The sequence below is a fragment of the Candidatus Saccharibacteria bacterium oral taxon 488 genome, from assembly GCA_013099195.1.
In the GTDB taxonomy this organism is placed as follows: Bacteria; Patescibacteriota; Saccharimonadia; order Saccharimonadales; family Saccharimonadaceae; genus Nanosynbacter.
Genome location: CP039999.1, coordinates 689,450 through 745,786, shown reverse-complemented (window position 1 = coordinate 745,786; position 56,337 = coordinate 689,450). Strand labels below are relative to the sequence as shown.

Annotated in this window: 59 protein-coding genes, 4 tRNA genes and 3 pseudogenes (2 of these 66 only partly in view); 49 read left to right on the top strand and 17 right to left on the bottom strand. The window is 52.2% G+C overall.

Translation table 11 applies throughout. From position 1 onward, the window contains the following. The 3 genes in view from recA to FBF28_04005 are tightly spaced (at most 47 nt apart) and all read left to right on the top strand, a layout consistent with a single transcriptional unit that may run on beyond the window. On the top strand, positions 1–254 hold the end of the coding sequence (recA, locus tag FBF28_04015; GenBank protein ID QJU08693.1) for a recombinase RecA. Its footprint begins 817 nt before the window's first position; the window shows 254 of its 1,071 coding nt (coding positions 818–1,071); its start codon lies off the left edge, out of view; it ends in the stop codon at positions 252–254. After that, entirely contained in the window at positions 254–778 is a 525-nt protein-coding gene (locus FBF28_04010; protein ID QJU08692.1) for a 2'-5' RNA ligase family protein, read from the top strand. Before recA ends, FBF28_04010 begins: the two co-directional genes overlap by 1 nt. Positions 779–825: 47 nt before the next feature. Beyond that, positions 826–1,485 carry a hypothetical protein gene (locus FBF28_04005; GenBank protein QJU08691.1) on the top strand — a complete coding sequence of 220 codons (660 nt, stop codon included), beginning with the start codon at positions 826–828 and terminating at the stop codon, positions 1,483–1,485. Between the two features lie 11 nt (positions 1,486–1,496). On the opposite strand, the gene FBF28_04000 is transcribed toward FBF28_04005, so the two are convergent. Next, positions 1,497–2,762 carry a hypothetical protein gene (locus FBF28_04000; GenBank protein QJU08690.1) on the bottom strand — a complete coding sequence of 422 codons (1,266 nt, stop codon included), beginning with the start codon at positions 2,760–2,762 and terminating at the stop codon, positions 1,497–1,499. 80 nt (positions 2,763–2,842) lie between these two features. On the opposite strand from FBF28_04000, the gene FBF28_03995 reads away from it, so the two are divergent. The 4 genes from FBF28_03995 (at position 2,843) to FBF28_03980 (ending at position 4,425) form a co-directional block, all read left to right on the top strand. Continuing rightward, a complete protein-coding gene (locus FBF28_03995; protein ID QJU08689.1) occupies positions 2,843–3,505 on the top strand; it encodes a hypothetical protein in 663 nt (220 codons plus the stop codon). A gap of 63 nt (positions 3,506–3,568) precedes the next feature. Beyond that, entirely contained in the window at positions 3,569–3,775 is a 207-nt protein-coding gene (locus tag FBF28_03990; GenBank protein QJU08688.1) for a hypothetical protein, read from the top strand. Between the two features lie 153 nt (positions 3,776–3,928). Next, a complete protein-coding gene (locus FBF28_03985) occupies positions 3,929–4,282 on the top strand; it encodes a hypothetical protein (GenBank protein QJU08687.1) in 354 nt (117 codons plus the stop codon). 67 nt (positions 4,283–4,349) lie between these two features. After that, positions 4,350–4,425, top strand: a tRNA-Met gene (locus tag FBF28_03980). Here FBF28_03980 and FBF28_03975 read toward each other — a convergent pair. The 6 genes and pseudogenes from FBF28_03975 to FBF28_03950 all read right to left on the bottom strand — a co-directional run bounded on the left by FBF28_03975 (position 4,382) and on the right by FBF28_03950 (position 9,378). Beyond that, positions 4,382–5,386 (bottom strand): hypothetical protein, encoded by a 1,005-nt coding sequence (locus FBF28_03975; protein QJU08817.1) that lies wholly within the window; start codon positions 5,384–5,386, stop codon positions 4,382–4,384. The genes FBF28_03980 and FBF28_03975 overlap by 44 nt on opposite strands. A 243-nt stretch (positions 5,387–5,629) precedes the next feature. Continuing rightward, positions 5,630–6,319 (bottom strand): annotated as a pseudogene (locus FBF28_03970) (recombinase family protein). Beyond that, positions 6,112–6,810, bottom strand: coding sequence for an ImmA/IrrE family metallo-endopeptidase (locus FBF28_03965; GenBank protein QJU08686.1), 699 nt, complete (start codon positions 6,808–6,810; stop codon positions 6,112–6,114). The pseudogene FBF28_03970 and the gene FBF28_03965 overlap by 208 nt, the downstream one beginning before the upstream one ends. A gap of 30 nt (positions 6,811–6,840) precedes the next feature. After that, a complete protein-coding gene (locus tag FBF28_03960; protein ID QJU08685.1) occupies positions 6,841–7,332 on the bottom strand; it encodes a helix-turn-helix domain-containing protein in 492 nt (163 codons plus the stop codon). A 113-nt stretch (positions 7,333–7,445) separates the two neighbouring features. After that, complete coding sequence (locus FBF28_03955; GenBank protein QJU08684.1) at positions 7,446–8,954, bottom strand: hypothetical protein; 1,509 nt, start codon at positions 8,952–8,954, stop codon at positions 7,446–7,448. 13 nt (positions 8,955–8,967) lie between these two features. Continuing rightward, positions 8,968–9,378: a hypothetical protein gene (locus FBF28_03950; GenBank protein QJU08683.1), complete on the bottom strand. Its 411-nt coding sequence runs from the start codon at positions 9,376–9,378 to the stop codon at positions 8,968–8,970. A 196-nt stretch (positions 9,379–9,574) separates the two neighbouring features. Here FBF28_03950 and FBF28_03945 point away from each other — a divergent pair, with 196 nt between their 5' ends. The 3 genes from FBF28_03945 to FBF28_03935 all read left to right on the top strand — a co-directional run bounded on the left by FBF28_03945 (position 9,575) and on the right by FBF28_03935 (position 11,538). Beyond that, positions 9,575–10,348 carry a hypothetical protein gene (locus FBF28_03945; GenBank protein QJU08682.1) on the top strand — a complete coding sequence of 258 codons (774 nt, stop codon included), beginning with the start codon at positions 9,575–9,577 and terminating at the stop codon, positions 10,346–10,348. 644 nt (positions 10,349–10,992) lie between these two features. Further along, positions 10,993–11,433, top strand: coding sequence for a hypothetical protein (locus FBF28_03940; GenBank protein QJU08681.1), 441 nt, complete (start codon positions 10,993–10,995; stop codon positions 11,431–11,433). 28 nt (positions 11,434–11,461) lie between these two features. Further along, a tRNA-Met gene (locus FBF28_03935) sits at positions 11,462–11,538 on the top strand. Between the two features lie 62 nt (positions 11,539–11,600). Here FBF28_03935 and FBF28_03930 read toward each other — a convergent pair. Then, positions 11,601–11,918 carry a divalent-cation tolerance protein CutA gene (locus FBF28_03930; protein ID QJU08680.1) on the bottom strand — a complete coding sequence of 106 codons (318 nt, stop codon included), beginning with the start codon at positions 11,916–11,918 and terminating at the stop codon, positions 11,601–11,603. 59 nt (positions 11,919–11,977) lie between these two features. On the opposite strand from FBF28_03930, the gene FBF28_03925 reads away from it, so the two are divergent. Both FBF28_03925 and murD read left to right on the top strand, forming a co-directional pair. Next, entirely contained in the window at positions 11,978–13,339 is a 1,362-nt protein-coding gene (locus FBF28_03925) for a hypothetical protein (GenBank protein QJU08679.1), read from the top strand. Beyond that, complete coding sequence (murD, locus tag FBF28_03920; protein ID QJU08678.1) at positions 13,296–14,624, top strand: UDP-N-acetylmuramoyl-L-alanine--D-glutamate ligase; 1,329 nt, start codon at positions 13,296–13,298, stop codon at positions 14,622–14,624. The genes FBF28_03925 and murD overlap by 44 nt, the downstream gene beginning before the upstream one ends. Positions 14,625–14,636: 12 nt before the next feature. On the opposite strand, the gene FBF28_03915 is transcribed toward murD, so the two are convergent. The 3 genes from FBF28_03915 to FBF28_03905 are packed head-to-tail and all read right to left on the bottom strand — an operon-like array spanning position 14,637 to position 17,051. Next, positions 14,637–16,013: an FAD-binding protein gene (locus FBF28_03915; GenBank protein ID QJU08677.1), complete on the bottom strand. Its 1,377-nt coding sequence runs from the start codon at positions 16,011–16,013 to the stop codon at positions 14,637–14,639. Positions 16,014–16,020: 7 nt separating this feature from the next. After that, positions 16,021–16,320, bottom strand: a complete 300-nt coding sequence (locus FBF28_03910) for a hypothetical protein (GenBank protein ID QJU08676.1) — start codon at positions 16,318–16,320, stop codon at positions 16,021–16,023. Beyond that, positions 16,320–17,051, bottom strand: coding sequence for a hypothetical protein (locus FBF28_03905; protein ID QJU08675.1), 732 nt, complete (start codon positions 17,049–17,051; stop codon positions 16,320–16,322). Before FBF28_03905 ends, FBF28_03910 begins: the two co-directional genes overlap by 1 nt. A 437-nt stretch (positions 17,052–17,488) precedes the next feature. On the opposite strand from FBF28_03905, the gene FBF28_03900 reads away from it, so the two are divergent. Continuing rightward, positions 17,489–17,565 (top strand) — tRNA-Met (locus FBF28_03900). 125 nt (positions 17,566–17,690) lie between these two features. On the opposite strand, the gene FBF28_03895 is transcribed toward FBF28_03900, so the two are convergent. Then, the gene (locus FBF28_03895) at positions 17,691–18,488 is read right to left on the bottom strand and encodes a hypothetical protein (protein QJU08674.1); all 798 of its coding nucleotides are present in this window, start codon (positions 18,486–18,488) and stop codon (positions 17,691–17,693) included. Here FBF28_03895 and tilS point away from each other — a divergent pair. The 14 genes and pseudogenes from tilS to dnaK all read left to right on the top strand — a co-directional run bounded on the left by tilS (position 18,366) and on the right by dnaK (position 33,341). Beyond that, positions 18,366–19,229, top strand: a complete 864-nt coding sequence (gene tilS / locus FBF28_03890; protein QJU08673.1) for a tRNA lysidine(34) synthetase TilS — start codon at positions 18,366–18,368, stop codon at positions 19,227–19,229. The genes FBF28_03895 and tilS overlap by 123 nt on opposite strands. A 27-nt stretch (positions 19,230–19,256) precedes the next feature. After that, positions 19,257–21,125 (top strand): ATP-dependent zinc metalloprotease FtsH, encoded by a 1,869-nt coding sequence (gene hflB, locus FBF28_03885; GenBank protein ID QJU08672.1) that lies wholly within the window; start codon positions 19,257–19,259, stop codon positions 21,123–21,125. Between the two features lie 36 nt (positions 21,126–21,161). After that, the gene (locus tag FBF28_03880; GenBank protein QJU08816.1) at positions 21,162–22,793 is read left to right on the top strand and encodes a virulence factor MviN; all 1,632 of its coding nucleotides are present in this window, start codon (positions 21,162–21,164) and stop codon (positions 22,791–22,793) included. Further along, positions 22,793–22,993, top strand: a pseudogene (locus FBF28_03875) (GTP-binding protein LepA). The gene FBF28_03880 and the pseudogene FBF28_03875 overlap by 1 nt, the downstream one beginning before the upstream one ends. Positions 22,994–23,233: 240 nt before the next feature. After that, positions 23,234–23,863, top strand: a pseudogene (locus FBF28_03870) (GTP-binding protein). A gap of 130 nt (positions 23,864–23,993) precedes the next feature. Then, positions 23,994–24,401, top strand: coding sequence for a hypothetical protein (locus tag FBF28_03865; protein QJU08671.1), 408 nt, complete (start codon positions 23,994–23,996; stop codon positions 24,399–24,401). 795 nt (positions 24,402–25,196) lie between these two features. Beyond that, positions 25,197–26,156 carry a GTP-binding protein LepA gene (locus FBF28_03860; protein QJU08670.1) on the top strand — a complete coding sequence of 320 codons (960 nt, stop codon included), beginning with the start codon at positions 25,197–25,199 and terminating at the stop codon, positions 26,154–26,156. A gap of 2 nt (positions 26,157–26,158) precedes the next feature. Further along, entirely contained in the window at positions 26,159–26,617 is a 459-nt protein-coding gene (locus FBF28_03855; GenBank protein QJU08669.1) for a hypothetical protein, read from the top strand. Positions 26,618–27,120: 503 nt separating this feature from the next. Next, positions 27,121–27,711 carry a hypothetical protein gene (locus tag FBF28_03850; protein ID QJU08668.1) on the top strand — a complete coding sequence of 197 codons (591 nt, stop codon included), beginning with the start codon at positions 27,121–27,123 and terminating at the stop codon, positions 27,709–27,711. Positions 27,712–27,761: 50 nt separating this feature from the next. Then, positions 27,762–28,481 carry a hypothetical protein gene (locus FBF28_03845; protein QJU08667.1) on the top strand — a complete coding sequence of 240 codons (720 nt, stop codon included), beginning with the start codon at positions 27,762–27,764 and terminating at the stop codon, positions 28,479–28,481. Further along, entirely contained in the window at positions 28,482–29,882 is a 1,401-nt protein-coding gene (locus FBF28_03840; GenBank protein ID QJU08666.1) for a hypothetical protein, read from the top strand. 43 nt (positions 29,883–29,925) lie between these two features. After that, positions 29,926–30,636, top strand: coding sequence for a transcriptional regulator (locus tag FBF28_03835; protein ID QJU08665.1), 711 nt, complete (start codon positions 29,926–29,928; stop codon positions 30,634–30,636). 7 nt (positions 30,637–30,643) lie between these two features. After that, complete coding sequence (locus FBF28_03830; protein QJU08664.1) at positions 30,644–31,306, top strand: nucleotide exchange factor GrpE; 663 nt, start codon at positions 30,644–30,646, stop codon at positions 31,304–31,306. A gap of 142 nt (positions 31,307–31,448) precedes the next feature. Next, positions 31,449–33,341, top strand: coding sequence for a molecular chaperone DnaK (gene dnaK / locus FBF28_03825; GenBank protein QJU08663.1), 1,893 nt, complete (start codon positions 31,449–31,451; stop codon positions 33,339–33,341). 434 nt (positions 33,342–33,775) lie between these two features. On the opposite strand, the gene FBF28_03820 is transcribed toward dnaK, so the two are convergent. Both FBF28_03820 and FBF28_03815 read right to left on the bottom strand, forming a co-directional pair. Then, positions 33,776–34,111 carry a hypothetical protein gene (locus FBF28_03820; protein QJU08662.1) on the bottom strand — a complete coding sequence of 112 codons (336 nt, stop codon included), beginning with the start codon at positions 34,109–34,111 and terminating at the stop codon, positions 33,776–33,778. A gap of 92 nt (positions 34,112–34,203) precedes the next feature. Next, entirely contained in the window at positions 34,204–34,746 is a 543-nt protein-coding gene (locus tag FBF28_03815) for a CYTH domain-containing protein (protein ID QJU08661.1), read from the bottom strand. A gap of 82 nt (positions 34,747–34,828) precedes the next feature. On the opposite strand from FBF28_03815, the gene dnaJ reads away from it, so the two are divergent. From dnaJ to ruvA, 17 genes are all read left to right on the top strand, one after another. After that, positions 34,829–35,938, top strand: a complete 1,110-nt coding sequence (gene dnaJ, locus FBF28_03810; GenBank protein QJU08660.1) for a molecular chaperone DnaJ — start codon at positions 34,829–34,831, stop codon at positions 35,936–35,938. A gap of 41 nt (positions 35,939–35,979) precedes the next feature. After that, positions 35,980–37,482, top strand: coding sequence for a DUF1704 domain-containing protein (locus FBF28_03805; GenBank protein QJU08659.1), 1,503 nt, complete (start codon positions 35,980–35,982; stop codon positions 37,480–37,482). A gap of 171 nt (positions 37,483–37,653) precedes the next feature. Beyond that, on the top strand, positions 37,654–37,845 hold the full coding sequence (locus FBF28_03800; GenBank protein ID QJU08658.1) for a hypothetical protein: 192 nt from the start codon (positions 37,654–37,656) through the stop codon (positions 37,843–37,845). A gap of 151 nt (positions 37,846–37,996) precedes the next feature. Further along, positions 37,997–38,176: a hypothetical protein gene (locus tag FBF28_03795; GenBank protein ID QJU08657.1), complete on the top strand. Its 180-nt coding sequence runs from the start codon at positions 37,997–37,999 to the stop codon at positions 38,174–38,176. Continuing rightward, entirely contained in the window at positions 38,173–38,511 is a 339-nt protein-coding gene (locus tag FBF28_03790) for a hypothetical protein (protein ID QJU08656.1), read from the top strand. Before FBF28_03795 ends, FBF28_03790 begins: the two co-directional genes overlap by 4 nt. A gap of 39 nt (positions 38,512–38,550) precedes the next feature. Continuing rightward, the gene (locus FBF28_03785; GenBank protein ID QJU08655.1) at positions 38,551–39,057 is read left to right on the top strand and encodes a hypothetical protein; all 507 of its coding nucleotides are present in this window, start codon (positions 38,551–38,553) and stop codon (positions 39,055–39,057) included. Between the two features lie 2 nt (positions 39,058–39,059). Beyond that, complete coding sequence (locus tag FBF28_03780; protein ID QJU08654.1) at positions 39,060–39,977, top strand: RimK family alpha-L-glutamate ligase; 918 nt, start codon at positions 39,060–39,062, stop codon at positions 39,975–39,977. Between the two features lie 24 nt (positions 39,978–40,001). Then, positions 40,002–40,490, top strand: a complete 489-nt coding sequence (locus tag FBF28_03775) for a DUF192 domain-containing protein (GenBank protein QJU08653.1) — start codon at positions 40,002–40,004, stop codon at positions 40,488–40,490. Continuing rightward, a complete protein-coding gene (locus FBF28_03770; protein QJU08652.1) occupies positions 40,487–40,975 on the top strand; it encodes a hypothetical protein in 489 nt (162 codons plus the stop codon). Before FBF28_03775 ends, FBF28_03770 begins: the two co-directional genes overlap by 4 nt. A gap of 69 nt (positions 40,976–41,044) precedes the next feature. Beyond that, a tRNA-Lys gene (locus FBF28_03765) sits at positions 41,045–41,121 on the top strand. A gap of 98 nt (positions 41,122–41,219) precedes the next feature. Then, a complete protein-coding gene (locus FBF28_03760; protein ID QJU08651.1) occupies positions 41,220–42,674 on the top strand; it encodes a ComEC family competence protein in 1,455 nt (484 codons plus the stop codon). A 173-nt stretch (positions 42,675–42,847) separates the two neighbouring features. Further along, a complete protein-coding gene (locus FBF28_03755; GenBank protein QJU08650.1) occupies positions 42,848–43,663 on the top strand; it encodes a hypothetical protein in 816 nt (271 codons plus the stop codon). A gap of 105 nt (positions 43,664–43,768) precedes the next feature. Then, the gene (locus FBF28_03750) at positions 43,769–44,485 is read left to right on the top strand and encodes a YebC/PmpR family DNA-binding transcriptional regulator (protein ID QJU08649.1); all 717 of its coding nucleotides are present in this window, start codon (positions 43,769–43,771) and stop codon (positions 44,483–44,485) included. A gap of 119 nt (positions 44,486–44,604) precedes the next feature. Further along, the gene (locus FBF28_03745) at positions 44,605–46,005 is read left to right on the top strand and encodes a hypothetical protein (GenBank protein QJU08648.1); all 1,401 of its coding nucleotides are present in this window, start codon (positions 44,605–44,607) and stop codon (positions 46,003–46,005) included. 70 nt (positions 46,006–46,075) lie between these two features. After that, positions 46,076–46,558 (top strand): crossover junction endodeoxyribonuclease RuvC, encoded by a 483-nt coding sequence (gene ruvC / locus FBF28_03740; GenBank protein QJU08647.1) that lies wholly within the window; start codon positions 46,076–46,078, stop codon positions 46,556–46,558. A gap of 7 nt (positions 46,559–46,565) precedes the next feature. Further along, positions 46,566–48,992, top strand: coding sequence for a PBP1A family penicillin-binding protein (locus FBF28_03735; GenBank protein ID QJU08646.1), 2,427 nt, complete (start codon positions 46,566–46,568; stop codon positions 48,990–48,992). Next, a complete protein-coding gene (ruvA, locus tag FBF28_03730; GenBank protein ID QJU08645.1) occupies positions 48,989–49,567 on the top strand; it encodes a Holliday junction branch migration protein RuvA in 579 nt (192 codons plus the stop codon). The genes FBF28_03735 and ruvA overlap by 4 nt, the downstream gene beginning before the upstream one ends. A gap of 21 nt (positions 49,568–49,588) precedes the next feature. On the opposite strand, the gene FBF28_03725 is transcribed toward ruvA, so the two are convergent. Further along, positions 49,589–50,917 (bottom strand): hypothetical protein, encoded by a 1,329-nt coding sequence (locus FBF28_03725; protein QJU08644.1) that lies wholly within the window; start codon positions 50,915–50,917, stop codon positions 49,589–49,591. A gap of 104 nt (positions 50,918–51,021) precedes the next feature. Here FBF28_03725 and FBF28_03720 point away from each other — a divergent pair, with 104 nt between their 5' ends. Genes FBF28_03720 through aspS form a run of 3 tightly spaced genes read left to right on the top strand, consistent with a single transcriptional unit; the run spans position 51,022 to position 54,324 of the window. Next, a complete protein-coding gene (locus tag FBF28_03720) occupies positions 51,022–51,507 on the top strand; it encodes an HIT family protein (protein ID QJU08643.1) in 486 nt (161 codons plus the stop codon). A gap of 31 nt (positions 51,508–51,538) precedes the next feature. After that, positions 51,539–52,537, top strand: coding sequence for a Holliday junction branch migration DNA helicase RuvB (gene ruvB / locus FBF28_03715; GenBank protein QJU08642.1), 999 nt, complete (start codon positions 51,539–51,541; stop codon positions 52,535–52,537). Positions 52,538–52,545: 8 nt separating this feature from the next. Continuing rightward, entirely contained in the window at positions 52,546–54,324 is a 1,779-nt protein-coding gene (gene aspS / locus FBF28_03710) for an aspartate--tRNA ligase (protein QJU08641.1), read from the top strand. 48 nt (positions 54,325–54,372) lie between these two features. Here aspS and FBF28_03705 read toward each other — a convergent pair whose 3' ends face one another. Then, positions 54,373–54,723: a MerR family transcriptional regulator gene (locus FBF28_03705; protein QJU08640.1), complete on the bottom strand. Its 351-nt coding sequence runs from the start codon at positions 54,721–54,723 to the stop codon at positions 54,373–54,375. Between the two features lie 64 nt (positions 54,724–54,787). Between FBF28_03705 and FBF28_03700 the strand changes: the two genes are divergently transcribed. After that, positions 54,788–55,627 (top strand): SDR family NAD(P)-dependent oxidoreductase, encoded by an 840-nt coding sequence (locus FBF28_03700; protein ID QJU08639.1) that lies wholly within the window; start codon positions 54,788–54,790, stop codon positions 55,625–55,627. A gap of 263 nt (positions 55,628–55,890) precedes the next feature. Continuing rightward, on the top strand, positions 55,891–56,313 hold the full coding sequence (locus tag FBF28_03695) for an NUDIX hydrolase (GenBank protein QJU08638.1): 423 nt from the start codon (positions 55,891–55,893) through the stop codon (positions 56,311–56,313). On the opposite strand, the gene FBF28_03690 is transcribed toward FBF28_03695, so the two are convergent. Beyond that, positions 56,304–56,337, bottom strand: the end of a protein-coding gene (locus tag FBF28_03690; GenBank protein ID QJU08637.1) for a hypothetical protein. 506 nt of this gene lie beyond the right edge of the window; 34 of the gene's 540 nt are visible here — the last part of the coding sequence; its start codon lies off the right edge, out of view; the stop codon is at positions 56,304–56,306. The two genes, FBF28_03695 and FBF28_03690, sit on opposite strands and share 10 nt — an antisense overlap.

Genomic DNA, 56,337 nt, shown 5'->3' with positions numbered 1-56,337 from the left:
ATAAGATTGCGCCGCCGTTCCGCATCGCTGAGTTTGACATTATGTATAACGAAGGCATCTCTAAAACTGGTGATATTCTGGATTTGGCAGCTACACATGGTATCATAGAAAAGTCAGGTGCCTTTTACAAATATAACGGCGAGACTATTGGTCAAGGCCGCGACAAGACAAAATTGTATCTGAAAGAAAATCCTGAGGTTTTGGCAGAAATTGATCAGAAGGTTCGGGAGAAGGTAAAAGAAGGAGAAAACTAATGCGCGCAGCAGAAACCGCATATCCAGTCGAAAAACATATGGCGTCAGTCAGCCTCGTCTTTGATGATGAGCAAAACGCATATCTTCGCGAGTTGTCAGAAAAAATGAACCTTGACTTTGGTGAGTTTATCCCACACGTGACACTGATTAATGTGACTGAGCAGGATATGCCACGTCTCAAAGCAGCTGCTGCGGCGCTACCCGTCCTCGATAAGTTGGTGCTTGATGGAGTTAATTTCCTGCCAGATAAAGCAGGCAACTGTGTTTGGGTGGAGCTACGCACGCAGAAAACTACCTGGATGGTTGAGGCGCGCCAGCAATTACTCGCGGCATTGGATGGTATTCACCCAGGGTTGGATGTTGATGGGTTCCGCCCGCACATCACGCTTGGTTGCGTCGAGGCCGGTACGCTGGACGACGTTAATATGAGCGCTATTCCAGGGCAACTACCGGTTATCATCGAGCCACGTGCCGCTGCTTGCTACAACGGCGTGCATGGTAAGGTTGTTGAGGTGGTTGAGTAGAGTCCCTGCTAGTAGCGAGCCCGCCGCCTTCGCGCTATAATAGCTTCATGAAAATCACTGACATCTCGCTTCAGATTCGCGACAAAAACCGCGTTAACGTGAGTGTTGATGGCGAGTATCGCTTTAGCCTCGACGTCTTTCAGGTGGGCGAGCTGGGGCTGAAGGTCGGGCGCGAATATACTGACGAAGAACTGACGGCGCTAGAGGACGAGAGCCAGTTTGGTAAGTTGTACGCCCGGGCCATGGAGTATTGCTTGACGCGGCCGCGCTCGGTTAAAGAAATGCGCGATTATTTGTGGCGTAAAACCAGGCCAACCAAAAAGCGCTCGCCAAAGACTGGCAAAATTACCGAGCGTCCAGGCGTGAAACCAGAAATTACCGAGCGGGTGCTGGCGCGGCTGATCGAGAAACAGTACCTCGATGATGAAAAGTTTGCCCGCTTTTGGCTGGAGCATCGATTTATGCAAAAAGGCACCAGTGTCAGGCGGCTAAAATTGGAACTAGCGCAAAAGGGGATTGAGCGCGAGACGATAGAGCAACTAATCAGCGAAAATATCCGCTCCGATGACGAGGAGCTGCGAAAAATTATCGCTAAAAAACGCCACAAATACGCCGGCAATCAGCAGAAATTTATGGTGTATCTAGCCCGTCAAGGATTTTCGTATGACGATATCCGGGCGGCGCTTGGTGGTGAGTCTGACGAGTAGGCGAACCGTGATCAAGCGCTGCGGCCTAACTGCTCGCGCAGCCACCCGTCGATTGTCCCGGCGCCCATACCGAGTACCAGCGCACCGCGTGCTCGTTGCTGCTCAATTACCTGCCACAACGCCTCATCCAGCTGCGCGAGATGTACCTTGTCCGTCGTCAATTGGCGCGTTAATTCCTCCGGTGTCAGCACCGGCAGGTTCGGGTCTTCGCGGGTCAAGTACGTCGGCAGCCAATATATCTCGTCAGCATGCATGAAAATCTCATCAGTGTAGCGTTCACGAACCTCGTGCTGGCGAATATTTTGATGTGGCTGATAGACGAGTACTACGTGATCATTCAATTCGTGAGCCAACTGCAGCGTGGCGGCAATCTCCGACGGATGATGACCATAATCGGTGTAGAGATTGTCAGCCAGTTTCTCAAAGCGCCGGCCGGTGCCCGGAAAGGCATTGAGTGCCGTGATAATCGCCTCAGCCTCAATCTCAGGGGCAGCCACCGCTCGCACCAGCACCGCTGCCCGTGCTGCCAGCGTGCCGTTACGCCGGTTGTGTTCGCCAGCCAGTGTTATCTGGGGATCAGTCTGCTCAAGTACTGTCACATTGGCCGGAGTAAATACATCAGCATTCTCTCGCCAAGCGATCACCCGCGTCGACTGCTCACCAAATTGCCGAAACGCCGCTCGGTAATCATCTGGCGTCGGAAAGGTATCGGGATGGTCATAATCAACTGAGGTAATGAGGCTCAGCCACGGTGAAAAGTGGAGGAAATTACGATCAAACTCGTCGCATTCATACACCAAAAACTGACTGGCCGGATCAAACCGACCGCTCGGGCCAAAACTAAGCGTCGAGCCAACCAGGTAGCTCACCGGCACGCCGAGCTGCTGCAATGTCCACACCAGCATCCCAGTCGTCGTCGTCTTGCCGTGCGTACCGGTGACGGCGATGAGCTTGAGCTGCTTGTCGGCGATAATCTGAGCGAGTAGCTCGTCACGCTTGCTGGTGCGAATCCCCAGCTGCCTCGCCAGTACCAACTCTGGATGATCCGCCGGCAGGGCCGCCGTATACACGAACCAGTCAAAGGGTGCTCGCTGATGTTCGCTACGTAAAAACTCGCCTGACTGATCAAACGACACCGTGATGCCAGCCTGCTTGAGCGCCTCTGTCATCAAGCCGGCCGCTCGGTCAGAGCCACAGACCTCGTGTCCAGCGCCGATGGTCATTTCTGCTAGTGGTCCAATCGCCACGCCACCAATTCCCGAAAAATAAATTCTCATAGCGTCATTATACCACTGACGCTAGCCCCGTGTCGCATTCACCTAGTATCTTTGGTATAATGAGGTGAGAAAGGTGGGGAATGGCAGATAAGCGAGGCACGCGTCGGGCGATCCGGCGGCTAGAAGAAATCAAGACATGGCAGCTGGTCATTTTGCTGGTGATGGCGTCGTTTGTCAGCGCGACATTCCTCAGGCTAAATAATATTGGCATGATCGAGCGCCGTGACGCCGTGATTAACGCCGACAAGGAGGGCGACGAGGGCGCGCTGGAGCGGCGGGTGTACGACTTGCAGCGCTACGTGGTTGCACATATGAACGCCGATCCGGGACGCATCGCGCTGGAGCACTCGTACAAGCGGGCCTACGAGGCGGCCTGGAAAGCGTTTGAGTCAAAGTCGGCTTCTCGTTCCAGCAACGACACGGTCGCCAAAGTCCGCCAAGTGTGTGACGCTCGAGCACAGGCTGGTGGTTGGGGGCGATTTTATGCTACGGCCGACCCGCGCTACGTCAGCTGTATCAATGATGAATGGGCGAAGTACCCGGCTGCTTCGTCGCTTGACCTCAAATTTACACCGCCATCCACCGCGCCGTATTATCAGACATTTGTGCCGCCGCTCTGGTCATCGGACTTGGCGGGCTGGTCATTGGTGGTAACAGGGGTAATTATGCTGATTATCATTGCTCGGCTGGTGGCGTTAGCGGTGTTGAAACTGCTGCTTCGGTATCGTCAAAAACCGCTTTAGGCTTGACAGGGGTCAACAGAGACGCTAATCTAGAATAGTATAGTACTAACAGGAGGTATACGAATGGCTTATAAGCACACAAACTCAAAAGGCATTACATACTACTTGCATAAAACCGAAGTCACGCTGCGCGGTGGCAAAACGCAGACGATTTATTTTTTCGCCAAGGTTGAAAAGAACGCCAAGGGCGAGCCATGCGACTTGCCAGATGATCGGATCGTTACCGAAAATCCACGCAACGGCTTTTTGACGATCAAAAAGAAGAAATAAGCACTTGCATTATACACCTGGTTACCGGTACAATGGTATCAAACAAACAGGTGCCTCAAAGACTCTCGCTCATGCGGGAGTCTTTTTGTGGTGAGGGGGTTGTGGCGCTGAGATAGCCTTGCTTTTATGAGTAAAATGTGATATTTAATAATTATGAGTGAACTATCGCAGACTGGTGAGCGGGACCGTGAATTGACCGCGGAGGAATGGAAGATGGTTGATAAGCTTGTCGATGAAATGGGCTGGCCATATTATAAAGCGCGATTGGCACTTGGGCTTGAACCGCCGGCTGATCAGATTGTTCATGCGAATAGTCAGCCATTGCCTGATCAAAATATCTCTGTTAATAAGAAAACACCCCCTTGCGAACGTAGCCGTTTTGATACACGCACGCAACAAGCCCATGAAGCATCGGGACAGGGCCCGTTAACTGAGGAACAAAAACAGACAAATAGGGATGGAATTAGGATGGTGCGCACTGCCCTCAGGAATGCACGAGCAGCTTGACGGTCGGTAGAGGAGGAAATTGACGGCACTTCTCACTCGGCTGCTTTTACGGTATAATATCGCTCATGGGGGTGTAGCTCAGCGGTTAGAGCAGCGGGCTCATAACCTGTTGGTCGCTGGTTCGATCCCAGCCACCCCCACCAAAAGCGTCATCTTAGAACCTCCGGCCACCGGCTGGAGGTTCTTCATGTTGTCCGGAGTTACGGCATCCCGCTGCTTGTCAGGGGTCACGGCGTCCTGTCGTGTCTTGGCTTCGGGTGCCACCACGCCCTGCTGCTCCTTGGCTTCGCCCTCCAGGACTGCTGGGAGGTTGCTGTCGAGGAGGTAGTGGTAGACGGCTTTGTGGTGGCTGTTGGTGACCTCGTCATCGTCCAGGTAGATCTTGTCGAAGACGGCTTGGTTGAGGTCACGGCGGGAGTTGTCGGTGGCTGCGAGGTATTGCTGTTGTCCGTTGTGGAGGACCGAGAGGCATTGGTCGAGGGCGGTGTGGAGTTTGTCTCGGGAGGTTTGTAGGTGGCGGAGTTGGCGCTCTGCGGTTGTTCTGTCGGTTCTGATGCGTTCTTGTTCTTTGCGGAGTAGTTCTGTGTCGATGGCTCCGGCGTAGTAGGCCTGCATTAGGCGTTCGCTGTGGGCGGTGGCTTCGGCGAGGGTGGTTTCTGCTTGGTGTGCTTGGTGGTTGTGTTCTTTGAGGATGGTGTCGAGGTGGGAGATGACTAGTTCGCGTACTGTGGTGAGGGTTTTGTCTGGCAGTGTGATGGTTGCCCAGTGGTCTTCGACGAGTTGTTCGGCGTGGTGGGCTTGGATTGCGACGAAGGTGCAGCCGTTTTTCCGGGCTTGGCGTCCGAGGCAGTAGAAGTATTCGTAGTAGTTGCCGAGGCGGTTGCGGGAGATTTCGTAGCTGAGGGGTGAGCCGCATTGTCCGCAGAACAGGCTGCCTTTGAGGTAGTGGGTTCGGATGGCGGGTTTCTCTTTGGCGTGGGATCTACCGCGGCGGATGGCTTCGACTTTTGACCACAGTTCGGTGGAGACCAGGGGCTGGTGTCGGCCTTGGTAGGTGGCGCCCCCGAAGACGACCAGGCCTGTGTAGTAGGGGTTGCTGAGGATGGCGTGCACCATGGATGTGGTGAGGGGTCTTGCTGGTTGTTTGGGGCGTGCGAGGGTGGTGACGCCGTGGGTTTTGAGTTCGTCGCGGAGCATCCCGATGGTCCATTCGCCGGTGGCGTAGCGTTCATACATCCATGGCACCCAGTGGGCTCGATCCGGGTCGGTGATCACGGTGCGGACTTCGCGGCCTTCGGCGGTGCGCTGTGTGGTGTTGATGTAGCCGAATGGGGCGCGTCCGGGGGTGCCGCCGGATTTGGCTTTCTGGGTCATGCCTTTCTTGGCTTCGGTGGCGAGGTTTTGGCTGTAGAACTCGGCAATGGAGCTCATGATGCCGTGTAGCAGCATGCCGCTTGGTGTTTCGTCGATGTTTTCTGAGCAGGAGACGAGTTGGGCGCCGGCTTGTTGGATCTCGAAGTTGATTTGGACGTCGTCCATGCGGTTGCGGGCGAGGCGGTCGACTTTGTGGACGATGACCAGCTGGATGGTGTTGTGTTTGACGTAGGTGAGCATTCGCTGTAGCTCGGGTCGCTGGGCGGATTTGGCGCTCTCGCCGGCGTCGATGAACTCTTCGATCACTTCCGCGCCAAGGCTCTTGGCTTTGCGGTGGCAGGCTTCTCGCTGAGCTGGGATGGAGAATCCTTCGGTTTCTCCTCCTCGTTTGGCCTGGTCGCGTGTAGATACGCGCAGGTAGATCACCGCACGCTTCGTTGTCGTTGTGGTCATGGCTATCTCCTTCCGTAGTGTGGTTGCTGGATGGTGAAGCGCTGTGGCTGCCACCGTGGGGTGCGGATGGGGCGGGCGCAGCGGGCAGGTGAGGGTTCCGGGTCGAGGGTGCGGGCGATACCGGTCTGGTCGATGCGCACGCGAATGGCGGCTTCGGAGACGGCGAAGTGGTCGGCCAATGCGGTGGGGGTTTGGAGTCCAGCGGCCCATGCCTGTTTCAAGGCGGTGCGTGGTACCAGGGCGCAGCCTGCGAAGTAGTCGGCGGCTCGCTCGGCCTGCTCGTGGACTGTCAGTTGTGGTGGGCGACCCCAGCAACGCGTGAAGGCTGTGGGTTTTTGCGTGGTGTAGAGCCAGTGGGTATGGCCGTGATCGATGATGTGCTTGAACTCGTGTAGCAGGGTGAAGCGTTGCCGCACTTCGGGATCGTCACGGTTGAGGCAGATGATCCACTCCTGCCCGTTCCAGTGGCTCATGCCAGAAACCGGCAGCTGTTCGCGGACGATACGGATGTGGGGCAGGCCGGTGATGTGGTTCTCGGTGATGCCGGTCAGTTGGAAGCTGGGATGGCTGACGGCCAGGAGCTGGTTGAGTTTGGCGGCTTGGCGTTCGGCCAGGTCGAGTGCTTCGGTAAAACAGCAGGCGCGGTGGGGTGTGAGCTGGCGGAGGCTCCTCAGAATGCTTGGTGTGCTTGATGTGTTCATAGAGCCTCCTTTCGATTGAAGCAAATATGGTTATGTAGTGCGTCCCGTCTCTACGAGGATTTCGTCCTCGCCGGCAGCGGGGCCACAGCTGTCTTCAGCGATGCCGTATTTACCAGCGATACGCTGAAACGCGGCCGCGATCTCCTCGTGGGCCTCGGGTGGCAGCTGGCCGTACTTGGAACGCAGATACGGAGTGAAAGTCGGCAATGTGGAGGTGAGGTTGTAGCCAGCTGCCTCGATGATCTCCAAGGGCTCGACACCGTACACCTCGGTCAAAGCCAGCAGACGATCAATACGCGTGCTGGGCGTCTTGCCCTGTTCAAGGAGGGAAATAGCACCCGGCGAGATACCAGACTCAGCAGCTGCTTGACGGACACTCAGACCCGCAGCCTCGCGGGCTTCCCGCAACAATCGCCCGAGCTTGGGCTGGGGTCTGGCACGAGCCGGAATCCCTCGCGTGTTCCCAGAACGTGGGAGGGTTCCCTCAGAAATGGGTGTGGAAATGCGACCTGTTTCGTTCATATTTCTATTGTACGCTCCGTGTTTAGAAATTTGAACGAGTTTGGCTGATTTTACAACGGTTTACAGGGGTGGTAGTTTCTCGGGTCCTGCGCTATTGATTATGGGAGTTCGCTTTATGATGGAAGAGGCGTCCAGTGTCCACTCTCCAGGCTCTCATTACCAACTTTATTGCTCTGCCTCCACATCTCGCTGCTGATCCTGTGCCACCATATGGAGACAGGGATGGCAAACCCTATTAGACTAGAAAATCCCAGTCCGAGAGAAATCCAAGAAGTCCACTGGGAGCAAAGGATTTCTTTCGGGGCGGCAAGGATGTATATAGCAAATAACAAAGTTGGAGCCAATGACCATGAGGCTAAATTTCTCCATTTCCTGAGAAGCTGATGCCTAGACCGCGTTTCAGTGGCAACATAGAAATATCCAACCATAACGGATGGCAGCACAACTCCTAAGGTTAGAGCAGGTTCTCCTCGTAGACGCTCGAACATGTTTGAATCACTGTGCTGACCGGTAGATCCGGAGATCAGGCAGTCGTGGAGGAGCCCAAAAACTCCTGCAGCCATCAGGATCGCAACGATGTACCAAGTTACCACAAGAGTTCCTCTTAAGCTCCCCTGTTTCTTTGGCATTAGAGCTGCAGTAAGCCTATAGTCTCTCGCGCTATCTCTTGCTGGTCTTAGTTTAGGTGATGCTTCAATGTCATCGGGAGATGCTGGCTCTTCGTGGCCGTAGATTGATGCCCTGTCGAGCGCATTTAACGTGACGTTTTGTGAACGCATGGAGGAGCCAAAAAACAGCGAAGAGAAGAAGGTTCCCTCGGGAAGCGATATTCTCACATGCTCACTGATTGCCCAGCCAAAATAAGGGAAGTCGACACTGAGTGCTTGGGAAGGGTACGGCGTGATTGTCTTTGTGGTATCGCCCTCCAGTCGAGTGGAAGTGGCCCTGTCGTTCTGTTCTTTCTTGCTGCCATCCTGCTTCTTCTGAGATTTGTTGCTGGCGTCCTGTTGAATCCTTTGAGGTAACTCTTGGGCTTCAACGCGCATCATCTTATAGACAGCTTCGCCTCCGGAAAGAGAAAGGCTTATCATGGGGCAAAAGTGATGCGCTAATAGCTTGGTGATCCTCGTAAATTCTTCGGTGGGGTTTTCTTGTAGTTTGAGAAGACTCTTGGGATCTCCAGCCATGGAGTAGGCTAGGCTCTTTGCGGTATTTTTGAATTTGTTGTCAGCCCTGTCTGCTAAAAAGCAGAGTACTGTCTGTCCGAATACTGAATCGGCCTCCCGCCCAGCCAGAGGGACCGATACCCCAGCGGCGTCCATGAGATCAAATTTAAGATAATACTCTTTCCTGTTAACGCCGATCGGTATCCATATACGACGCCCATCTAGCGGTAATTGTAGGAGCTGCGCAATGCGGTCAGTCGAGACTTGAATTGAAGTTCTTCTTTCGATCCAAGCGTCGTCTAGGACTTCGATCGATTCTATGCGCCGAGTGATCCAGCTTCCGTCTAACAATAGCTTGACAGATTTCGACAGTTCTGCTTCAGATGGAGGCGATGTTCCGGTTCTGGCTTTTGGAGTTTCTAGGAGGTCTTCAGGAGAAGCCTTTTCCTTGTTCAAGCCATATCTCGCGCTACCGTTTAGTGCGTTTTGGATAGCCGATTTTAGGCTCAAGCACCACCCTCGGATCCTCATCTTTCTCCTTTCGGACAATGACAAGTCGCTTCCCGTCCGTCCGATCGCATTCCATTAAGTGAACGGCCGTTATGCCGATGTTGGAAAAGGTCTTTTTATTCCGTTTTTCGATAGCCCTATTTGCGCGCCATACTCGAAAAACCTTAACAAGCCAAGGAATTCCAGGTTCGTGAGCCTTGCTTTTAAGAGCTTCGATGTGTGGCAAGTTATAACTTGTCCATGACTCAGCTGTTGCAGCATCACTAGTCATCGCTGCGTTCTCCTTCTTGGAGCCGTCCAGCGGATTGGGGCCAAGGGGATGTGTTTGTCCTAGGTCGAAGCGCGGCAATGGCTTGAATTCTGAGCTCATATTTACTGTAAATATAAGCTAGCTGTGCAAATAAAGCAATAGCTACTCGGATCTTTGGGTGCAAGAAATGGTGTCCTTAAGCTGGAGTTTTGTACTATCAGGATTCGTAATGTTATTCCTTCAGGCAACCATTCTCCAGAGCCTTGGTAAAAGCATCTATGTGAGTTAAAATCGTCCCAGGAGAATATACACAACGATGCACCTGAGAACAAACTTGCAATGGGCAGAACGCCCGTTTGGTGACCCAGAGCGCCCGTTTGGTCGAGAACGAAGTCTCGTTGCTGCGCTCGATGTTGAGTGGACAAAGAATTTCCGGGTTCGGGGAGCGTCAAAACCGTTTTGCTACTCGTGGGCCATCATTGACCTTGCACATGTTGATTCACTGGAGGATCAAAGTCTGCTCGAATTTGGATTTAAGTCGGTCTATCTGGAATCAGAAGACGAGGTGCCGCGGCTTCTGGAGATGATCGAGTCAGATATTGCTTCCTCGCGGACATTGTCCGGCGTGACCTTTGCAGGTCACCAACTCTGCGCCGATTTGTCAGTACTAAAACGATCGTTGCCAATTGCAACAGAACAGGTGGATTGGCTATACGACAAGTGGAGAGAGCGGCGGCAAAATCAGGCGGTAATTGACACGAGGTACGATATCGATCGTCTGACGCCGATAGCCAGCCGGCGCCTCGTCGATGTGGCTGAGGATCTTGGGCTTGATGTGACGCAGCCAGAACTCGCAAAAGGCTCGATGACCAGGCTACACAAAACCTACCTCGAAACACATCAGGCGGATATTTTTGAAAAGCTTGCTGTACTCAATCTTCGCCACAGCCTATCGACGGCGCTCATCGCAGCTATATATCTCGGTGCTGCGGTGCCACGGCCTTTGAATGTTAACAACCTCCTGAGTGACCATCTGGCACATGATTTTGAATATGTGAACTCTTCCGAGTTTATGGAACTGGTGCACTGAGCTTACTACGGGCGACCGAAATGGACTAGTAATTTTGCTAGGTTGCTACGAGCTAGTCCCTCCCCATTTTTAACCATTCATGCTACAATCAAGTATTATGACGGAGCATTTACAGCCAACTTAACTATCAAAACAAGAACAGCCGGTGGCGTCAGCGAGCGGAGAGCTGGAGATAGCAGCATGCAGGTGGTGTGGGCCATATCTGCGCGAGAGACGGCTCGGGAAGGAAGCTCTAAAAGCAGAGGAAGATACGACTGCTAATCAGACAGGGCGCTGTATAGAAAATGACTTGGAATCAGAAGAGTGTCCACACAGACGCAGACAGAATAAAGTGATTTCTATCTTACGGGAGCGGGGAGGGAGCATGCGACTCCTTGAGTTGCTCGACTATCTCACCAGTCAAGAGGTTGGTTTCTTCGAAGGTGAAGCCGTCCAAGCGTTGAACGATGATCCTCCGGAGGAGCTTGACATCAACCGCGCTACAGGTTTGGTGCAACTGCGAGAATCCGTAGCAGCCTAGAAAGAGTATCGACCCACATGAGCGAAAAAGCTCCTGAACGAATCAGATCCTCTAAGCACTCGCCCATCTTGACTAACCCCACCCGACCCCTCATAATATAGCCATACCTTCTGATAAAACCAACATGAACACGCTGAAACTCAAACGATTTTGGTACCACGTGCGTCACGATTATTTGACGCTGAATAATGTTGTGGTTGCGGCGGCGGCACTGATCGCGCTGAGTTGGGCGTGGGGGTCGATCGAGTCGATGCAGCGCAATTATGAACTGCAACAGATGGTCGATCAAAAAAAGTACCAGCTGACGGTCGAGAAGTTGCGCACTGAACTGTTGGCGTATGAATCGAAATATTATGAAAGCGACGAGTACCTCGATCTCGCGGTGCGCCAGCGCCTGGGCCGTGGCTCGCCCGGCGAAAAGCTGCTGATCGTGCCGTCAACCGACGCGGCCAAGCAGCAACCGACCGCCCACAATACGCCGCAAAAACAGCCGACCAGTAACTTCCAGCAGTGGGTCAATTTCCTCTTTGGCGCGCGGCGGACGAGTCAGAACTTGCAAAAATAATTCGTGTTTGCTAAGATGGACAATGTGCCGCGGGGTAGAGCAGCCTGGTAGCTCGTTTGGCTCATAACCAAAAGGTCGCAGGTTCAAATCCTGCCCCCGCAACCATGTTTCATTGATTCTTCGGCCTCATGAGTTGAGGTCGTTTTTAATATCCTTAGCGTATTGATCTACCGACAAGTTTCGTCGATCCAGTCAAGATACGGCTGTGATCCAGCAGTAATATCAAATGAGATTATCTCTGCTACGTCATAGCTATGGAGCGACCTGACTACTCTTTCAATTGCCACAAAGTCATCTTTGCGCGACTTGATAAGCATCAAGATCTCTGTATCGCATTCAAATTTTCCTTGCCAAATGTAGGTTGACTGAATCGGCAGCAGCTGCACACACGCGGCCAGTTTTTGCTCGACGAGGGCCTTGGCGATGTTCTTCGCTTCGCTCTCTTTTCCTACTGACACCATGGTCATGGAGTATTTACTTTTCATGGCAGTCCCTTATTGCTATTATAGCAAGACCTTCAAAGCTCTCTGGTATAATTAAGTTTATGACACACTTAGCAAGTAATGATGACTTTGTATTTTTGGGCTATGATGTTAATGAGGTAAAAAATTCCATCCATTGTCATTGGCGGATTGGGGAGTATGACTTTACGGAGGTCTTTGTTTTTCCCGGAGGCGGTGACTGGAAGCAACCTGCTGTTAAATATGCTGTAAAGTGGCTCTTCTTGCTTGCTGGCGTATCTTACTACAAAACCCTGGCGCCAGCTCGTTTAGATATGTCGGGTATGAAGTTGCGCGATGATGAGGTAAAGTTCCTTGAACAGTATTATCGCCAAGGTCTCGGTGAATTTGCCTATCGGGCAGATCTCGCGCATCCGGGTCAAGGGATTTTTCAACGGGTGAGTGGGCTTGAGATTTCCCATTATGAACTGGATAAACAAAATTTATCGCATCAGAGCGTATCGCCAATGCAGCAATGTGACCCCCTCGTTCCATTTGGCGGCGGGATTGACTCATTGGTTAGTATTGAACTCTTGAGAGCAGCCGGTATCACGCCAACGCTGTTCATCGTCAATAAAGAAGACATAGCCTTTCCAGCGGTTGATAACCCTGCGGCCGCAACAGGGCTTTCTGTTATCCGAGCCGAGCGATACCTAGATAAACAATTGGGAACGACGCCTGGATTTTTGAACGGGCATGTACCGGTTACCGGAATTATTTCGGCGATGGCTGTCGTTGCGGCAGCACTGGCTGGAAAAGATGCTGTGGTCATGTCTAATGAGTGGTCAGCATCGTCCCCGACGCTAGTAACGGCTGATGGAATACGTGTTAATCATCAATATTCAAAATCTGAGGAATTTGAATGTGGTTTTAATGGGGTGCTCGTGGCGCCGGGACTACCTAACTATTTTTCCCTACTTCGCCCGTGGTCGGAACTATGGATTGCGCAGCAGTTTACTAATAGGTGTGCTGCTTATTTTGATACATTCTGTAGCTGTAACAAGGCGTTTATTCTTGACGAAGCAAGGCGTTCTCAGGGGTGGTGTGGTGCATGCGATAAATGTGCATTTATTGACCTCATTCTCTCTCCTTTTTTGTCGAAGGCGGCGCTTGAGCGGGTGTTCTCTGGCATTGAGCCTCTTCAGAACCCAGATCTTGTGTCATCATTTCGCGGGCTTTTAGGGATGGATGAGAATATCAAGCCGTGGGAATGTGTCGGCGATGTTGGAGAGTCACGAGTGGCGATGCGGCTAATGTCGCGACGCGAGGATAGGCGCCATGGCGGTATTGACCTTGGTGTCAAAGGCTTGTTAGATAATTTACCAAAAGACCCTGAGCCAGACTTCTTGACACCAAACGGTCATCGTGTACCAGGAAGGTATCTTCGTGCCGCTTGCTTGGAATGATCTAAGGGGGCTTTCTGTGGGGGTTCTCGGTGTTGGTGCCGAAGGCTTGGAAACGGCTTATAGACTTAACAAGCTAGGCATACCGTTTCAATCTTTCACTACTGATTCCCAAGAAAATCTGGCGGAACTACTGAAATGCCAGGTAGTGATAACATCTCCCGGTATCCCGAAGAACTCGGCAGTAATCAGAAATCTTGTTAAAAACAATACCAGGGTAGTTACGGGGTTAGATCTATGGTTGCACTCTAGGGACTCATTGGAAAATGTTGTTTTAGTATCAGGAACGAAAGGTAAGTCAACGACGTCTGCTTTATTATGTGAATTGCTAAGGGCGGCTGGTAAGACTGCCTTTTTATGTGGAAATGTTGGGACGCCGCCATGGGGTAGGGAGGCAGATTCTCTTGCTCAAGAGCCGGATTTTTGGGTTGTCGAGACCTCTAGTTATCAGGCGGCCAACCTCACAACGGCGGCTCCACTTGTTATCATTACTTCCCTAAGCGCTGACCATCTGACCTGGCACGGGTCGTTGCAGAATTATTATGAGGATAAATTATCGATTTGCACGAAATACACACCATGTACAGTTATAGCTAATGGTGACTCCCAGGAGCTTAAGAAATATCAGCATCTCATGGGGTCAGATGTGCGCTGGGTAAGTCTCAACGATAAGCTAGCAAGTGAACTGAGGCCTCATCTCAATATTTTTGGGGAGCACAACGTCAGGAATGCACTTTTAGCGGTTGCAGCACTATCGCAATTGGGAGTGAAGTTAGAGCGGCAAAAACTCTATTCTGTATTACAAAATTTTAAGTCATTACGACATCGCCTTGAGGTGGTGGGTAGTGTGGGCGCAGTTGTGTTTGTCGACGATACACTGTCAACGAACTGTCTTTCAACGATTGAAGGAATCCATGCGATCAAGGGGCCGCTTGCTCTGCTATTAGGTGGGGCTGATCGAGGTATTGACTATGATAGTTTAGCTAAGGAAATTTGTGATCGTCTAGAAGCAACAATCGTTGTAACAATGCCTGAGAATGGTGCGAGGATTGCGAAAGCTATTACTGATCGTCTAGATAGTGCTAATTGTCATATTGTTGCTTTGTTCCAGGCGGTATCTTTGTCTGCTGCAGTAGCAGTTTCGTTTCAATATCTATCAGGGTCAGGTGGTACGGTACTTCTCTCTCCGGCGGCGCCCTCCTTCGGATCGTTTCGCAACTACAAAGAGAAAAGTGATTGCTTTCGCTCTTGTGTTGAGGAACTAAATACGGCTAACCTGAGAGTTTAGCGAATACCGACATCACGCTGCCAATTTCCCCGCCGCAATGCGTACCGCCTCTGACCAGGCAACGAAACAATTTGGTGTGCTCATCAATTGTTTGGCGGTTAGGCCGTGACGGATGGCGAGGCTGAGGCCGGTCATCAAGTCGCTGGCGCCCGGTGCGACGATGGTGGCGCCGAGCAGGACACCTTTTTTGTCGCTGATCAATTTGACAAACCCACTGCGCCGGTCGGTGATGTTGCTGCGAGCGGTCAAGGTCAGCGGTGCTAGGGCGATAGTTATCTTCAAGTCACGACGCAGGCAGTCGTCCTCGTCCAGTCCCGTCCGGGCGATCTGCGGGTCGGTGAAGGCGATCGTCAAACGCGGTGTATCGTCAAGCGCGATGAAATTACGGTGTAGTAAGTTGTGTGCAGCGGTGCGGCTGTGGCTGAGGATGGTGTGTGTCTGTGCCTGAAGGTCAACGACGCTGCCAGCTGCAAAGATGTGCCGTGCCGAAGTCTGCATCGCTTCGCTGACTTGAATGCCATGTTCAGTATATGCTACGCCCGCATTTTCTAGGCCAATGTCGGTCGTCGGTAAGCGATCATCGGCGATGAGAATCTCATCAACGCGCACTGAATGCTGCTGGCCGCCACGAGCGTAGGTGACGCGCTTTGCGATGCCGTCTTTTTGGACGGCGACCAGCTTTGTCTGGGTGAGGATGTTCATGCCGCGCTGTGCCTTGGCGTCAGCGGCGATCAGTTCGCCAACTTCTTGGTCAAACTCGGGCAAGATACGCCCGGCGGTCTCGGCGACATACACCTTGCTGCCAAAGGTCGAGAACAAATATGCCAGCTCCATCGCTGTCGTGCCAGAGCCGACAACGAACAGTGTTTTGGGCGGGCGTTTGAGCGAGAGGATAGTTTGTGGTGTGTGATAGGCCACTTCGTCGAGGCCTGGGATGTGATCATCGCGCCAGGTTGAGCCGCTAGCGATCAGGAATTTGCGCGCTGATAAGTGGCGGCGGCTGACGGTAATCTCGTTGGGACTGAGAAAGTGGGCGCTGCCGGTAAAGACGCTGATGCCTTGTTTCTCGTAGTAACTGCGGTTGCCGCCGGTGCCGGTGCGCTTGATGGCGGTGTCTTTCCAGGCGAGTAGCGAAGGATAATTATAGCCGACCGTGCTGGTGCGCAGGCCGAACTTGGCTGCTGTTTTGGCCTCGTAATAGACGTCAGCGGTATAGAGCAGGGCGCCAGTCGGAATGTCGCCCCAGTTTGGGGACTCGCCGCCAAAGGTACCGCGCTCGATGATGGCGACTTTCTTGCCAGCGCGCGCCAAGACGGTTGCGGCTGGTGAACCGCCAGCGCCGCTGCCGATGACAATTACATCATAATCAAAAGTTGGTTTTTGTGCCATGTGCCCCCTACATGATTGTCTTATGGTGTTGATAAACAAATGCTGCGTCGGTGTGTAATTTCTGTAGTAACTGCGTCGCGCGGTGTCGGATGTCGTTTGTGGTAATTTCTGGCCGGGTCTCGCACCAGCTCATCACGCCGAGGGTGACTGACTTGGCGATATCATCAGCTTGGCCTTCGGGTGTGCGGATACTCAGGCAGGTCGCCATGATAGAGTGGTGGAGTTTTGTCGGATCAAATTCTTCGCTCGGTCGTTTGCCACGCTTAACGACATCGATGATTGGTCGGTTTGGGTGCCCTTCTGACATCAAAAACCTCCGTAGCTGACGATGCCAAGTACTCGATCAACGAACAAAAAGCCGCCCAAGATGATCAAGCTGCCGCCAGCTGCAAATTGCAAGAAACGTTTATGCGCCATCCGCCACTGTTGTAGATGGGCGAGGGAATGGCCACTGCCGACCAGCATTAATACGACGACCAGTGATAGCAGCGATATGACGACGTAAAGGGCGATGGCGATGAGCCGCCACTCGGTTGATGGTAGTAGGACGGTTGCCAGCCCCGCCGCTGCCATTGGCCCGATGATAAACAGTAACTCGGCCACCACGCTCGCCATCCCGAGACTAAAGGCCTCGGCGCTGTGACGCGTCGCTTTTGAGCGCTTTGATAGGTAGGTCGCGAAGCTGCGCGGTAGCCACAAGGCCGTACCTTCGCCTCGTCGGTAGTACACCGCCCAAGTCGCCACACCCAGCCCGACCATCAGCCCGCAGATGATGGCCGCTACCAGCTGCTCGGCCTGAGCGGCGTGATGAATGACCAGCGACAGATAGTAGACGATCGCCGATATTAGCAGTGCGGTCAGCACCAACACTCCACACACAAATCCATTCATCAGTCGCAATACTTTTCGGCGGGCGGTTTGCTTGCCGAGGGAATGGCCGCTGAGCAAGGTCAAGACGCTGACGCTGAGCTGAAAACTAGCGTGGATCAGTGCCGAGAAGGCGACGATGGCGAGTGATGAAATGATAGCCGGGGTCATGTTTGTGTAAAATCCTCTCCCTCCAGTTTATCACAAGCGGTTTGCTGAGGGAAGCCGGTGGGAGCATTGGTCGGGTAATGATGCGAACTGTCATACTATTGCACTTATGTCAAATGTGTGCTATAGTAAAGCCACGGTTTAACAAACACAGAAAGGCAACAACATGGATATCACTGAGCACGAGCTTGGGCAATTTTTAGCTGCGGTCAATAATGACCAGCTGCGGACATGGCAGCGCCGGCGGACGTGCGAGGAGCTACGTTCATTGGTAGTGCGGCGACTGGAGCTGCTGGACGAAGAAGGCGTGGAGCTGGCAGCTTAGCTCTGTGGGCAGTACGGATCGGCCTTTGTTTGGGTAGCAGTTTGGTCTCATCTGACAGATAGGCTTTTGAGGCGGTTGAGATTTTCTGACTCGTTTGGTACAATTGGTGACGTGTGGCACCGTAGCTCAGCTGGTTAGAGCGCAGGACTCATAAGCCTGAGGTCGGTGGTTCGGGTCCACCCGGTGCTACCAGAATTGTTTTTTATCCGCGGTCTGTATGGGCCGCGGTATTTTAATATGTGGATGACACATTGCGCACGCTATTACAAGAGTTGACGATAGGATGATATTTTCGTGAAAATAATATTTGAGTTAACTCACAGTATTTCACGTATCATCTGGGCGATTGCTCGGGCAAATCGCTCGTGACCCGCTGCTGTCCAGTGCAGTCCGTCTACACCGGCCTTGGCATATGTGTTGGCGTCGAAAAACGCAACATTATATTTAGTAGCATAGGTTCGAATTTTTTCAGGCAGTGCAGTTAGTGTCGCCACGGCTGTATCATCAAAGTGCCATGCCGATCGCGGTACGATTGCCTCGTTGAACAGGCCAGCAGGGTCTGGGATGAGTGGTGCAACAAGTAGCGGTGTGACGTCTGATTCGTGACAATACGTGACGTAGTGCGCCAGTGCCGTCACGATCGCCTCAACTGGTCGCTGGTGGCAGAGCTGGGCATCATTTGTTCCCAGCATGATGATGGCGATGTCGGGCTGATGACTGGCCAGGCACGGCGGAAAATACGTCCAGCCATTTCTCGACGGCTTGGCTGGGTCAGGATGATCAAGGTCAGTCCGCCGACCGCCTAGCCCCTCCTCGATGACATAATATTGGCGTGCCTCGTCCGCTAGCAGCGCCCCCAGTCGCCGCGGCCAGCGCACTGACTCGTCATATCGCGCGTTCGTATCGGGCCGCTGCCCAAAGGTGTTGGAATCACCAAAGCAGAGGATGGTTGTCTCGTGCATAGTGAGTATTGTATCACGTAGCCCCGCAGTATGTGTCATAATATCCTCATGAAGCGACTGATTGCGGTATCGGGTGGAGTGGACAGCGTGGTGCTCCTCGACAGCGTATTGCGGCATGGGCAGGACGAGGTGGTGGTGGCTCACTTTGATCATGGAATTCGGGCAGAATCGGCGGCCGATGCGCGGTTCGTGGCGGGGCTAGCGCGCCGGTATAATGTGCCATATGTTACCAGGCGTGAGGAATTGGGGCCGGCAGCCAGCGAAGATGTGGCGCGTCAGCGGCGGTATCAATTTCTCTTTGACGCGGCGGCGCGCTGGGGTGGGCGGGTGACGACAGCTCATCACCAGGATGACGTGATCGAGACGATAGCACTCAACCTGCGGCGTGGTACGCGCTGGCGGGGCTTGGCCGCCATGGGCGATCAGCGGATTGAGCGGCCGCTATTGGAATGGACGAAGCAGGACATATATGATTATGCACTGCGCCACCGGTTGGAGTGGGTGGAGGACGTGACGAACCAATCAGATGCTTATCTGCGTAATCAGCTGCGCCGACAGTTGCAAGCGAAGCTGACTGATCAGCAGCGGGCGGTGCTTGGTCGGCTATGGCGTCAGCAATGGCAGCTACGCCAAGAGATTGACCAAGAGACATTGCGGTTATCGTCACGTCTTGGCAGTCGTTATTTTTGGGTGCATATCCCGATTGAGCCAGCGCGCGAGCTACTCCACCGAGAAGTGCAGCGACTGACTGGCGTGTCGCTGCTCTCAGCGCAGCTGGATCGACTGCTGATCGCTATCAAAACTGGTCGAGCAGGAACGGTGTGGCAGCCGGCCGCCAGTGTACGGGTGAAATTATCTACAAAAGGTGTTACAATAAAACGAGTGACTCGCTAGGACGAAAGAGAAAGGATTATGTGACGTATGGCAGGAAAGACGCCAAAGAATACTAAGAAAGGGGTCGGGCAGGTTGCTCGGCTGGGACTGTTTTGGGCAATCATTGTTTTTCTTGGGCTGGCAGTGTATGCGGCGCTGTCACCAAATAGCAACTTGAAGAATGTCGCGTTGACCGACGTAGTGCGCCGGGCAAATGCCGGGGAGATTGCCAAGATTGATATCCAGGGCAACGATCTGAAAATTACTCCCAAAGGTCAAAAACAGCCGACCGAGAAATCGGTCAAGGAATCCGGTAGTACGATTTATGAGCAAGGTTTGAACAAGGACGCCAAGGTCGAAATTAACGTTCTGCCACCATCGCAAACCGGTGAGGTGCTGTGGAATCTGACGGTGATGATCGTGCCGGTGGTGATCATCGTGATCTTCTTCATGTTCATGATGCGCCAGGCCCAAGGGCAGAATAATCAAGCGATGGGCTTTGGCAAGAGCAAGGCACGGCTATACGGCGAGGATAAAGAGAAAATTGTGTTTGAGGACATCGCCGGTAATGATAATGCTAAGCAGGACTTGCAAGAAGTCGTCGATTTCTTGAAGCATCCAAAGAAGTACAAGGAACTAGGCGCTAAGATTCCGAAAGGCGTATTGTTGGTCGGTAATCCGGGTACCGGTAAAACCATGCTGGCGCGGGCAGTGGCTGGCGAGGCGGGTGTGCCGTTCTTCTCGATTTCTGGATCAGAGTTTGTGGAGATGTTCGTCGGTGTTGGTGCTAGCCGGGTGCGCGACCTTTTCTCAAAGGCCAAGAAAAATGCGCCGTGTATCGTCTTTATCGATGAGATTGACGCGGTGGGCCGCAAGCGCGGCTCAGGTATGGGCGGCGGCCACGATGAGCGCGAGCAAACCCTGAACCAGATTTTGGTGGAGATGGACGGCTTTGATGGCGACACTAATGTGATTGTGCTGGCGGCGACTAACCGGGCGGATGTGCTCGATCCTGCCCTGCTTCGGCCGGGGCGGTTTGATCGGCGGGTGACAATTACTCTGCCGGAGCGCAAAGATCGCGAGGCGATTCTGAAAGTTCATTTCAAGAAAAAGCCGACCGACGAAACGGTTGACCTGGATAAATTGGCCGCCAAGACGGCTGGCTCATCGGGAGCGGATCTCGCTAATATCGCCAACGAAGCAGCGATCATCGCCGCGCGCCGTGACAAGAAGAAAATTACCAACGAAGAATTAACCGAGGCATTTGAGCGGGTAGCGATCGGACCGGAGCGCAAGGCTAAAGTTATGAACGACCACGAGAAGGAGCTGACAGCGTACCACGAGGCGGGCCACGCCATTGTTGGTCACGTCTTGCCAGACTCTGATCCAGTTCACAAGGTGACGATCATTCCGCGCGGCGGTACCGGCGGCGTCACCTGGTTCTTGCCGCCAGAGGATAAGAGCTACACCAATGTCTATGAGTTCAAGGATATCTTGGCGCGGGCGATGGGCGGCCGGATCGCTGAGCAGATTATTTACGGCGATGACGGCATTACTACGGGTGCTGGCTCAGATCTGCGTAAAGCCACTGAGATTGCCCGCGATATGGTGATCGAGCAGGGTATGGGTCAGAGCCTACGCGATCAAGTATTCCACGAAGACAACGGCGGGCTGATGTTTGACAAGATGACCCGCGAACGGCCGTATTCAGACGAGACTGCCAAATTGATCGACCAGGAAGTGTCGCAGCTGATCACCGAGGCCAAGCAGCGGGCGATGCTGGTGCTCAAAGCCAATCGTCCGTTCCTTGACAAATTGGCTGAGGCGCTGCTCAAAGACGAAACCTTGGAGGAAGCGGCGGTGGACGAGATTCTTTCGGGAACGAAACTGCCAAAGGAAGCAAAATTGCACGCATAAACTGCTATGGGGCGTGTTCGTAACGTTGTCAACAAGATTAATCAGCGGCTGACAGTCAAGTTGGCCGCCACGATTTTAGCAAGCTCAATGTTGCTGTCGAGCCTGCTGGGGCTGCTGCGCGATCGCTTTTTGAATGCGGCGTATTTCCCTAACGAGAAGGCTCACTTGGCTGGCTATCCAGTCGGGCTGGACGCCTATACGGCAGCGTTCATGGTGCCGGATTTTATGTTTGCGATTCTGGTGTCGGGGGCGCTGAGTGTTACTTTCATTCCGGTATTTAACGAACGGTGGATCAAGGGCAACAAGCAATCAGCCTGGCAAATTAGCTCGAGCATGATTAATTTGATGGCATTGGTGACGCTGGTAACGAGTGTTCTGATCATCGTTTTTGCTGATCCGCTGATGAAATATCTGATCGCGCCGGGGCTGAGCGAGGCTGGCCACGCATTGGCAGTCAGTATGATGCGGGTAATTGCCGTAAATCCGCTGATTTTTGCGGTGGCGGCGGTGATCGCCAGCATCCAGCAGGCGGTCGGTCGCTTCACCTTCTATGCGCTGGCGCCGATGCTGTACAATGTCGGGATTATCATCGGTACGCTATGGTTTACCAATGGTATCAATCTGTTCGGCTGGCAGATCTTTGATGGTGGCATCATGGGCGTGGCACTCGGCGTGGTGCTCGGGTCGGTGCTGCAGCTCATCGTCAGTGCGGTTGGATTGATCGGTCTCGGTTTTGATTATGATTTCAAGATTTATTGGCGTAATCGCGGCTTTCGTAAAGTCCTGTCGCTGCTGCCGGCGCGCTCGATTGATCAGGGAATGGATTATGTGGTCAGCCTAGCCGAAGTCAACTTGGCCTCGCGGATGGGCGATGGTATTATCCGTCGTTATAATCAAGCACTGACGCTACACATGATGCCAATCAACCTCATCGGCGTCGCTATTTCCAACGCTGCCTTTCCGCAGCTAACTGAACGCCTCGCCTCAGAGCGGCCGGATCTATTTCGTAGAGACCTGCGGTCATTTCTCAGGACGGTGATTTGGATGATTATCCCGATTTGTGTGGTGACGTTTTTCGCGCGTGGCTACGTGGTGCACTTCATCAATAATAATGGTGACCCTGTCATGGCGAACATTCTCGGCTGTTTGGTAATGGCGATTTTATTCAGGACGGTATACCACATGGTGGCGCGTGGATTTTATGCGCAGCAGGACACCAAGACGCCGATGTATGTGTCGATTTTTGCGATTGTGCTGAATGTGGCGCTGGCGGTGATACTTGGCTACTACGTGAAACTTGGCCCGTACGGCCTAGCCTGGGCACAGTCGATCGTGGCCTTTGTCGAGGTGGTGATTTTATGCATTATTTTAGGGCGGCGTATGCCACAGCTGTTTGATGCGACGTTTGTCAAAGCGGTCGCCAAGATGGCGCTGGCCGCAGTGCCACTAGCGGTAGCGTGCTATGTCAGCGTGTTGGTAATTCCATTTCGAGCGTCGGATGACAGCTTTTTAGGGGCGCTGCCCAAGTTTGGGGCGATTACGATTTTCAATTTTGTCGTGTACGGTGCGCTGTCCAAGTGGCTAAGGCTGCCAGAAATCGACCCAGTTTTGGCGCGAATTAAACGCCTGCTGTTTTCGCGATTTGATATGAGCAAGTTGAGGCACTGATGAAACCACTGACCAGTATCCGCAATTTTTGCATCATCGCTCATATTGATCACGGCAAATCGACGCTGGCTGACCGGATGATGGAGATGACGGGGACGGTGGAGAAGCGCGAGATGAAGTCGCAGCTGCTGGATAGTATGGATCTCGAACGTGAGAAGGGGATCACGATTAAGCTCGCGCCAGTGCGGATGAGATATGAATATCAGGAGGTGGAAGTGAGTGGCACATCACCGCTCCCATCGTCGAAGACTCTTGCAGAGTCTTCACGTCGGTCGCTAGACGCGGGTCCTGTCAGTCGATCCGCCCCTTCTTCTGAAAAATCAGAGATTTCTTCAGAAGCGGGCGCTACCCCATCGACTGCCACCCGCTTAGCGCAGTCTGATTCTCGGGTTTGTGCAGATGTTGGCGTGAATGGGCTGGCTCAGCCAACTGTCTACGACCTCAATCTCATCGACACACCTGGTCACGTCGATTTTAGTTACGAGGTGTCGCGTAGTTTGCAGGCTTGCGAAGGTGCGGTGTTGGTGGTCGACGCTAGTCAGGGCATTCAGGCGCAGACGCTGGCGAATGTGTACCTGGCGATGGAGCAAGATCTCACGATTATCCCAGTGCTCAACAAGGTTGATCTGCCGGCCGCTGATGTGCCGCGGGTGTCCAAGCAGGTGATCAATTTGCTGGGCTGTGATGAGAGCGATATTATTCATATCTCGGCCAAAACAGGACAGAATGTCGATCAAGTTTTGGGGGCGATTGTTGAGCGAATTCCAGCACCAAAAGGTCAGCCGGACGACCCGACGCGGGCGCTGATTTTTGATAGTTATTATGACGATTATCGCGGTGTGATTTTGTATGTGCGAGTAGTTGACGGTCAAATTAAAAAAGGTGAAGCGATCCACATGATGGCGACCGGCGCTAACGGGCTGGCACTAGAAGTTGGCCATCTCAGCCCTGGTATGATTCCCGACCTGTCGCTGGATACCGGTGAAATTGGCTACATCGTCACTAACCTCAAAACCACGCGTGAGGCACGGGTGGGCGATACGGTGACGTTGAAGAGGTATATGGACTGAGAAAATGGTTAATAGAATGGGCGAGCGGAAGATGTTGACTGGTAGCGGGCATTCGCGAACCACTGAGTATGAAGCAAGTAGTCTTGCGGCTGGCGAGTGTCGTCTTGAGGAGTTGAGGCTTACAATTACTGTGACAATAGCTGCAACAATGATAAGTTTGTATGCTCTTCCAGAATCAGTTAAATGGGCGTATACAATAAGGCCAGCCACAATTATCCCTGGGCTACTATCTCTTTTATACATTATTCTTTTAGCGTCTCGTCTTAAGTATAAAAATAAAAGTATGATTGGTGATCTTTACATACCTCGTTCCTTTCAGTCCGGTATATATGATTTTGCTATTAATAATTTTTGGGCCTCCTTCATTATCGGGGTTATATTCGTAAGTGCAAAAGCACTGGGCTGGGATGGCGAATTAAATAGTTTCGGAGTACTAAAGGGGGCTATCATAGCATGTCCTGCACTATTACTCTTGGCTATATGGATGTCTCATAGACGCCAAAAAGAGGAGGGGCGAGAGAAAACGGATAAGAATTGAACAGAGTGACAGTAAGGTCGCTTGGCTAGGAATAATTGATTATTTACTATTGTTAATAGAAGCGTTACAATGAGCAGAATATGTCAGATAGTATAATTGTCAAATTGCTCCCTCGCCATAAATAAATCAAGCATTCTGCTTCGTAAACTTTTTCTGGTATCAGGTATGGTTTTGATAAAGTTGTCGATACACTGGCCCCTAGGGAGTGAAATCATTGAAGATCAGGCGATATTAGTCCCAGATAGTATGAAGCATAGCATCGACCCTTGGGAGGCGATGCAATGGTATCCGCAGCGTATCACGTTGGTAACGAGTGAATTTATGCCACGCGTAATGTGCCGCGCTGGATGGCTGAGCCGATCATGTCGATGGCTATCAGTGCCAAGACTCAGAATAAGGCCGATCGTGAAAAGATAGCATCGGCTTCTCATCTGGTTCTTTTTACGACGAGAGAAAATAGTTGGCGTGAAAGGGTGTGAGTTTAGATCGGACGTTGCGGTAATTTTTGTTGACTGCTACGAAACTGAGGATTGCGTGCCTATCTGAACCAGCCGAACGAAGAAGCAGAAATTGCCTCAGAAATGGTAAGAACACTGGGTTTGGCCAGAGAATACCCAACTATTTTGCTACGCATCGGTTATGGGAAGCGCAGCAGGCTTATGCTAAGCGTCGAGCTGTTAAAGACGCTATCGAGTGCTAGACCGTCGTAAATTATAGATACTGTTGTGTTTGATTGGCGCAACAATATAAGTGGAGTACATCATTCTCCGCCAGGAGGGTGGTATAATTGACTATATGTCAAATATCACTGTCCAGCCCCTCCCCGGTTACAAAGAAGTCAAGCCCTTCGTCTACGCAGGCTTCTTTCCGGTGAGTAACGAAGACTATAATGACCTGAAAGAGGCTATTGAAAAGCTGAGCCTCAGCGATTCGGCGCTGCAGTTTGAGCCGGAAAATTCGCCGGTGTTGGGCTATGGTGTGCGGATTGGTTTCCTCGGTTTACTACACATGGATATTATTCGTGAGCGGCTGGAGCGCGAGTACAACCTCGATCTCATCGTCACCAACCCGAGCACGGATTATCAAGTCAGCCTGACTAACGGCGAGGAGCTGGACATCAAATCAGCTAGCGAACTACCTGACCCAGCGCAAATTACCGAGGTTCGCGAGCCGTGGATTGATGGCGAAATTGTGGTACCGCAGGACTATATCGGTGCGGTGATTCAGCTGATTGTTGCCAAGCGCGGCCGGCAGAAAAACCTTAGCTACATCGATGAGCGGGCGCTGATTTCTTTTACGGCGCCGCTGGCGAATCTACTGACGGATTTTTATGATCAGTTGAAGTCGGTAACCAGCGGCTACGGTTCGTTTAACTATGAGCTGGCGGGCTACCAGGCGGAAGATTTGGTGCGCGTTGATTTTTATGTGGCGGGCGAAATGGTCGATGCGCTGAGTGTGATGTGCCACCGCTCAGAGGCGTCAGGTTTGGGCCGCGAAATCGTCAAAAAATTGAAAGAAGTCGTACCGCGCCAGAGTTTTGAGGTGGCACTGCAGGCAGCGATTGGCGGCAGATTCATCGCCCGCGAAAACATCGGTGCTTACCGCAAGGATGTCACCGGCTATCTGTATGGTGGCGACGTCAGCCGCAAAAAGAAGCTCCTCGCCAAACAAGCCCGCGGCAAAAAGCGCATGAAACGCTTCGGCAAGGTTGACATTCCGAGTGAAGCGTTTATGGTGATGCTGAAGAGGGATTGATTATGAAGAAACCGATTATTTACATCGATATGGACGGCGTGCTGGTGGACTTTACATCGGCCTTGACGAAGGTTCCGCCCGAGATACTTGAGAAGTTTGCGGGTGAATATGACAATATTCCGGGTGTTTTTGCATTGATGGATCCGATGCCGGGCGCCCTCGAAGCGGTTGATAAGCTGAAGGAAAAGTATGATTTATACATTCTCTCGTCATCACCATGGGAAAATCCGACGGCGTTGGGCGACAAACTGGCGTGGGTGAAGAAGTATTTTGGCGGCGATGGCCAGGAAAATATTTTCTATCGTAAGGTTATCTTTTCGTCGGTCAAACAGCTGAGCCGCGGTGATATCTTGATCGATGATCGGACGGCCAGGGGTGCTGCTGAGTTTGTTGGCCGGCACATTCATTTTGGTACTCCGCAGTTTCTTGATTGGCAATCAGTGCTGGACGAGTTGCTCTAGCAGCTGAGCGGTTGGCTGCTTGAAATCACTGAGCATAACCGGTATAATGGTGACAGAATCAATCAGAGGAAGGAGAGTCATATCGACCAGCTGACCGTAACCATTTTCGGTATCGACATCTCCCAAGGGATGAGGTGGCGCTGATGAAGTTGACAAAGCTATTCAAGAAGGCTCGGCTCGGTAAACGCCGTAAGGGCGAGGTGTCAGATGTCGATACTGAAGCCCCAGTGCCGCGTCAGCGCCCGGTGGCTACTTCAGTGCCCGCCGCATCTCCCACATCACCCGCGCCACGTTCTCCTCACTCCGCTCCGGCTCGGCGTCATAGTGTTCAACGGCAAACTGTAGCCGCGCAGCCAGCTCGTCCTTCGGCTGCGTCTCGCGTTGTGCCGCCACAACCTTCTACTCAGTTACCTCGCTCGCGTTCTGTCGCTCCTCAAAAGACTCCCGCTCCCAACCCGCCGGCTAAACCTCACCCTAAAAAACCAGCAGTCTTTCATGACATTATGCCGCCGCGTGGCGTCCAGCGCTCGCGAAGCGCATCATTTACCAAGCCGTCCGTCAAGCCCCAGCCGCCAAAGCATGCCCTCTCACCGTCACGCGCTTCACTGATCAAGCCCACTGCTTCGGCGCCGGCCCCGGCCAAGCGCCCGCTCAACAAACTTTCTTCCGTCAAGGCTCAGCCAGTTAAACCGCTCTCATCACATCCGCCGCACCCGCCGCTGACGAAGCCACCGCTTTCATCTCAGCCTTCGAGCCCGACTCGTCCGCTCAATCCCGTAGCCGCTGCGTCATCTCGGCGTCCAAACCAACCATCAGTTACAGCGCCCCAAGCGGCGTCCAAACCAACCACTAGCCGCCCGCATACTAGTCCTCGTGCCAGTACGCCGCATGCTGATACGCAATCGACTGTCAAGCGCCCGCTATCCCAGCCGCACCAGCTGCCAACCCAGCCGAAATTACCGCCACAGCCAAAGGAGCTGACTCACCCGCAAGCCACCGCTCATTCCCGTGCTCATATCGCTGTGCCGTCTCGCCGCCCTCAGCTAACGCATCGTCCGCCGCATATTCGGGCGATGGACATGGTGCATAGATAGGAAGTCGTAACTGCCCGGAAGCTTAGTTAATAATCTGGTATAATACTCATATGTCAGATCTTGAACGTGTCATCAGGGAGTACCAGCCGACCGAAGCGGCCATAGCGCTAGTACGAGATACCAAAATTGCGCTGCTGACCGGTATTTCCGGCGCGGGCAAGGATACGATCAAAAGGCAGTTATTGCGATCGCCGTCATTTCGTGATATCGTGTCGCACACCACGCGGGAGCCACGGGCAAATAACGGTCAGCCAGAGCGTGACGGCGTCGATTATCATTTTATTGATCAAGCGACGGCACTGACCATGCTCGAACACCATCAGCTCATTGAGGCCAAGTTCGTCCACGGCAAGGTGTATGGTACCTCGACAGCCGAGCTGCAGTTAGCGCATGATCATCAGCAAACGGCGATCACTGATATTGACGTACAGGGCGTGGCTGAGTATGAGCAATTGGCACCGGGCTGTATTGCCATCTTTATCGTGCCGCCGGATTATCCGACATGGCTGGAGCGATTGAAGCAGCGGTATGCGACGGAAGCAGAGTTTCAAGCGGCCTGGCCGAAACGCCGCCAGTCGGCCATCGCCGAGCTCAGTCACGCGCTGGAAGTACCGTATTACCACGTGATTATCAATGATGATTTGACCCGAGCGGTGCGGGTTTGCGGCGAAATTATTGAGCGCGGTGACGTGTTTAATCGGCGTGATGACGAGGCACGGTTGATAGCACGGGATCTTCTTGATTATTTGATGGGTGAGGACACGGCCTAGATGGCGACGAAGAAGTCGTCATTTTCGCTCAGGCGACCGTTTTGGTCGTTGTCGGGGTTGCTTGACCAGATCTTTTTCTTATTAGCCGGTGCGGCGTCGTTCTGGCTGGCGTGGCTCGTGTGGCGCGAGGGCTGGCATTCGGGCGGCTGGTGGATGGTCGGGTTGTTTATAGTGGTGTGGCTGATTACGGCTTACCTGGCACTGCCGCGGCTGCATCGTATCCTGAGTAGTCTATACGTACCGAATTATTTCATCGGGCGAACGCGGACGGCGGACGGGCTGCTGGGTGATCCCGTCAATCTGGCTCTGCGCGGCTCGGAGGCACAGGTCCACCGGGCGATGACCGCGGCTGGCTGGACGTTAGCGGAGGAAATAACCGTGCGTTCATCGTGGCGGATGATGGTGGCAATATTGACGCGGCGTAGTTATCCGCAGGCACCGGTTTCGTCACTATTTCTATTTGGGCGGCGGCAAGATTTTGCCTACCAGCAGGAGGTTGACGGTAATCCCGGCAAGCGCCATCACGTGCGTTTCTGGCGTTGCCCACAGGGCTGGCTGCTGCCGGGCGGTCATCGGGTGGATTGGCTGGCGGCGGGAACGTACGACAAGAGTGTCGGCCTTAGCTTGTTTACCCTGCAAATTACCCATAAGATTGACGAGAACACCGATATCGAGCGGGATTATATCGTCCAGTCGGCCTTGAAAGCGCGCGCCTCGATCGAGGTGACCACCTTGAAAGACTTTTCCACCGGGTATCATTCGCGTAACGGTGGCGGCGACACCATTCAGACCGATGGCGATCTGCCAGTGCTTGAGGTCGGGCGAGTGCGCGCCAACAAGTCATTGATAGAGGAGCGCGACGAGGTGATTCTCGATGCTACTTCGCATGAGGTGATGCCAGTAGCACACGATACATTGATACAGCAATTTTGGAGTCGGCGGCCGCCACAGATTGCGTTTGGCGTGGTGGCGATGTTTGCGGCGCTGGCGGTCAGTATCATCAATACCGTTGTTGAATTACTTGCGATTGACCAATTTCATAGTCAGACGGTGGCTGAACTGATGGTGGATGGTCAGGTGAATGACGCGGCGGTGATTGCTAATTGGCTGATTGGTTCGTCAATTGTCCTCGGCGCAGTGTGGGTGATTGTCACCGTCGTACTGGTCAGTCGGACATTTAGCGGTAGCAATCGACTACGGCTGGTATTGATGATGTTATCCGGGCTGGCAGTTATCGCTAATTCATTCACTCTGACTATCGGTAAGATAACCTGGTCGACAGCCAGTACGCTGTTGTTCATCGGGCTGAATATTGTAGCGGTGCTAATGTTTTCGTCAGACGCCGCCAGGCGATTTACGCGGGCGCGTAGCCAGGCCAGGCGCGCAGTAAAGGCACGTTAGCACTCGCTTGCGATGAGTGCTAGATTCATGCTACAATGAGCCTATGACCGAACGTCAACAGGCGATTTTAGCCGCCATCATTGAGCAATATGCCGAGATTGCGGCGCCAGTTGGCAGCGTGACGCTGGCCAAGTTGTTTGGCGTGTCCAGCGCCACTATTCGCAGCGAAATGGCTAAGCTCGAGGAGATGGGGTTCATTGAGGCTCCTCATACCAGTGCTGGTCGCATTCCGACTGATAAGGGCTATCGCTTTTATGTCAATGGCATCACCAATGCGCAGATGACGGAGCTGCCGAGTAGCATCGATCGCAGTGCGAGAGCGATCGAAGCGCATGTTAATTCGCACGTTGATACGTCCGACCGGGCAATTCGCAGCGCGGTTGATAGTCTGGTTGAACTGACGGGCAATTTTGGTTTCGCCTCATTTGGCGATCATCTATACATGAATGGTATGACGCAGCTGTTTTCTCAGCCGGAATTTATTGAGGGCGATCACGTGCAAGCGATCGCCAGGCTGATTGATAACATTGAGCCGTGGCTACGTGAAGCGGCACCAAATGAGCCCTTGAATGTATTTATCGGCAGCGAAAATCCGATTGGTAAAAGCTCTGGAGCAACGTTGATTATTAGTAGGTTTTGTTCAAAGTTTAGTAATAATAGTTACATCGGTGTGATCGGCCCGACGCGGCAAAATTATCGCCGAACGATGGAGCTGGTTAGGCGAACCGGTGCGATGTTAGAGGAGGTATTGTAATGGCTGAATGGATTGGCGGACTACTGAGCGGCTTGCCAACGTGGCTAGTGGTGATTATTTTGATTATTATTTTCATAGCTATGATCGTGCTCTTCCCCTGCACATATGGCCACGAGCCGTTTTGGCCGTTCAGAAGGAGGAAAAAATGACAAAGAATAAAGCTAAGAAAACTGAAGATTTAGAGCAGCAATTGGGCGAGTTGACGCTGGATTTGCAGCGGACGCGGGCGGATTTCGAGAATTATCGCAAGCGTGTGGAAGCGGAGAAGCAGTCAGCGCACCAAATGGGCCAGGCGAAGTCGGTGATGAAACTATTGCCAGTGATCGATACGATTGAACGAGCGATCGCTAACGTACCAGAGGAATTGCAGGATAACGCGTGGGCCAAGGGTGTGGCGGGCCTGAATAAACAGCTCGACAAACAGCTGAAAGAAATCGGCCTCGAGAAAATTAACGCTAAACCTGGCACATTATTTAATCCTGAGCTGCATCAAGCCGTTCAATTTGATGAAGAAGCCGAAGGCGACAAAGAAGTGATCGCCGAGGAACTCCGTGCCGGCTACACGCTAGACGGCGTAGTGATTCGCGACGCGATGGTTAAGGTGACGCGCCAGTCATCGGAATCACCGCAGACGAATGTCAGGGTAAACACTGACACATCAGAGAAATAACTGGTTGTCACAAAATAAATTAGCACTCTTGACACGGGAGTGCTAATTATTTATACTGAAATAGTTGGCACTCGTTAATAAAGAGTGCTAAAATGGATATAAGCAAAAACCAGATGTGATCAAAACAAGAAAGGGGAATCATATGGGTAAAATTATCGGAATCGACCTCGGTACAACCAACAGCGCCTTTGCGTACATGCTGGCGGGTAAGCCGGAAGTCATCGCTAACGCCGAAGGTAATCGTACCACGCCATCAGTGGTGGCGATTAATAAAAAGGGCGAGCGTTTGGTCGGGCAAGTGGCGCAGCGTCAGCGTGTGACTAATCCAAAGAACACAATTTATGGTGTCAAGCGCTTTATTGGCCGTAAGTTTGATGACAAAGAAGTCCAAAAAGACCGTGGCCTCATGCCGTTTAAGATCGTCAAGAAAGGTGCGGGTGTGGCCGTGGAAATGGGTGGCAAGGAATACGCGCCAGAAGAAGTTTCGGCCATGATCCTCGGCAAAATCAAAGCTGATGCTGAAGCGTTCCTGGGCGAAAAAGTCACCGAAGCCGTCATCACCGTGCCAGCCTACTTTGACGATTCGCAGCGCCAGGCGACCAAGGATGCTGGTAAAATTGCTGGCCTGGAAGTCAAGCGCATCATCAATGAACCGACGGCCGCTGCTTTGGCGTACGGCCTGGAAAAAGGTAAAAATGACGAAACTATCGTGGTGTTTGACCTTGGTGGCGGTACCTTTGACGTTTCCGTCCTGGAGCTTGGTGACGGCGTGTTTGAGGTGAAAGCGACCAATGGTGACACCCACCTCGGTGGTGAGGACTTTGACAATGTCATCGTCAACTACTTCCTGGATGACTTTAAGTCTAAAGAAGGCATTGACCTACGCAAAGACAATGCAGCCATGCAGCGCCTAAAGGATGAGGCTGAAAAGGCTAAGAAGGAGCTATCAACAGTCACTGAATACGAAGTTAATATTCCGTTTATTACCGCTGACGCTGACGGGCCAAAGCACTTTGAATTGAGTCTAACGCGGGCGAAGTTGGAAGATTTGGTGAAAGATCTGTTGGCGCGTCTTGACGGTCCAGTTGAAAAAGCACTCAAAGACGCTAAATTGTCAAAATCTGACATCCAAAATGTTGTTATGGTTGGCGGTATGACCCGGATGCCAGCAGTGGTCGAGCGGGTGAAGAAGCTGTTCGGCAAAGATCCAATGCAAGGTGTTAACCCAGACGAAGTGGTGGCTGTCGGTGCAGCTATTCAGGGCGGCGTGTTGGCAGGCGACGTCAAGGATGTGCTGCTGCTGGACGTGACGCCGTTAAGCCTTGGTATTGAGACAATGGGCGGTGTGTCGACCAAGCTGATCGAGCGTAACACCACTGTACCAACCAGCAAGAGCGAAGTGTTCTCGACGGCTGCTGACAATCAGCCGCAAGTGGAGATTCACGTCTTGCAGGGTGAGCGCGAATTCGCCAATGACAACAAGAGCTTGGGTCGATTTGTGCTTGATGGTATCGCGCCAGCACCGCGCGGCGTGCCGCAGATTGAAGTAACGTTTAACATCGACGCCAACGGTATCCTTAATGTTACTGCCAAAGATAAAGGCACTGGCAAGGAGCAATCAATTACCATCCAAAACTCAGGCAACATGAGCAAGGAAGATATCGAAAAAGCCCAGAAAGAAGCCGAACTCCACGCTGACGAGGACAAGAAAAAGCGCGAAACCGTTGACGCTAAAAACCAGCTAGAAAACGCTATCTATCAGGCAAAGAAAATGCCAGATGAGTTCAAGGATAAGATTTCTGAGGACGACAAGAAGGCGATTGACGAAGCGGTCAAGGAAGCGGAAAAGCATAAAGACGCTGACGATAAAGACGAGCTAGAAGCGGCAGCCAAGGCCCTGCAGGACGCCATCATGCCAATTGGCGCCAAAATGTATCAGCAAGCTACTGAGGACAACAAGGCTGATGAGTCGAAGGACGACAAAAAGTCTGACAAAGACGAGCCAGTCGAGGGAGAGGTGGTTGACGAGAAATAACAGAGTCTGATGTAGGCTAATATAATACCCCAAGTCTCCGGGGTATTATATTTTTCGCTGGACGACACAGTTGAGTGGTGGAATTTTGGTAGTCGGCGGCGTACGATCAACTACGACAAGATCTCGGACAAGGTGAGCGGTAAAAAGTTGATTAATCGCATAGATCATTGCATCTGTATAGCGCTTCTCATCTGGCGGCGGTTGGTAGTTAGGATGGCTAAAACCAGGCGTTACCCAACAGGCGCTAACCTGCACATGACGAGTATCTTCACGCAGAAGAGATGGTGCTACGACCATGTCGGCGCAGATTAATGATTGAGTTGAATATGGCTGCTGGAGTGTCTGAGTGGTTAGGGCGGGCCGAAAATTACCCTCTTCACTGAGCGTAAGAAGCCATTTTCGCGACTTTGTTTCATATTGACCATTGCTGATATTCAGAAGAGTGTTATACGGCAATTCCGTATCATCACAAAAAATGGGTGTGCCGACCACGAAGTCGGCATTGGGTAGATCGTGTGAAATCTCACATAGCTGCAAAATCCTCTTGCCACTTTCTCAAACGGTATATCAGTAATGGTTATCAATTCTGGACTAATGACTTGTCCTGAAACTTTGCTTGGCAAATTTTCGATATGATCTAGATAATCTTCCCATGTCTGAGCTGATACACCTGTCACTGGTTCACCGTCTGAGTTGGTGAAATTAAACACCCCATTCTGGCGATACCAGGTGATTTCAAGATCGGGACGAGGCATTGTGCGGAAGATCATAGTAACTAAATATAACAATAATATATAGTATGTCAAATCACAACTATTACTAAATACAGACTGGGCTAAAGAAAGGTCAGCGTAGAAGGGCCCTATGTCGCTTGAATATCGTCACCATGCTCCAATAAATCACTATACGAGCCAACCACTAAATCCATAGCCTTGATACCAAGCTCACGCATGTAGTATGAGCATTGGTCCTCCAGCTCCTTGGCGTTTCGTTTGCCATCGGTGTCGATGGCTTCAATTTCGACAAAATTCCCGAGGCCCTGAACAGTGTCGATATGAAACTTGACATTATCGATGAAGTAAATCTCGCGCTGCTTATCGACGATGACACGCACACCAAGCGCCGCTGTTAGCACCTCACCAATAGTTGAGTCCGGTGCTACGGGTGACAAGTTGATGGTCGATTGTTTTGGCCCGTCGGTGTCCGCCCGCTGATAAAAGATAAGGTTATTTTCGATCGGCCCCTGGCGCAATTTCAGGCGCCCCTCGGGTACATCAAAATACGTGTCGATTTGATGATCCGTCCCCTTAAAGTCTGCGCCATGCTCACGTAGATAGTGGCGCACCGCCTCTTGATCGGCACACCGAGCCTTGATTTCTGAATTGATAATTGCTGTCTGTTTCATAACACCTCCTCTATGCTCAGTATAGCATGGTCAAGGCTAGCACTCTTGCATGTCGAGTGCTAAAAGCGTATAATAAACATATATGAGCAAGCGCGATTATTATGAAGTGTTAGGCGTGTCGAAAACCGCCTCTGAGGATGAGATCAAGAAGGCTTTTCGCAAGGCAGCGGTCAAGTACCACCCCGACAAAGAAGGCGGTGATGAAGCCAAATTCAAAGAGGTCAATGAGGCGTATGAAGTCCTAAAAGACAAGCAAAAGCGCCAGCGTTACGACCAGTTTGGTCATGCGGGTGTCGGCGGCGCAGCAGGCGGTGGCTTTGGCGGTAATCCGTTCGAAGGATTTGGCGGGTTTGGCGGCCAAGATATCCACTTTGATTTTGGTGGCGGCGGTTTTGGCGACATTTTCAGTCAATTTTTCGGTGGCGGCGCGACTAGTTCACAGGGTGGTGCGCGGCGTGGTCGTGATGTTGAAACTAATGTGACTCTGAGTTTTGAAGAGGCGGTGTTTGGCGCAGAAAAGAATCTCAACGTGACCTTGGACACCGAGTGCAAACATTGTCATGGCGATGGCGTCGAGCCAGGCCATAGTCTAAAAACCTGCGATGACTGCAAGGGTTCTGGTCAGCAGACTCGCGTCATGAACTCGATTTTTGGACAAATTCAGCAAGCAGTCACTTGTCCAACCTGTCATGGTCGCGGTAAGGTCCCGGAGCAAAACTGTTCAGTCTGTGGCGGCAAGGGTACAACTCGCCAGCGCCAGGAGATTACGGTCAAGATCCCAGCCGGCATTGATGATGGCGCGACGATCCGCCTGCGTGATCGCGGTGAAGCAGTTCAGGGCGGCCCGCGCGGCGATCTATACGTTCACATTCGTGTCAAGGCGCATAAGAAGTTCACTCGTGAAGGCGACATTATCCTGTCAGAAGAGCATATCTCGATGGTTGAGGCAGCGCTGGGAACGGAAATTGATGTCGAAACTGTGGACGGCACGGTGCGAATGAAAATCCCAGCCGGCACCCAGTCGGGGACTGATTTTAAGTTATCAGGCCACGGCGTGCCACACTTACGCGATGACTCGCGTGGCCCGCACATTGTTGGCGTCATCGTTGATACGCCAACCAAACTGAGCAAGAAGCAGCGTGAACTACTGGAACAGTTTGATGGTGCGAGGAGGCGCGGACTGTTTTCGTAATGCGTACTTGCTTTTTTACATAAATATGCTATCATGAAAAAATGAGTATAGTGCTCGAAATGGTACCGCGTCAACTGCGAACGATTGAAGAGATTATTAATCCTCACAATCTTCCTGAAGCCGGGTTTCAGTCGTATACAGAACTTGTTAATAATGCGCTCGATCAGCGAGAGGACTTTATCGCTGGGAAGTTTCGTAATCCTCGCTTTGAACACCGGCGTCTTCGCGATATGTCGGCACTAGATAAGGGTGTTATAGCACTTGGTCGAGCTCGTGAAGAGGCGACTGATCGTGAGCTTGACTCAGTATTCCGTGAGGCGATTGGTTCGTCGCTTGCGTTTCGCATGGCGGAAATGGAATATGTGAAGTTGCTCGGTCAGCTAGAGTTTTTACATCATGAAGGGGGAAATCAAGAAGAGTTGAGTGAGGTGCAGGAGCAAGCTCGACAGCTTGGTCATGAATTATACGGTCAGCCGCAGCCAGAGATTCGTGATGCGGCGCTTAATGAGCTGTGGAATATACTAGACAGCAAAACCTATCACCCGACCGCACAGGTTTTGTACGATGAGTTAGCGAATGGCTTTACCTGGCAGGGTCAAGAGATGTCGGCGATGCTCCGTGCTGAAGATGATGAAGCACGACTTCCTCGCTTTGAGGATAATCAGGCATTGGAGTGGGCTGGTGAGCAGATTATTGAGCACAATGCTGATATTCAGGCGCTGGTGCAGGAGTTATGGGGCCAGAAAGTCAAAGAATGTGGTGAAGAATATGTATGCGGTCCAGCTGATATCGTCGAAGCGTTTCAAGCAGTGATCAATCTGCGCGACCCTGATCATACCAGCGGCGTAACGGTGAAGCTAGTAGAAAACAAGACTGCGCTATCTTGGGAATCTCCAGAGATGGCAGTGGTGGTTGGTGGGAAGCGAGCGCCGATCAAGACAAGTGATGAGCTGTTTCGTAAGGTACTACACGAATTTGGAGTACATGGGCAGCGTTCAATCAATGGACTGAAGACAAAGCTACCGGTCCTCGGGATGGGTTTGTTCACTGATACTCCACGACCAGATTACCTGACCTTTGAAGAGGGGCTGGCGACGACGGTTGAGGAAATGATTGGTGATACTGTGCCGAAATGGACAGCTGCAAAACTTGGCCACTACATTAATATCTCGCTGGCGGAGCAGGGTGCAGATTTTCGCACGGTGTTCGAGACAGCGTGGCGATATCGTCTACTTGGGAAGTTAAAGGATAATCAAGAGGTGACGCAGGAGATGATAGATAAAGAGCAGCGAATGGCATATGGGTCCTGTGTAAGGATCTTCCGTGGCACGCAGCCTGATATGGCGGACCGCCAGCCTGGGGTAGCGCTGCTAACCTTTAATAAAGACCTCGCTTATCTTGAGGGGCGTGTTCTGGCAATGCGACATTTGGAGAGTCTATACGCTAATCAGGACGTTGATGGAGCTACTCGTCTCTTTGCTGGTAAGTATGATCCAACCAACCCCAAGCAGCAAGAGTTGATGATGAGGGCGCTTGCGGCGTAGGTACAAGAAGAGTATTCTCATATAAGATAATAGAGGTACTATCACTGTATGACAAATTAGCTACAAGGGACATCACTTGCAATCTATAATGAACTAAAGAAGCGCAGTATCCCGGTAGCCGGCTATAAATCCGGGGGGACGTCGTGTATAGCGTTTCGTTACGCAGGCCGCATGCGATTTATAATGGGCAGCTCACCAGATATGTCTAATGGTACTAGCCGATCAATTTCTGATAACAAAGAGCTGACTGATAAGCTTTTGGTGCAATCGGGTGAATTTGATCAATGGTTAGCGTCTTCAATGGTAGTGGGCGACGCGGCTGCTGCTGAGCAGTTTTTAAAAGAGCAGAGTGTGGTATGGTGAAGCCTATTGATGCCGCACATAGTAATGGGGTAACGACAAATATCCGCCATATAGATGAATTGCAAGGGCAGTCAAGCGAGCGCAACAATACGCAAGGAAAGAGGGTGTACTGCTGCAGCGTCACATTGAGGGAAATGATTATCGGCTTATCGTGATAGATAGTGAGGTGGTTGCGGCAATTCAGCGCTGTCCCGCAGAAGTCTGGGGCGATGGGGTGCATATAACTCGTGAGCTGATTGACCTGGATAATATGACAAATCCTCGTTGCGGTCAGCTACCTCATGAAAAGTCCATGAATCTAATTGACCCAGAGGCCGTGCGGGCTTTTTGAGCGATGTTGAGTTGCGATGTATTCCATCCGATGGGACACGAGTACAAGTAACTGGTGTAGCGAATATTTCTAGTGGTGGCTATGCGCTAGAGTGCCTCAATAAAGTACCGAATGAAGTGAAGCAGATGGCTGTGCGAGTTACTGAATACTTCGGCCTGTTTATCTGCGGTGTTGACATTATGGCTCCCGATAATTTCCAAGGGGCGAAGTTAATTGAAATAAATGCATCCCCGGGCCTTATGCCGTACTATGATCCACTTGTCGGCATGCCTGCTAATGTTCCGGCTGTCTACGTCGACAAGCTTCTGGCTGCCTACAAACGAGCAGCTTCGTAGCTTGACTGATGTAGGTTTTTAGATTATAGTATATGGTGCATGACAGCACAAAAAACCATCATTGGTCGAAATGTGAAGGTGGACTTTGGTCGGCGGGCGGTTAATGTGCCAGCTAAAGTTGACACAGGTGCAGACGGCTCATCAGTGTGGGCAAGTAATATCCGCGTTGATAAAGACGGTGTCTTGAAGTTCTCGCTATTTGGTAAAGGCTCACCGTATTATAACGGCAAGGTGTTTCGGCGTACCGATTATTCGGTAGCGATGGTTAAGAGCGCCTCTGGCCATGAAATTATAAAATATCGGACACATTTTACCATTATATTGGCTGGCAAGAAGATTAAAGCGTTATTTAGCCTGTCTGATAGGGCTGTGCATAATTTTCCAGTGCTAATTGGACGACGGACATTAAGCGGTAAGTTTTTGGTTGACGTAAGTATGAATGAAGTAAGGAACCAGAAGAAATCACAGACTATAAGGCTAAATAAAGAACTAGCTAAAAATCCTCACAAGTTTTATAAAAAATACCATAAACCAAAGGATACGTAGTTATGAATATTGCGATTCTATCTAACGGTAACATCAACTACTCCACCCTCCGCCTCAGAGAAGAGGCCGAAAAACGTGGCCATCAAATTAAAGTTATCAAGTATAAAAATTGTTATGTGTCAATTGATGAGCGGCATCCAAAGGTTATTTATCGCGGCAGGGAAATCGGTAACTTTGACGTGTTCATTCCGCGGATTGCTAGCTATATGACGCGCTACGGGACGGCAGTGGTGCGGCAGCTGGAGATGGCGAATCCACAGGCATTTTTTATGAATCGGTCTATCGCCATCAGTCGTTCGCGCGATAAACTACGATCGGTGCAGCTGCTGGCCCGGGCTGGGGTGTCGATCCCAAAGACGGTGTTCTCGCGCAATGAAACGGATATCGATGTACTGCTGGATGAGATTGGCGGTACGCCGGCGATCATCAAGTTGGCGCGCGGGACACATGGCAATGGTGTGGTACTGGCGGAGACAATTAAAGCCGCTAAGTCGGTTATGCAAGCGTTTTACCTCAGTGATTCTGACGGCACAAACGTGCTATTACAGGAATTTATCAAGGAGTCGGCCGGCACCGATATTCGGGCATTTGTGGTCGGTAGTCAAGTGGTGGCTAGTATGAAGCGGCAGAGTTTGGATGATGATTTTCGCAGCAATTTGCACAAAGGCGGCGAGGGGACGGTCGTTAAGTTGACGCCGGACGAGCAAAAAATGTGCGTCAAGGCCGCCAAGGCGATGGGCTTGGTGGTAGCCGGCGTTGATTTTATGCGCTCGAACCGCGGCGCGCTGGTGCTGGAGGTGAACGCCAGTCCAGGATTTGGCATCGAAAAAGTCACGGGCCGCAATGTAGCTGGTCGGATTATTGATTATATTAATCGCAACGCCAAGCGTGGCAACAAAAAAGATAAAGTCGGCGCCTGAAGATAAACTTGCTATAATGGGAGTATGAATGCGAAGTCGGTGTCGATAGTGCAGCGGATCATCGTTTGGGTGATCGTGCTCGGCGTGTTGACCGGGATCGGCTACGGCGTATGGGCGGTGGCGCGCCAGATGAATAAAACGTACACGACTGTTGATATTGGTAAGGGTACATTTCGAGTAGAGGTCGCTGATACGGACGAGACGCGGGCGCGGGGCTTGGGCGGTCGGCAGGAGCTGGGTAAGAGCGAGGGGATGTTGTTCGTGGCCGAGAAAGACGGTGATATACCAATTTGGATGAAGGATATGCGCGTCCCGATTGATATTATCTGGCTAGATGCCAAGAAAAAGGTCGTGCACGTCAAGCGTGATGTCTGGCCTGACAATGAGCCGCATGAGGTATATCACACGCCAGTTCCGGCGCGGTACGTGTTAGAGCTGTCGGCGGGTAGTGCCAAGGAGCATGGTATCAAGCCGGGCGTCACTGCGCGGTTTAGTGCGGGGGCGCAGCGATGAGCATGGTGTTGTTTGGCGGCGTGGCTGTGGCGGTGACGGCGTTAGCGTTCGTGTTAAACCGGCGATTTGGCATGTTGGCGCTGTCGCTGGCGGCTGGTGCACTGCTGGCGGAGTTATGGGCAGAGTGGTTGGCTGGGGTGATTGGCGGACTAGGCGTCGGTAACGTGGCGGGATTGCCGAACGGTGTTGTAGCAACGATCATCCTGACGGTGGGGCCGCTGGTGCTATTATTAGTTACTGGGCCAAAGGGGCCTGGCAAGTTACTGCGGCTAATCTCGGCAGTGCTAGTCGGCGTGCTAGCAGCGGCGGTGCTAGTGCGGCCACTGGGCAAGTTTATGACCTTGGACGCTGAGGCGATGAAGACGTACAAATTGCTGAGCGACTGGTGGCGCTATGCGGCGACCGTCGGACTGGTGGCGGGGCTGCTTGACATGAGCTTGCCGCTTCGGGCCAAGGCGCCCGCTGCCAAGAAAACAAAGCGTTGAAAATGCCGCTCCTCTGTGATAAAATGTGAAAAGTCGCGTTCTCGCTTCGTTGCGCTGCGCGTCATGTGCGGGCCCATAGCTCAGTTGGTTAGAGCACCTGCCTTTTAAGCAGGGTGTCCCGGGTTCAAGCCCCGGTGGGCCCTCCAAGTGGAGTACAATCCTAGTTCATGAACTAGGATTTTTTATTGTATCCATTTCAGGTGATTTGATGTAAGTCTGGCCGCACTTCGCGTATACTAACTATATGAAGTCTCTCGGCCTCACCCAGCGTTTGCATGTGTCGTGGCTGTTGGCGGCGGCTGGTGTCGGCATCGTCATCGGTGTTATCAGCGTGATGCGAGCGCCGTACGGGCTGTTTGCTGGTTGGATGTGGTTGGGGGCGGGAATGGTATTGGCCCTAGCGTCGCTCGTTGGGGCGCGGCGCTGGCTGATCATAGTGGCTCTAGTCGGTGGGGTGCTGGTTGGGCTGTGGCGAGGCAGTGTGGGGCAGATTGGCCTGGAGCACTATCAAACGCTGATCGGCCAAACGGTGCGGCTGAGCGGGCGGGTGCTGGAAGATCCTGATGTTGATAAAAAGGGGCAGACAGTGCTGCGGTTGGGTGACATCGTGAGTAACGATCGGCGGCTGCCTGGCAGTGTCTGGGTAGTGACGAGACATAGCCAGGCGATTAAACGCAGCGACGTGGTCACCGTGCGGGGTGTGCTGAGCGATGGGTTTGGGGCGTTTGCGGCGCGGATGTCCAGGGGAACGGTCGAGCGAGTGACGCGCGAGCAACCGGGCGATGTGGCGGTGGGCGTCCGGGATTGGTTCGCGGAGCGGGTACGACGGTACGTGCCGGAGTCGGAGGCGGCACTGGGCCTCGGGTTCTTGATGGGTTTACGGCGGGCATTGCCGCTGGAATTGATGACGGCGCTGCAGGTTGCGGGTTTGACGCACGTTATCGTGGCCAGCGGCTATAACCTGACGATTTTGGTGCGGCTGGCGCGGCGACTGTTCATCAAAGTGTCGAAATATCTGGCAGCACTGAGCGCTGGTGTGATGATCATTGGCTTTATGGCGATGACCGGCCTCAGTCCGAGCATGTCGCGGGCCGGGCTGGTGGCGGGCCTCAGCCTAGCCGCGTGGTATTATGGCCGGACGATTCATCCGTTGGTGCTGCTACCGGTCGCTGCGGCGATGACGCTACTTATCAATCCGCAGTTTGGCTGGAACGACCTTGGTTGGCAATTGAGCTTCGCGGCGTTTAGTGGGGTGATTATCCTGGCGCCGCTACTGCAGCGATACTTTTTTGGTGCGAAGCCGCCCGGGGTGATCCGGCAGATTATCGGCGAGACGGTGTCGGCCCAGATCATGACGTGGTCGCTCTTGGTGGCGTCATTTGGCGTGATCAGTAACGTGGCGCTGATCGCGAATGTGCTCATTTTGCCATTGGTGCCGCTGGCGATGCTGCTGACCTTTGTGGTTGGTGTGTGCGCGGATGTGTCGGTGGTGGCTGGACTCGTCGCCGCGCCGACGACGTGGCTGCTCCAGTATATGGTCGGCGTCGCCACGTGGCTGGCGGGGCTGGACTGGGCGCAGCTAGAGGCGAATTTGAGCTGGCTGTGGGTAATCATTACCTACCTTATCATTGTCGGGGCAATGTGGTGGATGCGGCGACAGACCGGGCTGCGGCTGCGTGAGAGTAATGTGGTTGAGTAGCCGTGGACGATTATGGCAGGCTGCCGATCTCGCTCATGCTTGAGGAAACCTGATGCATGTACTACTATGGGTTTATTCAGCTAATCCCTCGGGGTGAGTGAGCACGGGTTCGGGTTTAGCCCTCGGGTAGCGGCTGGTGAGGCAACTAACATTACTTATTGTGGAGGAGTGAAATGGGCAAAAGAGGCATACGAGATATTCTGAGTGAAACACAGGATAGCATTTCATGTATTGAAGAGGATACTCGGGAGCAGGTCGAGGCGCTTATGGAACGATATGAAAAGGATAAAAAGCGTCGTATGAAGGTGGGGAATCAAGCGCTACAAAGTGCGGTGATAACTGATCTGGCACCTAAGCATGAGCGGCTTGAATTTGCCGTAAAAGAGATAGATACAGACATTGGTAAATTGCTCGGTCAGCTAGTAGCGCTAAGGCATAACAGAATTAAGACCTCTGAGGAGATCGAAGAAGAGACAGATCCCCTATGTGTTGATTTGTCATTTTTGAGGTTTGCGCTAGGCGTCACCAAATCTGTAAGGTATGAACTGGGTGAGCTAATGAAAAAGCTAACACAGGGCATAGGAGAAGCCGATTTGGCTTGGTATAATGATCCTAATAATAGTCGTTCAAAATATTATTCAGTGCCAACAATTGATGAGAGGTTGCGTGAAGAAGAGGAGGGAGATTTTCCGGACCGCTATGGCTACAGCAGGACAGTTCCTATACTCTATCTTGGTAAAGAGTTCGAAGAGCTTAACTTCGAAAGGCCCGGAGAGTGGAATGAAGACGAGGATCGTAGTAAGGCTGAAGAAAGGATTGCCTGTAAGTTAGCAAAATTCACTAAGCAGGGCTTGATACCATCGGTTTCTATTAGGCTATACCCGGACTCGCCATACGGTTTTGACTTTCCCCGTTATTTTGAGCGGCCTTTTGACAAGCTTAGCTCAGATAGCTGTTTCGTCGTAGTCGCAGAGGCGGAATGCTTCTGACGTACAGACCTCAATAGCTTTGAGGGTGCAGACTAGCCTGATAGTTAACCCATCGCCCATTTTCTGCTATACTAAAAGAAACGAATTTTCTGGAGGCATAGACACATGGCAGGACACAGTAAATGGGCGACCACGCACCGGCAGAAAGCGATTGTTGATGCGAAGCGTGGCGCGATTTTCACCAAGTTGGGTAACCAAATTGCGATCGCTGCGCGCGGCGGCACTGATCCGACACTAAATGCAAGTTTGGCAATGGCCATCGAGAAAGCCAAGGCCGCTAACATGCCAAGCGCCAACATCCAGCGGGCGATTGACCGCGTGGCGGATAAAAGCGCGGCGGCACTGGAAGAAATTACCTATGAAGGTTACGGCCCGGGCGGTGTCGGCATCATCATCGAGACAGCGACCGACAATCGCAACCGCACCTTGCCGGAAGTGAAAACCGCGCTAGTGAAGAACGGCGGGCGCATCGCTGACGCTGGCAGCGTGGCGTTTCAGTTTACTCGTAAGGGTGTGATCACCGTGGAAGGCACGGGCGAAGAATTGCTCCTGCAAGTGCTGGATGCTGGTGCCGAAGATGCGGTCGAGGAGGACGGCGAGATCATTGTTTACACGGAGTTGAAAGATTTGGCGAGTGTCAGAAATCAGTTGGTTGAGCAGGGCTTGAAGGTAAAAGACGCCGAGCTGCGCTACATCGCTAATACGCCGGTCGAGATTGCCGATTCGGAAACCGCGCAGAAATTGATGAAGGTGGTTGATGCGCTGGACGACCTGGACGACGTGGTGAATGTGCATACTAATGCCGATATCACTGCGGAGTAATCTTCGCTCAGGCTATACATTGACTATGTATTGAGCGTCCCCGACGGCGCTCTTTTGCGTTTGGGAGGAATTTCTTTTACAATATAGTCAGTCAACATAAGCCAAGCAGGGAGTTCACAATGAAGGTTTTGACCCGCCTACTACTTATGTCAACGATAATTGCGCTGGTGTTTCAGCCGGTGGTAGCGTTTGCGAGTGACTCCCCACCAGAGGCCACACCTCCTGCTAGCGGCTCGACACCGGTTGCGCCAACCCACACGCCCGCGCCTCAGCCAGCCAATCCAGCGCCCAGCCCGGCAGCTCCGACCAGGCCATCAGCTCCAACAGCAGCTACACCGGACACGACTTCTGGCGGCACGTCTGCATCTACGTCTACACCCGCTCCGTCAACGCCGACCACGACTCCATCGACACCCGCACCGGCCAAGCCAACGCCTTCCGAACCTCCTGCACCGTCAGCCGCGGCTCGCATATCAGCCAAACTCTTGATCACCAAAGTTGGTCTCGATACGGCGCACGGCACGTACGTTGAACTCTACAATCCGTCGTCAGGGCCAGTCAATATCGCTGGTTGGACGCTGCAGTATGTTAGCCAGAAGGGGCAGGTGACGACGCTTAAAATAATCTCGACTGAGCTAGTAGTGCCGGCGGGTGGGGCGTTGGTGGTCGGTGATAGCCGGCTAACCGACGGGCGGGTCGACCTGCGGTTTGATGGTAAAAAAGTGCTGGCAAAAACCGGCGGCGGCGAGGTGTATGCGCTGGATGCTGGCGGTAATGAGATTGACCAGACGTCGTTTGCTGGTCTGGCCAAGGGCTCATCGTGGAGTTTGCTTGATGGGGAATGGAAGGTGACATTTTCACCGACGCCGGCTCGGCCCAATGAATTCAAGCAGTGGCCAGATTGCAAGGCGGGCTATGTGCATCACCAGCTCACGGGTGAGTGCGTCAAGGAGTCGGTGCCGATGCCGTGCCGTCCGGGACAGTATCGTTCACCAGCAACGGGCCATTGCCGTAATATTGTGAACGAGCCGGAACTCGCACCGTGTAAGTCTGGTCAATATCGTTCGCCGGAGACCGGTCGGTGCCGCAACATCGGCAAACTCAAAACCCAAACACCGTGTCGTGAAGGGTATTATCGGAGCGAGATAACCGGTCGGTGCCGTTCGATTGCCTCGGCGGCCGCCAAAACGTTGAAGCCATGTCCTGATGGTCAATTTCGCAACCCAGCAACTGGCCGCTGCAAGAAGATTGCCGCTGATAGTGACGTGTTGAAGGAGTGTGCCGAAGGCTTTGAACGCAATCCAAAGACGAAGCGCTGCCGCAAGGTCGCGCTGGCTACTGCGCCAAAAACTGGCTTTGCGCCGGAGCAGGTCAAGCAGGTGACGGGCGCGATGTGGGGCTGGTGGGTGCTCGGCGGCGTCAGTCTACTGGCGGTTGGTTATGCCGGCTGGCAGTGGCGCTGGGAAATTGGCCGGGCCGCTGCCTGGCTAAAACACGCCATCACGCGCGGCAAGCGATAATTTGGTGAGTAGCTCGTCGAGGTGGCCCTCGTATTAATCACTGTCACCGGCCGGGTGTTATAATAAACTCATGAGAATTATTGGCATTGATCCGGGGACTGGTATCTTGGGCTTTGGTGTGATTGACACGAAGCGGGGCGGCTACCGGCTGGTGACGGCTGGTGTGATCAAGACGCCAGCGCACACGCCACTGGACGAGCGGCTGGCGGAGATTTTTGATGGCCTGACGGAGATCATCGCTGAGACCAAGCCAGAGGTGATGTCAATTGAAAAATTGTTTTTTGCGCGCAACGTTACCACCGCTATTTCTGTGGCTCATGCTCGCGGCGTGGCGATGCTGACTGGACACAAGGCGGGCCTCGTGATCAGTGAATACACGCCGCTACAGATCAAGCAAACACTGACTGGCTATGGCAAGGCTGACAAAAAGCAGATCCAAGAAATGGTGCGCCTCAACTTAGGTCTCAGCCAGGCGCCAAGGCCAGATGATTGCGCCGATGCACTCGCGGCGGCCATCACCCATGCAGCGACGACGCGCCGTGGCGTGGTATAATTGATATATGGTGCAATTAGGCAAGGGAAAACGAGCTCCGATAAAGAAGCAGCCGCCGCACATGGGCCGGTATGCCAATCTCGGTCAAGTCAAGGCGAAACCCGGTAAATTACCGCGTCAACACAAACACTTTTTGTGGTTTTGGCGGCTGAGTCGGCCGAAAAAAATTATGGTGTGTCTGCTGCCGATTTTACTATTTTTGATCATCGTACCGATTGCTAGCTATTTTTATTATGCGCGCGATATCGGCGATCAGGAGCGGTTAATGAACCGCAACAATACCGGCATCGTACTGACTGACGCCAATGACAAGGTGATTTATAGCGTTGGCAATGCCGAGCGGCGGAACTTGGTGCAGCTCAAAGACATCTCCGAGAGTATGAAAAAGGCATTGATCGCCAGCGAGGATAAGGATTTTTATAAGCACAGCGGCTTTAATATTTTCAGTATTTTCCGGGCGGCGATCACGCGGCATGGTGGCGGCTCAACCTTGACGCAGCAGCTGGTCAAGAACAATTTGCTCAGCAATGAACACAGCTTTATGCGCAAGTACCAAGAGCTATTTATGGCCATCGCCATCGAGCAAAATTACAGCAAAGAGCAGATCTTGATGATGTACCTCAACTCGGTGTACTTTGGTGAAAACGCCTTTGGTATCGAGGAGGCGGCTAAAGTGTATTTCAATAAATCGCCGAAGGATTTGACGCTGGCTGAGAGTAGTATGCTGGTCGGTGTGCTGCCGGCGCCAAGCCGCTATTCACCGATCAGCGGTAATGCCGAATACGCCAAGCAACGCCAAAAGACGGTGCTCGGTCGAATGCAGGCTGAAGGCTTTATCACTGAGGAACAGAAGCAGCAGGCGGAGGCTACGCAGCTAGCGTATTCTGGCGGCGGTGCGGCTCATACGAATTCCGAAGCGCCGCATTTTGCCGAGATGGCTATCAAGCAGCTCAGTGACAAATATGGCTACGAAAAAGTCATGCGCTCGGGCTACCGTGTCAAGACCTCGCTGAATCTCGACACGCAGCATCTCCTCCAAGAAAATATTGCCAAACAAATGAAGCAGATCAATCGCCTCGGTGGCACTAACGCCAGTGGTATCGTCATTGATCCAAAAACTGGCGAGGTGCGGGCTCTGGTCGGCAGCGCTGACTATAATAACGCCGAGTGGGGTAAGGTCAATATGGTAACCACGCCGCGCCAGCCTGGCTCAAGCTTCAAGCCGCTGTATTATGCGCAGGCGATGGCTGATGGCATCATCACGCCGGCGACAGTTTTTGACGATAAACTGACTGATTTTAATGGCTACGTACCCTACAACGCTACCCGCCGCTGGAATGGTAAAGTGACGACGCGCAAGTCGCTGAGCTGGTCGCTGAACATCCCGAGCGTTCTGATCATGCAAAAGTATGGCATCAATCGTTCCATCCAAGCTGCCAAGAAACTCGGCATCAGCACGCTTGACGAAAACAAAAATTACGGATTGTCACTGGCGCTTGGCTCGGCTGAGGTGCGCCTGAGCGAGATGACTAATGCCTACGCGGCCTTTGCTAACGGTGGCACGCAGTACGAATCGCTCAATTTCATCACTGAGGTCAAGGATAAGTTCAACAAGAACGCGTCGTGGAAACCAGCGAGTACGCGCCAAGCCATCAGCCAAGGTGGCGCCTATCTCATCTCCAGCATTCTGTCGGATAACGCCGCGCGGGCGGGGATGTTTGGCAGCAGCCTGACGGTGGGCGGTAAAACAGTCGCAGTCAAGACGGGCACCACCAATGATAACCGCGATGCCTGGACGATTGGCTATACGCCGCAATATGCTGTCGGCGTGTGGGTTGGCAATAACAACAATAAAGTCATGAACAGCGGCGGTTCGGACGTGGCAGCGCCAATTTGGCGGGCGACGATGACCAAGCTGCTGGCGGGCGCGAAAACTGGTTTTGACGTGCCAAACGGCGTTGTCCAGCGGAGCGTGTGTAGTAGCAATGGCGGCCTCGCTGATGATTCTAGCTCCGGCGCCTACAAAGAATACTTCCTCTCGAACGCCCTCCCGACCGAGAAATGCGACCAGACCAAGCCAAAGATTGAGGTGTGTAATCTCGCCACCAAGCAAATGGAGTCAATTTTTGAAGATCAATTTGACGCCGCTAAATATTCCAAGAATGCTGCTGATTGTCGGCAAACGCCCACCACTAAGCAGATCACCGTCTGTGACCTAGCTACCAGGAGGCTCATCACCATCAGCGAAGACAAATTTGATGCGACGAAACATTCGCGAAAGACTGCGTCGTGTGGTAGTACCGGCGATGACGACCAGAACCCGGGCGGCGGTAATGGCAGTGGTGGTGGCAGTGGTGGCGGTTCGGGTGGTGGCAGTGGCGGCACTTCGCCCGGCCCGACCAATCCTCCGGGCGGCGGAGACAGACGACCGTGATCGCCCATCTCTCTGGTACGATCGCTGAAAAATTTGGTGCGGGCAGCATCGTGATTGACGTTCACGGCGTTGGTTATGAAGTGAGCGTGTCGGCTGGTGATTTCCAGGCGGTGGCGCTCAGTCAAGACGCTAAGTTTTACACCTATCATCATGTGCGCGAGCAGGCGGAAGAGCTATTCGGTTTTTCTAGTTTGGCTGCAAAAAAGCTGTTTGAAGTGCTGATTACTGTTCAGGGTGTTGGCCCAAAAGCGGCACTGGCAATTCTCAGCCTCGGCGACGCAGAGCAGGTGCGCAACGCCATCGCCAATGCTGATAGTGCGTTTGTGCAAAAAGCTGCTGGTGTCGGCAAAAAAACCGCTGAACGCGTGGTGGTTGATCTGAGCGATAAAGTCGGCCTGCCGACGCAGTACGGCCGAGCGGTCGCGCCAGTCCAGACTGAATTAAGCACCTCCGACGAAGCACTGGAAGCGCTAATGGCACTGGGCTATACCTTGGCTGACGCCACCAAGGCGCTGGAAAATGTTGATGTCAATCTACCGACGGCACAACGAGTGACGATGGCGCTGAAGAAATGAGCAGAGAGTCCGGTAGCCAATTCAAAATTTTTTAACAAGTAGCTGCGTCTCACCATTTTGGCGTTGCACCTTGATCCTCACGCCGGTAGAACTATCATTAAAAATAGACCAGCCATCAAAGCTATCTGACAGACAGTAGCCTGGGATCACTCCGGTATGGGGCGAATTCAGCTCTGTCACAATCCCTCTTTTGTCTATGACAAAGGTAGGAACCTTAAAACAGCTTGAGCCATTGCCGTCATATTTTATACTAACAATAAAATCAGTAAGCAGTTCTCCTCCGTGGATTTGGCGAATCGGATGGGATGCTGGTATCGGTATCCGTACACCCTGTATGTTGTACGGTTCGGTGGATAGGGTTATCGCGGTAGAGGAATCATTTAGTGTCGAGGGATCAATGTCGTAGAGTGGGAATTTCTTAGGGTCGAGTCGATATTTCTCGGGTAGATTAAATATGTCACATGTATTCTTCTCGGTGCAGTCTTTGTCAATTGGGAAATGATAACCCATAACGCTTGTCTCGCCAGAAGCTTCTTCGATATTTGGTTTAGGAACATCTTGCTCAGGGATATCCTGGTTTTTTACCCTACGAAAATCACCATATCCTTGTCCTATAGCCTCTGTCATGTCTATATCTTGAGAGAGTTTTCCTTGGCCATAACCGGACTTGATATCAAAACTATTTGTGTGGTGGAGGCCTGCAACGTGGCCGAGTTCATGCGCTGCGGTACCCGGATTGTCAATAACTTTAGAGGTTGTGACAACGTTATCGCCAGAGGCATAGGCAGCATAAGGTTGTTTTTCGCATATTCCGGGCGGCAATATAACGTATGGAGTGACACCGCTTGGCAAATTTATTGCTCCAATAGCTTGCTGTATGTCTTTGAGCTGATAACAAGGCTTACCAGTTTCTGAATCAATCGGCGGCCCTTCCATTGGTAATGTCTCTGCGGTGTATATAGTACTTTGAGCGGCATCCATGGTCTGTGCTATAGCCTCGGTGGCAACCTTGAGCGTATTTGCTATTCGGTTACTAGTATCGGCGACATATTCTGGTGTTGTTGGAGTTTCTAGGGATGCTGATGAGCCGGTAATGATAAGAGGCTGGATCTTGGATGGTAGCTGTAGCTGTTGTTGCTTTGACCCTGTAGCTGCTGTGGCTACTGTCGTTGTGTCAATTTCTGTCGGGCGATTGGGGTGAGTACTCGCGATGTAGTTGTAGCCGAGAACACCCATCACACTTCCGAACGCCGCTCCTAGAGTGAAATATGGAGCTAGAGCGCGAAATGTTATTCGTTCAGGTGCATTCCCGCCGTTAGCCAGTGTACTTTCCATATGCTTCTCACTCATAACGATACCAATTCTACAATATAATTTATAATTATGCAATAATATGGCACGAATTATAAGCAGACACTCCTTGCCAAGTGGTATAATCCATACCAGGAGGTATCATGAATACATGCACGACACAGAAGGAATGTGGAATCTGTCCGCTGCTGGTTGGTCAGACGGCGGCTGACGATAACGTCATATTGCAAACCGAACGTTGGGTGGCGGTGCTTGACAAGAATCAGTGCTATTTGGGTAAGTCATTTATCACCCTGCGCCAGCACAAGGAAACGTTGTCGGAGCTGGACGAGGCAGATTGGACAGAGCTCCATCAGGTGATTCGTCAAATTGAGCAGGCAGTCAAAGCAGCGTTTGGCGCCGATGTGTGTAACTGGGAATGCCTGATGAATAATGCAGTGAAGGCTGGCCGGCCAACACACGTGCACTGGCATTTGTATCCGCGCTATCTTGGTGGTACCACATTTGCTGGTGAGGAATTTCCTGATCCAAAATGGCCACGACACCTAGAGGATGCGGTGCATATGGTGAGTGACGAAACGTTTCGCGAAATTATGCAGGCGCTGCGTAGTCGGCTTACGAGAGATTAGTGCGCTCCGCTGTGGATGATATAATTAGTTTATGGCAATTCAAAGAATAGTCGATACTAGTCCGCACGATGACGCCGAGGAGCAGCGGATTGAAGTTAGCCTGCGTCCGCAGAGTTTTAATGAATATGTCGGCCAGGAGCGATTGAAGCGTAATTTGCGGTTAGCAATTGAGGCGGCAAAGAAGCGCGGCGAGCCACTGGATCATGTGCTGCTGTATGGCCCGCCAGGACTGGGTAAGACGACCATGGCGACGGTGATCGCCAATGAGATGGGAACGAATTTGCGCATCACCAGCGGCCCGGCCATTGAGAAAGCGGGTGATCTGGCGTCAATTTTGACCAATTTGGCGGACGGCGATATTTTGTTCATTGATGAGATTCATCGGCTCGGCCGGGCGGTGGAAGAGATCTTGTATTCGGCCATGGAAGATTTCAAGCTGGATATCGTCATCGGTAAAGGCCCGGCGGCTCGGTCGATTCGGCTGGATTTGCCGCGGTTTACGGTCATCGGTGCAACCACGCGGACAGGTAGTCTGGCGGCGCCGCTGCGCGATCGATTCGGGCATATTTACCGCTTGGAATTTTACGAGCCAGAGGATATCGCTAAGATTGTGACACGGAGTGCGGCCATCCTGGAGTCGTCGATTCGGCGCGAAGCGGCGGATTTATTATCGACGCGGGCTCGCTTGACGCCGCGTATTGCTAACCGCCTGCTCAAGCGCGTACGCGACTACGCTGACGTGAATGGCGATGGCATAATTGATGTAAAAACCACAACGAGCGCCTTGGAGATGCTGGAAGTGGACGAGCTAGGTTTGGATCCGGCTGACCGTAATTTACTGCAGTCAATTCTAGAAAATTATGGTGATAATCCCGTGGGGCTAACCACCATTGCTGCGCTGACGGGTGACGAAGCAACGACGATTGAGGATTTTTATGAGCCGTATTTACTGCAAATTGGCTTCATCGAGCGCACACCGCGCGGCCGCCGGGTGACGCCAAGGGCGAAAAAACACATCAATATGCTATAATAACAGATATGAAAAAGAGAGTTTTGGCGATACATACCCCTGATAGGGTTGGGGAAATGATTACAGTGGCTGGCTGGGTGTATTCCCGACGCGATCACGGCGGGCTGATTTTTATTGACCTGCGCGACCATACTGGGTTGGTGCAGCTGGTGATTAATCCTGAGCAGGCGGAAGCGTTTCGTTTGGCGGAAAGCCTGCGCGATGAGTTTGTGATTCGTGCCAGCGGTGTGGTGACGGAGCGCGGCGAAGGTTTGAAAAATCCACATATTGCCAGCGGTAATGTGGAAATTGTGGTGAAAAATTTGGAGATCCTCAATCGAGCTGAGACCTTGCCAATCCAGCCCTTTGCTGAGGAAAACCAAGCGGGTGAGGACTTGCGTTTTAAGTATCGTTACCTTGATTTGCGCCGTCCAACAATGCAACAGATGCTGAAAAAACGCGCTGAAATGTACCAGCGCATGCATCAGTACATGGATACTCGGGACTTCATCGAGATTCAGACGCCAATTTTGGCAAATTCTAGTCCCGAAGGTGCACGCGATTTCCTGATCCCCAGTCGTCTGCAAGAGGGCAAATTTTACGCTTTACCACAAGCACCGCAGCAGTTCAAGCAGCTACTGATGGTTGGCGGCGTGCCGCGGTATTACCAGCTGGCGGCGTGTTTTCGCGACGAAGATCCGCGGGCTGATCGACTGTACGGCGAGTTTTATCAGCTGGACTTGGAGATGAGCTTCGTTGAAGACGGCGAGGAAGTTCGCCAGGAGGTTGAGCCGCTGATGCGGCAGCTCGCGACTGATTTTGCTGGCAAGAAATTGCTGGATTTGAGTGGTCTCGCGGTCGGTGATGGCAGTCCAATTCCACGTATTTCTTACCGCGACGCCATGGAGACGTATGGCTCGGACAAGCCAGACCTGCGCTTTGGCATGGAGCTGATTGATCTGACTGACGTATTCGCCAGTACCGAATTTGGCGTGTTCAAGCAGGCTGAGTGTATCAAGGCGATCTGCGTCAAAAATGGCGCTAGTTTGAGCCGCAAGCAAATTGATCAATTCACCGACATTGCCAAAAGTGAGGGCGCGGGTGGTTTGGCGTACATCACCTACCAAGATGGTGAGGCAAAATCACCAATTGCCAAGTTCTTGAGCGAAACAGAGCTCACGGCGATTAAGCAAAAAACTGGTGCAGTTGATGGCGACGCAGTCTTTTTCGGCGCTGACACTCGCCCAGTCGTCAACGCCGTGCTTGGTCGTCTGCGAAACGAATTTTCCACCCACTTCAACTTGAAAGACCCGAGCGTGGTAGCCTTAGCTTGGATTATCGATTTTCCGTTCTATGAATGGGATGACCACGGCAAGAAGCTTGATTTTGGCCACAATCCATTCGGTATGCCAAAGGGTGGCCTGCAGGCGCTGGAATCGGCGACGACCGATGCCGAAAAACTAGCCATTGTGGCTGACCAGTTTGACATGGTGATGAACGGCTACGAAATTTGCTCTGGCGGCGTGCGCAACCACAACCCAGCGGTGCTGTACAAAGTGTTTGACCTGCTTGGTTTTAGCGAAAGCTACGTTGAAGAAAAGTTTGGCGCCATGCTCAATGCCTTCAAGTACGGCGCACCACCGCACGCTGGCTGTGCCTTTGGCGTTGACCGCATTCTCATGGAGCTGACTGGCGAACAAAACGTCCGCGAAACTCTAGCCTTTCCAAAGAACGGCTCGGGCGTTGACGTAATGATGGATTCGCCATCAATGGTTGATCCAGCACAATTGCGAGAATTAGGGCTGTAGTAATCTACTCAAAAGTAGCTAGCAGGGTGCTCAATTACGGCAATGTAGCTAGGGGCGGAGCTGTGTTATTTTACTTTTTAATATCGCTTCTATTGCATCAAGTTCAGACTTTTTCTTTCGTACCATCGCAATCTTTTTATGCAATATATCAATAGCCGTATCTGGTGTAATCTGTCCGTCGTTCCATTCCCTGATGTATTGCTTGATCTCCATCAGCGTAAAGCCTGCTGACTTAGCGAGGCGTATTTCCGTGAGGTACTCGAGTGCACTCTCGTCGTAGTCTGAATAACTGCGGCTTCCAGCAGGACGTTGTGTTACCGGTAAAATACCGATTTTTGTATAGTAACGAATGGTATCGATAGAAACACCAGATTTTTTGGAAAGTTGATGAATTAGCATGGTAAAACCTCCCTCGTTATGGTCTATTGACTATAGAGTATACTCCATAGATTATACTACTATTATGAGTAGAAAAAAGTATAATTCAAATCATAAAGTAGTGTTAATTACTGGAGCGTCCAGCGGTATCGGAAGAGCGACCGCCGAGCTGCTTTTGCGGAAAGGTTATATAGTATACGGACTTGCTCGAAATAGTGAGGCGCTTCAAAAAATTAAAGGCCTTCGGTTAATACCGGGTGATATGAAAGATGAAAAATCACTTGAGGCTGCGGTAAAAAAGATTTGTGACGAGCAGGGAAGAATAGATGTACTTATCAATAATGCTGGCTATGGATTACTGGGGGCGGTAGAGGACGTTCCAATTGAACAGGCCCGCAGGCAGTTTGAGGTTAATGTGTTCGGGCTGGCCAGGTTGACGCAGCTTGTGCTGCCTAGCATGAGAGAGGCGGGATCGGGCTTGATTATTAATATGTCATCTGTTGGAGGTAGGGTATATTTTCCGCTCGGTGCCTGGTATCATGCTTCAAAGCACGCTATCGAGGGGTTTTCCGATAGCTTGCGGCTAGAGCTGCAGGAATACAGCATCAAGCTTGTGATAATTGAGCCTGGCTTGATCGCTACAAATTTCTACAAATTAGCTGAAGAGCCGCTTACTCGTTATTCGTCAAACGGTGCCTATGGCGGCGTGGCAAAGGCAATATCGCACAACCTATCTCAGTCATATAGGACCATGTCACCGCCTAGCGTGGTTGCACACAAAGTAGCGACAATTATTGAGAGTAAGCATCCACGACGTCGGTATCTTGTTGGTAAATTGGCGAGAGTTCTCTTCTACACACGGCACCTCTTGGGCGATGGCGTCTTTGAGCAAATAGCTAAAAAGCAGACGAGGCAGTCGAAGTGATTTGCTGGCTATAGCTCGTGTCTGATATACTATAAATGGACGTTATAAACGATAATGTCCATCCAAAAAGCAATATAACGAAGGGGGGCAAAGATGCTTTGGAGCTGGTAATGACAGCGATGCGACTATCGGTGATTGTTGAGGTTTGAGGCTAGTTATCGGTCAATCACCAGTGGTCGTACTAAGCTTTAGGGCGGTCAATTACACGTTAGCCACGCTTTCGGTATTGACCGCGTCTTGGTATGATTAAGTTTTGATATATAATGTATGATCGACACGAAGTTAGCGTAAAAGTAGCGCTGTATAGTAGTGATGGCAAGCGGGCGCTGCTGATGTATTATCCGCGCGATGATGGTTTTGGCCTGCCGGGCGGGCATATTGACGCTGGTGAAACGCCTGACGTGGCATTGAGGCGGGAATTACGCGAGGAGCTGGGCGTTACAATTGATGCGACTCCAGCTGATTTTTATGTACGCGATCCGCAGGGCGGTACCATCAAAGACCATAAAATTATTCTTGGCTACACGGCCACAGTTGACGGTAACATTGAACTACCGGACCGAGCGTGTGATGGCGGTGAGGAACGACCAGTCTGGTTGACGCGGACAGAAGTTGAGGCTACTGACAAGCTCGCGCCAGGTTATCGGGATTTTTTGTTGAAGTGGTGGCCTCGAGGCTATAGCTGAACACCCAGCCACGCCGCCAATATA

What these genes read in the sequence shown, in the direction of transcription:
- FBF28_04010 (QJU08692.1), top strand. Translation starts at nt 254, where the DNA reads ATGCGCGCAGCAGAAACCGCATATCCAGTCGAAAAACATATGGCGTCA.
- FBF28_04005 (QJU08691.1), top strand. Translation starts at nt 826, where the DNA reads ATGAAAATCACTGACATCTCGCTTCAGATTCGCGACAAAAACCGCGTT.
- FBF28_04000 (QJU08690.1), bottom strand. Translation starts at nt 2,762, where the DNA reads ATGAGAATTTATTTTTCGGGAATTGGTGGCGTGGCGATTGGACCACTA.
- FBF28_03995 (QJU08689.1), top strand. Translation starts at nt 2,843, where the DNA reads ATGGCAGATAAGCGAGGCACGCGTCGGGCGATCCGGCGGCTAGAAGAA.
- FBF28_03990 (QJU08688.1), top strand. Translation starts at nt 3,569, where the DNA reads ATGGCTTATAAGCACACAAACTCAAAAGGCATTACATACTACTTGCAT.
- FBF28_03985 (QJU08687.1), top strand. Translation starts at nt 3,929, where the DNA reads ATGAGTGAACTATCGCAGACTGGTGAGCGGGACCGTGAATTGACCGCG.
- FBF28_03965 (QJU08686.1), bottom strand. Translation starts at nt 6,810, where the DNA reads ATGAACACATCAAGCACACCAAGCATTCTGAGGAGCCTCCGCCAGCTC.
- FBF28_03960 (QJU08685.1), bottom strand. Translation starts at nt 7,332, where the DNA reads ATGAACGAAACAGGTCGCATTTCCACACCCATTTCTGAGGGAACCCTC.
- FBF28_03950 (QJU08683.1), bottom strand. Translation starts at nt 9,378, where the DNA reads ATGAGCTCAGAATTCAAGCCATTGCCGCGCTTCGACCTAGGACAAACA.
- FBF28_03945 (QJU08682.1), top strand. Translation starts at nt 9,575, where the DNA reads ATGCACCTGAGAACAAACTTGCAATGGGCAGAACGCCCGTTTGGTGAC.
- FBF28_03940 (QJU08681.1), top strand. Translation starts at nt 10,993, where the DNA reads ATGAACACGCTGAAACTCAAACGATTTTGGTACCACGTGCGTCACGAT.
- FBF28_03930 (QJU08680.1), bottom strand. Translation starts at nt 11,918, where the DNA reads ATGAAAAGTAAATACTCCATGACCATGGTGTCAGTAGGAAAAGAGAGC.
- FBF28_03925 (QJU08679.1), top strand. Translation starts at nt 11,978, where the DNA reads ATGACACACTTAGCAAGTAATGATGACTTTGTATTTTTGGGCTATGAT.
- FBF28_03915 (QJU08677.1), bottom strand. Translation starts at nt 16,013, where the DNA reads ATGGCACAAAAACCAACTTTTGATTATGATGTAATTGTCATCGGCAGC.
- FBF28_03910 (QJU08676.1), bottom strand. Translation starts at nt 16,320, where the DNA reads ATGTCAGAAGGGCACCCAAACCGACCAATCATCGATGTCGTTAAGCGT.
- FBF28_03905 (QJU08675.1), bottom strand. Translation starts at nt 17,051, where the DNA reads ATGACCCCGGCTATCATTTCATCACTCGCCATCGTCGCCTTCTCGGCA.
- tilS (QJU08673.1), top strand. Translation starts at nt 18,366, where the DNA reads ATGTGTCATAATATCCTCATGAAGCGACTGATTGCGGTATCGGGTGGA.
- FBF28_03895 (QJU08674.1), bottom strand. Translation starts at nt 18,488, where the DNA reads ATGATCAAAGTGAGCCACCACCACCTCGTCCTGCCCATGCCGCAATAC.
- hflB (QJU08672.1), top strand. Translation starts at nt 19,257, where the DNA reads ATGGCAGGAAAGACGCCAAAGAATACTAAGAAAGGGGTCGGGCAGGTT.
- FBF28_03860 (QJU08670.1), top strand. Translation starts at nt 25,197, where the DNA reads ATGTCAAATATCACTGTCCAGCCCCTCCCCGGTTACAAAGAAGTCAAG.
- FBF28_03855 (QJU08669.1), top strand. Translation starts at nt 26,159, where the DNA reads ATGAAGAAACCGATTATTTACATCGATATGGACGGCGTGCTGGTGGAC.
- FBF28_03850 (QJU08668.1), top strand. Translation starts at nt 27,121, where the DNA reads ATGCCGCCGCGTGGCGTCCAGCGCTCGCGAAGCGCATCATTTACCAAG.
- FBF28_03845 (QJU08667.1), top strand. Translation starts at nt 27,762, where the DNA reads ATGTCAGATCTTGAACGTGTCATCAGGGAGTACCAGCCGACCGAAGCG.
- FBF28_03840 (QJU08666.1), top strand. Translation starts at nt 28,482, where the DNA reads ATGGCGACGAAGAAGTCGTCATTTTCGCTCAGGCGACCGTTTTGGTCG.
- FBF28_03835 (QJU08665.1), top strand. Translation starts at nt 29,926, where the DNA reads ATGACCGAACGTCAACAGGCGATTTTAGCCGCCATCATTGAGCAATAT.
- FBF28_03830 (QJU08664.1), top strand. Translation starts at nt 30,644, where the DNA reads ATGGATTGGCGGACTACTGAGCGGCTTGCCAACGTGGCTAGTGGTGAT.
- dnaK (QJU08663.1), top strand. Translation starts at nt 31,449, where the DNA reads ATGGGTAAAATTATCGGAATCGACCTCGGTACAACCAACAGCGCCTTT.
- FBF28_03820 (QJU08662.1), bottom strand. Translation starts at nt 34,111, where the DNA reads ATGATCTTCCGCACAATGCCTCGTCCCGATCTTGAAATCACCTGGTAT.
- FBF28_03815 (QJU08661.1), bottom strand. Translation starts at nt 34,746, where the DNA reads ATGAAACAGACAGCAATTATCAATTCAGAAATCAAGGCTCGGTGTGCC.
- dnaJ (QJU08660.1), top strand. Translation starts at nt 34,829, where the DNA reads ATGAGCAAGCGCGATTATTATGAAGTGTTAGGCGTGTCGAAAACCGCC.
- FBF28_03805 (QJU08659.1), top strand. Translation starts at nt 35,980, where the DNA reads ATGAGTATAGTGCTCGAAATGGTACCGCGTCAACTGCGAACGATTGAA.
- FBF28_03800 (QJU08658.1), top strand. Translation starts at nt 37,654, where the DNA reads ATGCGATTTATAATGGGCAGCTCACCAGATATGTCTAATGGTACTAGC.
- FBF28_03785 (QJU08655.1), top strand. Translation starts at nt 38,551, where the DNA reads ATGACAGCACAAAAAACCATCATTGGTCGAAATGTGAAGGTGGACTTT.
- FBF28_03780 (QJU08654.1), top strand. Translation starts at nt 39,060, where the DNA reads ATGAATATTGCGATTCTATCTAACGGTAACATCAACTACTCCACCCTC.
- FBF28_03775 (QJU08653.1), top strand. Translation starts at nt 40,002, where the DNA reads ATGAATGCGAAGTCGGTGTCGATAGTGCAGCGGATCATCGTTTGGGTG.
- FBF28_03770 (QJU08652.1), top strand. Translation starts at nt 40,487, where the DNA reads ATGAGCATGGTGTTGTTTGGCGGCGTGGCTGTGGCGGTGACGGCGTTA.
- FBF28_03760 (QJU08651.1), top strand. Translation starts at nt 41,220, where the DNA reads ATGAAGTCTCTCGGCCTCACCCAGCGTTTGCATGTGTCGTGGCTGTTG.
- FBF28_03755 (QJU08650.1), top strand. Translation starts at nt 42,848, where the DNA reads ATGGGCAAAAGAGGCATACGAGATATTCTGAGTGAAACACAGGATAGC.
- FBF28_03750 (QJU08649.1), top strand. Translation starts at nt 43,769, where the DNA reads ATGGCAGGACACAGTAAATGGGCGACCACGCACCGGCAGAAAGCGATT.
- FBF28_03745 (QJU08648.1), top strand. Translation starts at nt 44,605, where the DNA reads ATGAAGGTTTTGACCCGCCTACTACTTATGTCAACGATAATTGCGCTG.
- ruvC (QJU08647.1), top strand. Translation starts at nt 46,076, where the DNA reads ATGAGAATTATTGGCATTGATCCGGGGACTGGTATCTTGGGCTTTGGT.
- FBF28_03735 (QJU08646.1), top strand. Translation starts at nt 46,566, where the DNA reads ATGGTGCAATTAGGCAAGGGAAAACGAGCTCCGATAAAGAAGCAGCCG.
- FBF28_03725 (QJU08644.1), bottom strand. Translation starts at nt 50,917, where the DNA reads ATGAGTGAGAAGCATATGGAAAGTACACTGGCTAACGGCGGGAATGCA.
- FBF28_03720 (QJU08643.1), top strand. Translation starts at nt 51,022, where the DNA reads ATGAATACATGCACGACACAGAAGGAATGTGGAATCTGTCCGCTGCTG.
- ruvB (QJU08642.1), top strand. Translation starts at nt 51,539, where the DNA reads ATGGCAATTCAAAGAATAGTCGATACTAGTCCGCACGATGACGCCGAG.
- aspS (QJU08641.1), top strand. Translation starts at nt 52,546, where the DNA reads ATGAAAAAGAGAGTTTTGGCGATACATACCCCTGATAGGGTTGGGGAA.
- FBF28_03705 (QJU08640.1), bottom strand. Translation starts at nt 54,723, where the DNA reads ATGCTAATTCATCAACTTTCCAAAAAATCTGGTGTTTCTATCGATACC.
- FBF28_03700 (QJU08639.1), top strand. Translation starts at nt 54,788, where the DNA reads ATGAGTAGAAAAAAGTATAATTCAAATCATAAAGTAGTGTTAATTACT.
- FBF28_03695 (QJU08638.1), top strand. Translation starts at nt 55,891, where the DNA reads ATGTATGATCGACACGAAGTTAGCGTAAAAGTAGCGCTGTATAGTAGT.